Source organism: Microbacterium sp. MYb54 (genome assembly GCF_002979515.1).
Classification (GTDB): Bacteria; Actinomycetota; Actinomycetes; order Actinomycetales; family Microbacteriaceae; genus Microbacterium.
The window spans coordinates 284,140-341,046 of the sequence record NZ_PCPA01000001.1 but is presented as its reverse complement, the minus strand read 5'-3'; the positions used below and the strand labels follow the sequence as shown (position 1 = coordinate 341,046).

Annotated in this window: 56 protein-coding genes and 2 tRNA genes (2 of these 58 cut by a window edge); 20 read left to right on the top strand and 38 right to left on the bottom strand. The window is 66.2% G+C overall.

Annotation, left to right across the window (positions count from 1 at the left end; genetic code table 11):
- The 5 genes in view from CQ040_RS01625 to CQ040_RS01605 are tightly spaced (at most 39 nt apart) and all read right to left on the bottom strand, a layout consistent with a single transcriptional unit that may run on beyond the window.
- Positions 1-251: the beginning of an amidohydrolase gene (locus tag CQ040_RS01625; protein ID WP_105525410.1), read on the bottom strand. Its footprint begins 1,246 nt before the window's first position; the window shows 251 of its 1,497 coding nt (coding positions 1-251); the start codon lies at positions 249-251; its stop codon lies beyond the left edge, outside the window.
- A complete protein-coding gene (locus tag CQ040_RS01620) occupies positions 248-892 on the bottom strand; it encodes an FMN-binding negative transcriptional regulator (RefSeq protein ID WP_105525411.1) in 645 nt (214 codons plus the stop codon). The genes CQ040_RS01625 and CQ040_RS01620 overlap by 4 nt, the downstream gene beginning before the upstream one ends.
- A gap of 39 nt (positions 893-931) precedes the next feature.
- Positions 932-1,930, bottom strand: a complete 999-nt coding sequence (locus CQ040_RS01615) for an Fpg/Nei family DNA glycosylase (RefSeq protein ID WP_105525412.1) — start codon at positions 1,928-1,930, stop codon at positions 932-934.
- Position 1,931: 1 nt separating this feature from the next.
- Complete coding sequence (locus tag CQ040_RS01610) at positions 1,932-2,417, bottom strand: ribose-5-phosphate isomerase (RefSeq protein WP_021200523.1); 486 nt, start codon at positions 2,415-2,417, stop codon at positions 1,932-1,934.
- A 38-nt stretch (positions 2,418-2,455) separates the two neighbouring features.
- Complete coding sequence (locus CQ040_RS01605; RefSeq protein WP_105525413.1) at positions 2,456-3,640, bottom strand: ferrochelatase; 1,185 nt, start codon at positions 3,638-3,640, stop codon at positions 2,456-2,458.
- 178 nt (positions 3,641-3,818) lie between these two features.
- Here CQ040_RS01605 and pepN point away from each other — a divergent pair, with 178 nt between their 5' ends.
- The 5 genes from pepN (at position 3,819) to CQ040_RS01580 (ending at position 11,281) form a co-directional block, all read left to right on the top strand.
- Positions 3,819-6,371 (top strand): aminopeptidase N, encoded by a 2,553-nt coding sequence (gene pepN, locus CQ040_RS01600; protein WP_105525414.1) that lies wholly within the window; start codon positions 3,819-3,821, stop codon positions 6,369-6,371.
- A 152-nt stretch (positions 6,372-6,523) separates the two neighbouring features.
- Entirely contained in the window at positions 6,524-7,594 is a 1,071-nt protein-coding gene (locus tag CQ040_RS01595; RefSeq protein ID WP_258131219.1) for a mechanosensitive ion channel family protein, read from the top strand.
- Entirely contained in the window at positions 7,591-8,037 is a 447-nt protein-coding gene (locus CQ040_RS01590; protein ID WP_105525416.1) for a globin, read from the top strand. The genes CQ040_RS01595 and CQ040_RS01590 overlap by 4 nt, the downstream gene beginning before the upstream one ends.
- Positions 8,038-9,705 (top strand): FAD-binding dehydrogenase, encoded by a 1,668-nt coding sequence (locus tag CQ040_RS01585; RefSeq protein WP_105525417.1) that lies wholly within the window; start codon positions 8,038-8,040, stop codon positions 9,703-9,705.
- A 121-nt stretch (positions 9,706-9,826) separates the two neighbouring features.
- Positions 9,827-11,281, top strand: coding sequence for a serine hydrolase (locus tag CQ040_RS01580; protein ID WP_219844665.1), 1,455 nt, complete (start codon positions 9,827-9,829; stop codon positions 11,279-11,281).
- Here CQ040_RS01580 and CQ040_RS01575 read toward each other — a convergent pair.
- Complete coding sequence (locus CQ040_RS01575; protein WP_105525419.1) at positions 11,278-11,943, bottom strand: hypothetical protein; 666 nt, start codon at positions 11,941-11,943, stop codon at positions 11,278-11,280. The two genes, CQ040_RS01580 and CQ040_RS01575, sit on opposite strands and share 4 nt — an antisense overlap.
- Before the next feature lie 50 nt (positions 11,944-11,993).
- On the opposite strand from CQ040_RS01575, the gene CQ040_RS01570 reads away from it, so the two are divergent.
- The gene (locus CQ040_RS01570; protein ID WP_028501931.1) at positions 11,994-12,884 is read left to right on the top strand and encodes an acyl-CoA thioesterase II; all 891 of its coding nucleotides are present in this window, start codon (positions 11,994-11,996) and stop codon (positions 12,882-12,884) included.
- 57 nt (positions 12,885-12,941) lie between these two features.
- Here the strand turns inward: CQ040_RS01570 and CQ040_RS01565 are convergent, their stop codons facing one another.
- The 4 genes from CQ040_RS01565 to CQ040_RS01550 all read right to left on the bottom strand — a co-directional run bounded on the left by CQ040_RS01565 (position 12,942) and on the right by CQ040_RS01550 (position 16,275).
- Positions 12,942-13,427 (bottom strand): thioesterase family protein, encoded by a 486-nt coding sequence (locus CQ040_RS01565; RefSeq protein WP_105525420.1) that lies wholly within the window; start codon positions 13,425-13,427, stop codon positions 12,942-12,944.
- Between the two features lie 7 nt (positions 13,428-13,434).
- Entirely contained in the window at positions 13,435-15,114 is a 1,680-nt protein-coding gene (ettA, locus tag CQ040_RS01560) for an energy-dependent translational throttle protein EttA (RefSeq protein ID WP_028501933.1), read from the bottom strand.
- Positions 15,115-15,176: 62 nt separating this feature from the next.
- Complete coding sequence (locus tag CQ040_RS20610; protein WP_181156684.1) at positions 15,177-15,668, bottom strand: DUF6993 domain-containing protein; 492 nt, start codon at positions 15,666-15,668, stop codon at positions 15,177-15,179.
- Positions 15,669-15,762: 94 nt separating this feature from the next.
- Positions 15,763-16,275 (bottom strand): single-stranded DNA-binding protein, encoded by a 513-nt coding sequence (locus tag CQ040_RS01550; RefSeq protein WP_105525421.1) that lies wholly within the window; start codon positions 16,273-16,275, stop codon positions 15,763-15,765.
- A gap of 205 nt (positions 16,276-16,480) precedes the next feature.
- Here CQ040_RS01550 and CQ040_RS01545 point away from each other — a divergent pair, with 205 nt between their 5' ends.
- The gene (locus tag CQ040_RS01545; RefSeq protein ID WP_028501936.1) at positions 16,481-16,750 is read left to right on the top strand and encodes a hypothetical protein; all 270 of its coding nucleotides are present in this window, start codon (positions 16,481-16,483) and stop codon (positions 16,748-16,750) included.
- Between the two features lie 76 nt (positions 16,751-16,826).
- On the opposite strand, the gene CQ040_RS01540 is transcribed toward CQ040_RS01545, so the two are convergent.
- Positions 16,827-16,899, bottom strand: a tRNA-Arg gene (locus CQ040_RS01540).
- An 87-nt stretch (positions 16,900-16,986) separates the two neighbouring features.
- Between CQ040_RS01540 and orn the strand changes: the two genes are divergently transcribed.
- The 6 genes from orn to CQ040_RS01510 all read left to right on the top strand — a co-directional run bounded on the left by orn (position 16,987) and on the right by CQ040_RS01510 (position 19,602).
- The gene (gene orn, locus CQ040_RS01535) at positions 16,987-17,613 is read left to right on the top strand and encodes an oligoribonuclease (RefSeq protein WP_105525422.1); all 627 of its coding nucleotides are present in this window, start codon (positions 16,987-16,989) and stop codon (positions 17,611-17,613) included.
- Between the two features lie 36 nt (positions 17,614-17,649).
- A tRNA-His gene (locus CQ040_RS01530) sits at positions 17,650-17,722 on the top strand.
- Positions 17,723-17,813: 91 nt separating this feature from the next.
- Positions 17,814-18,443, top strand: a complete 630-nt coding sequence (locus CQ040_RS01525; protein WP_105525423.1) for a LysE family transporter — start codon at positions 17,814-17,816, stop codon at positions 18,441-18,443.
- A gap of 27 nt (positions 18,444-18,470) precedes the next feature.
- Positions 18,471-18,818, top strand: coding sequence for a metallopeptidase family protein (locus CQ040_RS01520; RefSeq protein ID WP_028501939.1), 348 nt, complete (start codon positions 18,471-18,473; stop codon positions 18,816-18,818).
- Positions 18,815-19,111, top strand: a complete 297-nt coding sequence (gene clpS / locus CQ040_RS01515; RefSeq protein ID WP_028501940.1) for an ATP-dependent Clp protease adapter ClpS — start codon at positions 18,815-18,817, stop codon at positions 19,109-19,111. The genes CQ040_RS01520 and clpS overlap by 4 nt, the downstream gene beginning before the upstream one ends.
- A complete protein-coding gene (locus tag CQ040_RS01510; protein ID WP_105525424.1) occupies positions 19,108-19,602 on the top strand; it encodes a DUF2017 family protein in 495 nt (164 codons plus the stop codon). The genes clpS and CQ040_RS01510 overlap by 4 nt, the downstream gene beginning before the upstream one ends.
- Positions 19,603-19,606: 4 nt before the next feature.
- On the opposite strand, the gene CQ040_RS01505 is transcribed toward CQ040_RS01510, so the two are convergent.
- The 6 genes from CQ040_RS01505 to gatC all read right to left on the bottom strand — a co-directional run bounded on the left by CQ040_RS01505 (position 19,607) and on the right by gatC (position 25,158).
- Positions 19,607-20,110, bottom strand: coding sequence for a hypothetical protein (locus tag CQ040_RS01505; RefSeq protein WP_258131193.1), 504 nt, complete (start codon positions 20,108-20,110; stop codon positions 19,607-19,609).
- Between the two features lie 61 nt (positions 20,111-20,171).
- Entirely contained in the window at positions 20,172-20,489 is a 318-nt protein-coding gene (locus CQ040_RS01500) for a hypothetical protein (RefSeq protein WP_028501943.1), read from the bottom strand.
- A gap of 37 nt (positions 20,490-20,526) precedes the next feature.
- Positions 20,527-21,783, bottom strand: a complete 1,257-nt coding sequence (dinB, locus tag CQ040_RS01495; protein WP_105525426.1) for a DNA polymerase IV — start codon at positions 21,781-21,783, stop codon at positions 20,527-20,529.
- Positions 21,784-21,830: 47 nt separating this feature from the next.
- Positions 21,831-23,345, bottom strand: coding sequence for an Asp-tRNA(Asn)/Glu-tRNA(Gln) amidotransferase subunit GatB (gene gatB, locus CQ040_RS01490; RefSeq protein WP_105525427.1), 1,515 nt, complete (start codon positions 23,343-23,345; stop codon positions 21,831-21,833).
- The gene (gene gatA, locus CQ040_RS01485; protein WP_105525428.1) at positions 23,345-24,862 is read right to left on the bottom strand and encodes an Asp-tRNA(Asn)/Glu-tRNA(Gln) amidotransferase subunit GatA; all 1,518 of its coding nucleotides are present in this window, start codon (positions 24,860-24,862) and stop codon (positions 23,345-23,347) included. Before gatA ends, gatB begins: the two co-directional genes overlap by 1 nt.
- A complete protein-coding gene (gene gatC / locus CQ040_RS01480) occupies positions 24,859-25,158 on the bottom strand; it encodes an Asp-tRNA(Asn)/Glu-tRNA(Gln) amidotransferase subunit GatC (protein WP_028501947.1) in 300 nt (99 codons plus the stop codon). Before gatC ends, gatA begins: the two co-directional genes overlap by 4 nt.
- A gap of 67 nt (positions 25,159-25,225) precedes the next feature.
- Here gatC and CQ040_RS01475 point away from each other — a divergent pair, with 67 nt between their 5' ends.
- Both CQ040_RS01475 and CQ040_RS01470 read left to right on the top strand, forming a co-directional pair.
- On the top strand, positions 25,226-26,926 hold the full coding sequence (locus CQ040_RS01475; protein WP_105525429.1) for a long-chain-fatty-acid--CoA ligase: 1,701 nt from the start codon (positions 25,226-25,228) through the stop codon (positions 26,924-26,926).
- Positions 26,927-26,972: 46 nt separating this feature from the next.
- The gene (locus CQ040_RS01470) at positions 26,973-28,799 is read left to right on the top strand and encodes a DEAD/DEAH box helicase (RefSeq protein ID WP_374954112.1); all 1,827 of its coding nucleotides are present in this window, start codon (positions 26,973-26,975) and stop codon (positions 28,797-28,799) included.
- Between the two features lie 23 nt (positions 28,800-28,822).
- On the opposite strand, the gene CQ040_RS01465 is transcribed toward CQ040_RS01470, so the two are convergent.
- The 4 genes from CQ040_RS01465 to CQ040_RS01450 are packed head-to-tail and all read right to left on the bottom strand — an operon-like array spanning position 28,823 to position 33,941.
- Complete coding sequence (locus CQ040_RS01465) at positions 28,823-29,290, bottom strand: hypothetical protein (RefSeq protein WP_105525431.1); 468 nt, start codon at positions 29,288-29,290, stop codon at positions 28,823-28,825.
- Complete coding sequence (gene ligA / locus CQ040_RS01460; protein WP_105525432.1) at positions 29,287-31,620, bottom strand: NAD-dependent DNA ligase LigA; 2,334 nt, start codon at positions 31,618-31,620, stop codon at positions 29,287-29,289. The genes CQ040_RS01465 and ligA overlap by 4 nt, the downstream gene beginning before the upstream one ends.
- Positions 31,621-31,658: 38 nt before the next feature.
- Positions 31,659-32,756, bottom strand: a complete 1,098-nt coding sequence (mnmA, locus tag CQ040_RS01455; protein WP_105525433.1) for a tRNA 2-thiouridine(34) synthase MnmA — start codon at positions 32,754-32,756, stop codon at positions 31,659-31,661.
- Between the two features lie 9 nt (positions 32,757-32,765).
- The gene (locus CQ040_RS01450; RefSeq protein ID WP_105525434.1) at positions 32,766-33,941 is read right to left on the bottom strand and encodes a cysteine desulfurase family protein; all 1,176 of its coding nucleotides are present in this window, start codon (positions 33,939-33,941) and stop codon (positions 32,766-32,768) included.
- A 100-nt stretch (positions 33,942-34,041) separates the two neighbouring features.
- Here CQ040_RS01450 and glgX point away from each other — a divergent pair, with 100 nt between their 5' ends.
- The 3 genes from glgX to glgB all read left to right on the top strand — a co-directional run bounded on the left by glgX (position 34,042) and on the right by glgB (position 40,453).
- Entirely contained in the window at positions 34,042-36,114 is a 2,073-nt protein-coding gene (gene glgX, locus CQ040_RS01445; RefSeq protein ID WP_105525435.1) for a glycogen debranching protein GlgX, read from the top strand.
- Between the two features lie 65 nt (positions 36,115-36,179).
- Complete coding sequence (locus CQ040_RS01440) at positions 36,180-38,252, top strand: alpha-1,4-glucan--maltose-1-phosphate maltosyltransferase (protein ID WP_258131194.1); 2,073 nt, start codon at positions 36,180-36,182, stop codon at positions 38,250-38,252.
- Positions 38,249-40,453: a 1,4-alpha-glucan branching protein GlgB gene (gene glgB / locus CQ040_RS01435; protein ID WP_105525436.1), complete on the top strand. Its 2,205-nt coding sequence runs from the start codon at positions 38,249-38,251 to the stop codon at positions 40,451-40,453. Before CQ040_RS01440 ends, glgB begins: the two co-directional genes overlap by 4 nt.
- A gap of 79 nt (positions 40,454-40,532) precedes the next feature.
- Here the strand turns inward: glgB and CQ040_RS01430 are convergent, their stop codons facing one another.
- Both CQ040_RS01430 and CQ040_RS01425 read right to left on the bottom strand, forming a co-directional pair.
- Positions 40,533-41,456 (bottom strand): tetratricopeptide repeat protein, encoded by a 924-nt coding sequence (locus tag CQ040_RS01430; protein WP_105525437.1) that lies wholly within the window; start codon positions 41,454-41,456, stop codon positions 40,533-40,535.
- Positions 41,453-43,399 carry a glycosyl transferase gene (locus CQ040_RS01425; protein WP_105525438.1) on the bottom strand — a complete coding sequence of 649 codons (1,947 nt, stop codon included), beginning with the start codon at positions 43,397-43,399 and terminating at the stop codon, positions 41,453-41,455. Before CQ040_RS01425 ends, CQ040_RS01430 begins: the two co-directional genes overlap by 4 nt.
- 180 nt (positions 43,400-43,579) lie before the next feature.
- On the opposite strand from CQ040_RS01425, the gene CQ040_RS01420 reads away from it, so the two are divergent.
- Positions 43,580-44,641, top strand: a complete 1,062-nt coding sequence (locus tag CQ040_RS01420; protein ID WP_105525439.1) for an AI-2E family transporter — start codon at positions 43,580-43,582, stop codon at positions 44,639-44,641.
- A gap of 18 nt (positions 44,642-44,659) precedes the next feature.
- On the opposite strand, the gene CQ040_RS01415 is transcribed toward CQ040_RS01420, so the two are convergent.
- The 9 genes from CQ040_RS01415 to rpsB form a co-directional block, all read right to left on the bottom strand.
- The gene (locus CQ040_RS01415) at positions 44,660-45,382 is read right to left on the bottom strand and encodes an alpha/beta hydrolase (RefSeq protein ID WP_181156685.1); all 723 of its coding nucleotides are present in this window, start codon (positions 45,380-45,382) and stop codon (positions 44,660-44,662) included.
- Complete coding sequence (locus CQ040_RS20955) at positions 45,379-45,666, bottom strand: hypothetical protein (RefSeq protein WP_105525440.1); 288 nt, start codon at positions 45,664-45,666, stop codon at positions 45,379-45,381. The genes CQ040_RS01415 and CQ040_RS20955 overlap by 4 nt, the downstream gene beginning before the upstream one ends.
- Positions 45,667-45,675: 9 nt before the next feature.
- Positions 45,676-46,314 carry a lytic transglycosylase domain-containing protein gene (locus CQ040_RS01405; RefSeq protein ID WP_258131195.1) on the bottom strand — a complete coding sequence of 213 codons (639 nt, stop codon included), beginning with the start codon at positions 46,312-46,314 and terminating at the stop codon, positions 45,676-45,678.
- A gap of 96 nt (positions 46,315-46,410) precedes the next feature.
- The gene (locus CQ040_RS01400) at positions 46,411-46,989 is read right to left on the bottom strand and encodes a DivIVA domain-containing protein (protein ID WP_105525442.1); all 579 of its coding nucleotides are present in this window, start codon (positions 46,987-46,989) and stop codon (positions 46,411-46,413) included.
- Complete coding sequence (locus CQ040_RS01395; RefSeq protein ID WP_105525443.1) at positions 46,989-48,134, bottom strand: phosphatidate cytidylyltransferase; 1,146 nt, start codon at positions 48,132-48,134, stop codon at positions 46,989-46,991. Before CQ040_RS01395 ends, CQ040_RS01400 begins: the two co-directional genes overlap by 1 nt.
- A gap of 5 nt (positions 48,135-48,139) precedes the next feature.
- A complete protein-coding gene (gene frr, locus CQ040_RS01390; protein WP_105525444.1) occupies positions 48,140-48,694 on the bottom strand; it encodes a ribosome recycling factor in 555 nt (184 codons plus the stop codon).
- A gap of 68 nt (positions 48,695-48,762) precedes the next feature.
- Entirely contained in the window at positions 48,763-49,479 is a 717-nt protein-coding gene (pyrH, locus tag CQ040_RS01385; protein ID WP_017830711.1) for a UMP kinase, read from the bottom strand.
- A 91-nt stretch (positions 49,480-49,570) separates the two neighbouring features.
- Positions 49,571-50,398, bottom strand: coding sequence for a translation elongation factor Ts (gene tsf, locus CQ040_RS01380; RefSeq protein WP_028501965.1), 828 nt, complete (start codon positions 50,396-50,398; stop codon positions 49,571-49,573).
- Between the two features lie 44 nt (positions 50,399-50,442).
- A complete protein-coding gene (gene rpsB, locus CQ040_RS01375; RefSeq protein ID WP_028501966.1) occupies positions 50,443-51,393 on the bottom strand; it encodes a 30S ribosomal protein S2 in 951 nt (316 codons plus the stop codon).
- Between the two features lie 306 nt (positions 51,394-51,699).
- Between rpsB and CQ040_RS01370 the strand changes: the two genes are divergently transcribed.
- Positions 51,700-52,221, top strand: coding sequence for a murein hydrolase activator EnvC (locus CQ040_RS01370; protein WP_105525445.1), 522 nt, complete (start codon positions 51,700-51,702; stop codon positions 52,219-52,221).
- 30 nt (positions 52,222-52,251) lie between these two features.
- Here CQ040_RS01370 and CQ040_RS01365 read toward each other — a convergent pair whose 3' ends face one another.
- From CQ040_RS01365 to CQ040_RS01340, 6 genes are all read right to left on the bottom strand, one after another.
- Positions 52,252-53,154, bottom strand: a complete 903-nt coding sequence (locus CQ040_RS01365; RefSeq protein ID WP_105525446.1) for a tyrosine recombinase XerC — start codon at positions 53,152-53,154, stop codon at positions 52,252-52,254.
- Positions 53,155-53,218: 64 nt separating this feature from the next.
- On the bottom strand, positions 53,219-54,412 hold the full coding sequence (gene dprA, locus CQ040_RS01360) for a DNA-processing protein DprA (RefSeq protein ID WP_105525447.1): 1,194 nt from the start codon (positions 54,410-54,412) through the stop codon (positions 53,219-53,221).
- Positions 54,409-55,938, bottom strand: coding sequence for a YifB family Mg chelatase-like AAA ATPase (locus CQ040_RS01355; protein ID WP_105525448.1), 1,530 nt, complete (start codon positions 55,936-55,938; stop codon positions 54,409-54,411). The genes dprA and CQ040_RS01355 overlap by 4 nt, the downstream gene beginning before the upstream one ends.
- A complete protein-coding gene (locus CQ040_RS01350) occupies positions 55,935-56,297 on the bottom strand; it encodes a YraN family protein (protein WP_105525449.1) in 363 nt (120 codons plus the stop codon). Before CQ040_RS01350 ends, CQ040_RS01355 begins: the two co-directional genes overlap by 4 nt.
- Before the next feature lie 130 nt (positions 56,298-56,427).
- Positions 56,428-56,754 (bottom strand): DUF2469 family protein, encoded by a 327-nt coding sequence (locus CQ040_RS01345; RefSeq protein WP_017204525.1) that lies wholly within the window; start codon positions 56,752-56,754, stop codon positions 56,428-56,430.
- Between the two features lie 71 nt (positions 56,755-56,825).
- On the bottom strand, positions 56,826-56,907 hold the end of the coding sequence (locus CQ040_RS01340) for a ribonuclease HII (protein WP_105525450.1). Its footprint extends 578 nt past the window's final position; only the last 82 of its 660 coding nucleotides appear in the window; the start codon falls outside the window, past its right edge; it ends in the stop codon at positions 56,826-56,828.

Below are 56,907 nucleotides of genomic sequence, written 5' to 3'. Positions count from 1 at the left end.
GGAGCGCGCTCCGATGTCAGGGCCCATTGAACCGTGTGGACGTGGTTGTCCCAGAGCCCGGGCACGGCCCACGCTCCATCGGCTTCGATGACTTCGCCCCGAACCGGCAGCGAGCCGGTCGGCGCTATGTCGGCGATGCGTCCATCGGCGATGAAGACATCCACCGGTTCGTCATCGATCAGGAACTCTCGTCCCGGCCCGGCGATCCGTACGGCTCTGATGGTGTCGATCACCGTTCCGCGGTCTGTCACTGCTGCTGTCCTCCCCGGCGCGCATCCTGTGCACGCCGCATCTCCGCGGCGAGAGCCGGGTTCGAGTACGGTCCGTCGGTCGCAAGGGCGGCGATCACCGTCTCGATCGTCTCCGGCGACTTGTTCTGGCTGAGCTTCCGTTTGGCGACGACGCGGGTCGGCGTCATACGGAACCCGACTGTTCCGGACGCGAGCCGCTGCACGTAGGCGGGCTCGTTCGGACGCTCCCACATCAGACGCGGCTCAGGCATCCGTGACTCGAAGCGCTCCACAAGCTGGTCGAGCACGGTCAGATTCTCTTCATCGCTCAGGATCTCGGGTACGCCGGCAAGATGCACGGCGGTGTAGTTCCACGTGGGCACTGCCGCGACGTCTCCGTACCACTCCGGTGAGACGTAGCCGTGTGGCCCCTGGAACACCACGAGCAGCTCCCGCTCCCCCATCCCATGGATGAGGTCGTCCGGACGGCCGACGTGCCCGACGATGGTCAGGTCTTCGCGAGCCTCGTCGAGCACCACGGCGTAGTGGGAGGCGACAAGCCCGTCGTCACCGGCGCTCATGATCGTCGCCCACGGATTGGCCTCGATCACACGTCGGATCTCTGTCACGTCGGCCAACGTGAAACTGGGATTCTGTCGCATGCGATCAGCCTAGGACTGATGCGGCGACGTGGCGCGTGGTCATGCCTGACAACGAGGGCACCAATAGAGCTTGCGTGCGCCGATCTCCTCGAGTGCTATCTCCGTGCCGCAGATCCGGCACGGCAGACCAGCCCGGTGATACACCCAGTGCCGGTCGTCCCGGTTGGCCATCGCCGCCCGGTAGTCCTGGCCGGTGAGCCCGTCCATGGTCATCATCTGACCGGTCTCGACACCGACCGCGAGCAGTCGTACCCAGTCGTGCCAGAGCGCGCGCACGACGTCCTCGGGCACGTCCCGACCGGGCGTGTGCGGGTTCAGCCGCTGCCGGAAGAGCATCTCGGCGCGATAGACGTTTCCGATGCCGCTCACGACCGACTGGTCCATCAGCAGCAGTGCGATGACCGTCGATTTCTTCCCGACTGCTCGAACGAATCGCTCCTCGTTCTCGACCGGATCTCCGACCAGCGGATCCGGCCCCAGCTTCGCCACAGTCGCGAGCATCTCCTCGGGCGTCTGCAGCACGCAGGCCGTCGGACCACGGAGGTCCGCAGCGGTGATGTCGGTCATCAGGCGCAGACGCACCTGTCCGACGACGGGCGGCGGCCACTCCATACCCTCGTCGGCCAGACCCTTCGTCTGCTCCGACATGCGGACATGCACCCGCGTGCGACGCGGCGCACCGATCGATGACAGCGAGTTCTCGCCCGCGTCATCGAGGATCGGCTCATCGAGGACGGTACCGCGCTGATTCGTCTGCCCCATCCGCCCGTTGGCCGAGGCGATGGTCGGGTCGATGATGATCTCGCCCGCGAAGTCCCAGGCGCCATAGAGACCGAGGTGCACGCGGAGCCAGAGATCGCCTTCCGTCTCCAAGAACATCTGCTTGCCGACGGCCTGCACGCTCACCGCCGCGCGTCCGTCGAGAACGGAGGCCCCCTCGGCGAACCGGCCCTGTGGGCTGGAGGCGCTCAATGCTTTGCCGACGAAGTTGCGATCGAACTGCCGAGCGATGCGGTGGACGGAATGACCCTCGGGCATCTCAGGCCCGCGGGTCCGGGAGAAGCGAGCCGTCGCGCTCGAAGTCCGCGATCTGGCCGATGCGACGCACATGGCGCTCATCGCCTGAGAACGGAGTCTCGATGAAGCGGTCGATGAACGACGTCACCTCATCGTAGGTATGCTGCCGAGCGCCGATGGAGATCACGTTGGCATCGTTGTGCTCTCGAGCGAGTTCCGCCGTCGAGAGGTTCCAGACGAGCGCCGCACGCACGCCTTCGACCTTGTTCGCGGCGATCTGCTCACCATTGCCGGAACCTCCGAAGACGACGCCGAGCGCTTCGACACCCGCCCGCTGATCGGCGATGACGGCCTGGGCCGCGCGGATGCAGAACGCGGGATAGTCATCGACCGCGTCGTACTCGATCGGACCATGATCGACGACCTCGTGGCCGGCGGCGCGCAGGTGTCCCTGCAGCTGCGTGGAGAAGTCGAGTCCCGCGTGGTCGGTGGCGATGTGGATGCGCATGGCTCCCATCCTAGAAGTGCCCGCCCGTCACCGAGTGGTCACGGAGCGACACCGGCGGCAGCCGGCTTGAAGCCCGCGCGGATGTTCTCGCAGCACCCGGGACGGCACACGTCGAAACCACCCGGAAGGGAGGTGACGTGAGCGCGCTCCTCGTTGGGGCGCCCCTGGAGGCGCTCCTCGATCAGGTCCACGATGCCGGCTACGAACGCGGGCGACACGCCCGGCGTCGGAGTGCGCGTGAAAGCGAGACCGGCCTCCTCCGCGGCCTCGGCCGCTTCGGTGTCGAGATCCCACAGCACTTCCATGTGATCGCTCATGAACCCCACAGGCACGACTGCGACCGCCTTGCGGCCCCGGCCGGGGAGTTCGCCGATGACATCGCACACATCGGGATCGAGCCACGGCTGCGAGGCAGGACCGGAACGAGACTGGTAGACGAGTTCCCACGACACGTCTGCAGCTGCAGGAACGGTCTGACGTACGCGATCCATGACCCAAGCCGCCACGGCCAGGTGCTGAGCCGCATAGGCACCGCCTTCACCCCAGTCGATGTCCCGTGCACCCGAGCGCTCGGCATCCGCGGTGGGGATGCTGTGGGTGGAGAAGAGGATCTGGATGTCGGCTGCCTCGATGCCATCGGCGAGGAATCCCTCGACCGCCTCGCGCACACCGGTCTCGAACGCCTCCACGAACCCGGGGTGGTCGTAGAACGGACGGATCTTGTCGATCGTCACGGTCTCTCCGAGGCCCGTCTCCTCCAGGATGCGAGCGAAGTCCTCGCGGTACTGGCGGCAGCTGGAGAAGGAGCTGTAAGCGCTCGTCGCGAATGCCAGGAGGGTGGTGTGCCCGTTGGACGAAGCGTCCGTCACCACCTCTTCGAGGTACGGCGCCCAGTTGCGGTTGCCCCAATACACCGGGAGGGTGATCCCGCGCTCGGCGAGGGCGCCTTCGAGAGCCTCTTTGAGCACGCGGTTCTGTCCGTTGATCGGGCTCACCCCGCCGAAGTGGCGATAGTGATGAGCCACCTCTTCGAGCCGCTCGTCGGGAATTCCTCTCCCGCGCGTCACGTTCCGAAGGAACGGGATCACATCGTCCTGCCCCTCGGGTCCACCGAATCCGGCGAGAAGAATCGCGTCGTAGGCGACCGGGGTGGTCACGAAGGGTGCACCACCGGCGGCAGCAGGAGAGGCAAAGGGAACGGCATTCGGCTCGATCGCAGTCACCCCTCCATCCTTCCACTCCCACACACCCACGGCGTCCGCGCACCGCCGTTTCTATCGATCGTCTCTCCCGCTCCGATGCGAATGGGCATCTACCGCACTGGCGTAGGCTGTCATGGTTGCCGTCGGCGCCAACTGCGCCCAGCCCCGGTGACATCCCCTCACCCCTGGGAGTACAGCTGTGCCTGGAGAGAACCTCACTCGTATCGAAGCGCAAGAGCGCCGCGACGTCATCGACACTCAGTCCTATGAGATCGCCCTCGATCTGACCAAGGGCGCAGAGGTCTTCGGCTCCCGCAGCGTCGTGCGCTTCACCGCGACTCCGGAGAGCTTCACGTTCATCGATCTGATCGCCCGCGACGTACGCGAGATCTCGCTCAACGGAGAACAGCTCGACCCGAACGAGGTCTTCGCCGACTCGCGCATCGCGCTCAGCGGACTGCAGGCCGAGAACGTGCTGGTCGTCGATGCGGATTGCCTCTACACGAACACGGGCGAAGGACTGCACCGTTTCGTCGACCCGGCCGACGGCGAGGTCTACCTCTACTCGCAGTTCGAGGTGCCCGACTCGCGTCGCGTGTTCGCGGTGTTCGAGCAGCCCGACCTCAAAGCGACGTTCCAGTTCACGGTGACGGCACCGGCAGCCTGGAAGGTCATCTCCAACTCCCCCACGCCCGAGCCCATCGTGCATGATGACGACGTCACCGCGACCTGGGGCTTCGAGCCGACCCCGCGCATCTCCTCGTACATCACCGCGCTCGTCGCCGGACCGTACGAGTCGACGTTCTCGGAGCTGACGAGCGCCTCTGGCCGCGTCGTCCCGCTGGGCGTCTACGGCCGCAAGAGCCTATGGCAGCACCTGGATGCCGACTACATCTTCGACAAGACCCGCGAGGGCTTCGCCTACTTCGAGTCGAAGTTCGGCGTTCCCTACCCGTTCGCCAAGTACGACCAGCTCTTCGTCCCCGAGTTCAACGCGGGTGCGATGGAGAACGCTGGTGCGGTCACGTTCACCGAGACCTACGTCTTCCGCAGCAAGGTGACCGACGCCGTCAAGGAACGTCGCGTCGTCACGATCCTGCACGAGCTCGCCCACATGTGGTTCGGCGACCTCGTCACGATGAAGTGGTGGAACGACCTCTGGCTCAACGAGTCGTTCGCCGAGTGGGCGTCGACGATCGCCACCGCCGAGGCCACCGAGTGGACTGAGGCGTGGACCACCTTCAACGCGATGGAGAAGACCTGGGCCTATCGCCAGGACCAGCTCCCCTCGACGCACCCGATCGTCGCCGAGATCAACGACCTGGAAGACGTGCAGGTCAACTTCGACGGCATCACCTACGCCAAGGGCGGCTCCGTCCTCAAGCAGCTGGCCGCATGGGTCGGGATCGAGGCGTTCTTCGCCGGAGTCTCCCAGTACTTCCAGAAGCACTCCTGGGGCAACACCGAGCTGAGTGACCTGCTCTCGGAGCTCGAGGCCACCAGTGGCCGCGACCTCAGCACGTGGTCCAAGAAGTGGCTCGAGACCGCCGGCGTCAACACCCTGGAACCCGTGATCGCCGAGAGCCATGACAACGTGATCTCGCGCTTCGCGATCACGCAGACCGCGCCGGCGGACTACCCGACGATCCGCCCGCACCGTCTCGGCATCGGCTTCTACACCCTGACCGACGGCTCGCTCACCCGCACGCACTACCTCGAAGTCGACGTCGACGGAGACCGCACCGAGGTGCCGGAGCTCCAGGGGCTCGTCCGCCCCGACCTGGTGCTGCTCAACGACAACGACCTCGCCTACGCGAAGATCCGCCTCGACGAGAGGTCCCTCGCCACCGCGATCGCCCACCTTGCCGACATCCACGACCCGCTCGCCCGCTCCTTGGTGTGGGGCGCCGCGTGGGACCAGACCCGCGATGCCGAGACCGGCGCCTCGGAGTACCTCGACCTCGTGCTGGGCAACATCGGCCGCGAGAGCGAGTCGACGACCGTGCGCACCACGCTCAGCCAGCTGCGGACCGCTGCGACTCTCTACGTCGCACCTGCTGACCGCGAGGCTGCGCGACTCAAGATCGCCGACGGACTGTGGAGCCTTGCGGAGGCGGCGGAGCCGGGAAGCGACAGCCAGCTGCAGTTCGTCACCGCTTTCGCGAACGCTCTCGTCACCCCGGAGCACGCAGGCATCGTTGGGCGCCTGCGCTCCGGAGAAGACACCCTGCCCGGGCTGGAGATCGACGCCGACCTGAACTGGCAGCTCCTCGTCGGCTTGGCCTCGATCGGTGCTACGGATGCCGCCACGATCGATGCCGCTCTCGCTGCCGACAACACCGCCAAGGGCGGAGAGTTCGCCGCGCAGGCACGCGCTTCCCTTCCCGACGCAGCCTCCAAGAAGGCCGCGTGGGCGTCGCTCATCGAGCGCGACGACGCTCCCAACACGATCGTCCGCTCTGCGGCGCTCGGATTCACACATCCGGCAGGGGCCGCGGTGCTCGGAGAGTTCGTCCCCGCGTACTTCGACATGCTCCTGCCCATCTGGGAGTCGCGCAGCTACCAGATCGCGCAGTACCTGATCGTCGGACTGTTCCCGACGGCGCTGGCCGACGTCGCACTGCGCGATGCGACCCGTGCGTGGCTCTCCGCCAACCAGGAGGCTGCACCAGCGCTGCGACGGCTCGTCCTCGAGAACCTCGCAGACGTGGAGCGGGCTCTGGCCGCGCAGTCGCGCGACGCCGAGGACTGATCCGTAGACTCATATCCGAAACGGAGACCATCTCCCCCGCCGCAGGCGTGTCTCACCACGACATGCCGTGACGGGAGCGGATGGTCTCCGTTTTCGCATGGCTCTACCACCCAGCCGGCACAGAGGCCCGATCGCTAGGATCGTGGGTGATGATGATCCCCTCTACGACCTCCACTCCCCCCGAGCCGACACCGCTTCCAGACTGGGTTGTGGCCCTGTTCGCCTGGTTCGGCCAGGCAGGCATGAAGGTGCTCACCGTCGCGATCATCATCGCGTCGTGTGTGGTCATCGGCCTGGTGCTTCGTATCGTCATCCGCCGCGTGGTGCATCGCATCGTGGACAGCGCGAAGAGCAAGGCCTCCGTCGACGACACACAGGCACTCGAACGCTCGCCTCTCGCCGACATGCGACTGGTGCAGCGCACTCGCACGCTCGGAACGATCCTGCAGAACATCGTCAACGTGATGCTCGTCGTGATCGCGATCGTCCTGATCGTCAACGCGATCGACAACAGCCTCCTCGGCTCGCTGACGCTCCTGACCGCGGCAGTGGGTGCCGGCCTCGGTTTCGGCGCCCAGAACATCGTCAAGGATGTGCTCAACGGCATCTTCATCGTCGCCGAGGACCAGATCGGGATCGGCGACGTGGTCGATCTCGGGCTCGCGAGCGGCGTCGTCGAGTACGTCAGCGTGCGCATCACCCAGGTACGTGACGTCAACGGCACGCTCTGGTACGTGCGCAACGGCGAGGTCACCCGCATCGGCAACATGTCGCAGGGGTGGGCGCGCTCGATCATCGACATCGGGGTTCCGGGCGACTCCGACCTCGAACAGGTCGAGCACATCATGCTGGAGACAGCTCAAGGCCTTGCGAAAGACCCGAAGTGGCGCACCCGCATCATCGAGAAGCCGGAGCTGTGGGGCCTCGAATCGATCGATGGAGACGCTCTCGTCGTCCGCATCGTAATCAAGGCGCGCGCCAACGCGAAAGACGACGTCGCCCAAGAACTGCGTCGTCGCCTCCGCGCCGCCCTCCTCGAGAAGGAGATCGGCGTGCCCCGCATGGTCGACGTCGTACCCACCGGGCTCGACGGAGCTCGGCGGGTCCGCGGCGCGAACCCGCCGAGGACCAGGCCGAACGCGGTGACCGGCGTGCCGGTGATCCCCGACCGCGGAATCTGGCGCCGCAAGAAGCCGAACGACGACGGGAGCCCCCAGAAGTGACCTTCTACGACGAGATCGGCGGACATGAGACGTTCGCGAAGATCGTCTCGGTGTTCTATCGCGAAGTCGCCCTCGACCCGGTGATGAAGCCGATGTATCCGGAAGAAGACCTCGGCCCCGCCGAGGACCGGCTCCGGATGTTCCTGGAGCAGTACTGGGGCGGACCGACGACCTACGGCGAGACTCGAGGGCATCCTCGGCTCCGTATGCGGCACATGCCGTTCCACATCGATGCGGACGCCCGCGATCGTTGGCTTCGTCACATGCGGACCGCCGTCGACGAGGCGCAGTTGTCTCCCCTGCACGAAACGACGCTCTGGGACTACCTGGAGCGCGCCGCCTATGCCATGGTGAACACATTCGAGCCGTCGGGGATCGGTGCCAATCCCGGCGGTCGCCCCACGCTCGAGACACGATCGCGTCAGGAATCAACGGAGAGCTAAATGACGAACACGCCCCTGTCCACAGACGTCCTGGTGATCGGATGGGGGTTGGCAGGGCTCGTCGCCGCCTCCGAGGCCCTGGATGCCGGACGGCGCGTCATCCTCGTGGATCAGGAACCGCGAACCAATCTCGGCGGACAGGCATGGTGGTCGTTCGGTGGACTGTTCTTCATCGATTCCCCGGAACAGCGGCGACTCGGGATCAAAGACTCCCTCGAACTCGCCACGCAGGACTGGTTCGGCAACGCCGGCTTCGATCGTCCGGAAGACGAGTGGCCGCGCCGCTGGGCACAGGCGTACCTGCAGTTCGCGGCCGGCGAGAAGCGAGCCTGGCTGCGGGAGCACGGTGTCGGGTTCTTCCCGGTGGTGGGGTGGGCGGAACGTGGCGGGTACGGAGCGATCGGCCCCGGCAACTCCGTACCTCGCTTCCACATCACCTGGGGCACCGGTCCCGGCATCGTCGCACCGTTCGCGGCGGCTGTAGAGCAGGGCGAGCGCGAGGGACGGCTCACCATCCTTCCGCGCCACCGCGTCACTGACCTGGTCGTCACCGACGGCACGGTCGTCGGTGCACGTGGCAGCATTCTTGCGACCAGCGGATCGGGGCGCGGCGTCCCATCTTCCCGCGAAGCGATCGGCGACTTCGAGATCACGGCGAAAGCGACGGTCGTCTCCTCCGGCGGCATCGGCGGAAATCACGATCTCGTGCGAGCGGCGTGGCCCGAGCGTCTCGGCACCCCGCCCGAGCACATGCTCACTGGGGTACCCGCCTACGTCGATGGATCGATGCACGGTGTGAGTGAGGCTGCGGGCGCCCGTCTGATCAACGGCGATCGGATGTGGCACTACGTCGAGGGCATCACCAATTGGGATCCAGTATGGCCGTCGCACGGCATCCGCATTCTGCCCGGGCCTTCCTCCCTGTGGCTCGATGCCACCGGAAAGCGACTCCCCGTCCCGCTGTTCCCGGGGTTCGACACCCTCGGAACGCTCGAACACCTGCGCACCACCGGCCACGACCACTCCTGGTTCGTCACGTCACGGCAGATCGTGGAGAAGGAGTTCGCCCTCTCCGGCAGCGAGCAGAATCCCGATCTCACCGGCAAGGACGTCGGCCTCCTGCTGAAGTCTCGGCTTGCGAAGGGGCCGACCGGGCCCGTGCAGTCGTTCCTCGACGAGGGCCAGGACTTCATCGTCGAGAACGACCTCGAGTCCCTCCTCGAGCAGATGCGACGGCATCCTGGCGGCGAGCACCTCGATATCGAGAACGTCCGACGCGAGGTCGTCGCCCGCGATCGCGAGATGGACAACGACTTCACGAAGGACGCGCAGATCGGGATGCTGCGCTCGATGCGCAGCTACCGAGGCGACAAGCTGATCCGCACTGCCGTCCCGCACCGCCTGCAGGATCCGGCCGCTGGGCCGCTCGTCGCTGTGAAGCTTCACGTTCTGACCCGGAAGTCGCTCGGAGGAATCAACACCGACCTCGAAGGTCGCGCTCTGAACGCACACGGCGTGGCGATCCCCGGACTCTATGCGGCGGGCGAGGCGAGTGGGTTCGGTGGAGGGGGCGTGCACGGCTATCGCGCACTCGAGGGCACCTTCCTCGGCGGGTGCCTCTTCTCCGGCCGCGTAGCGGGTCGAGCGGCAGCGGCGACAGCGGGCTGACGCGCGGGTTTCCAGCTTTCCGGACAGGGCGGTTCCGGTCTTCCCTCCGCCCTGTTCTGGGTACCCCGAACAGAGGCATCACGCCGTCGAGATGAGCCGCCTTCGTCCCTACTGTGGGCTCGTGCGCATCATAAAGGTTCTCGGACTCCTGTCTGCATTCATCCTTGCCGTTGCCGTACCGGCCACCGCAGGGGCCGCGTCGACGACCGCGCAAGCCAGGGTGCAGACATACGTCGATACGTTCGCGACGCCGGGAGTCGCGGCTGCAGTGCTCGCTGATGGCGACCTCGAAACGGTCGTCAGCGGCCATGACGGGACAGGTGACCCGATCACGCCTGAGACTCGGTTCCGGATCGCATCGATGAGCAAGTCGATGACGGCTACGGCCATCATGCTGCTGGTGAAGGATGGCGCAGTGGACCTCGACGACCAGGTGGTCGATGTCCTGCCCGAGTTCACGATGGCGGACCCCCGCCACGAGGACATCACGATCCGACAGCTCCTGTCCCACACATCCGGATTGTCGCTGCAGACCAATGACGAGTTCGCACTTCCTGCACCGCGAACGACGAAGGCCGTGGTCGCAGAGCTGACGGACCGGCGCATCATGGCCGAGCCGGGCAGCCGCTTCGAATACCACAACACGAACTTCTCGCTCGCTGCACGCATCATCGAGGTCGTATCTGGTCAACCCCTCGATGACTTTCTGCGGCTTCGGCTCTTCATACCTCTCGGAATGCACGATTCTTTGAGCCTGGATGCCTGCGATCAGAAGGTCGATGACCTCGCGCCGGGGTACTCCGTCGTCCTGGGCTTCTCCTACGTCATGCCGGAGATGCCGGGGCGTTGCGGCGGCAACGGCGGCGTGGTCTCGACTCTGGCCGACATGGTGCAATGGCTCCGCTTCAACCAGGGCGAGATCGGCGCGGAGGTGCTGGACGGCGCTCTCCTCGACGAGCTCCATGCTGCCCAACCGTCCACACCGTCGTATGCGCTCGGCTGGGAACGACGAGCGCCGGGTGACGGCGAGACACAAGGGTTCGTCTCCCATGGGGGCACACTCGCGACGTTCACGGCGTCGATGGCGTTCGTGCCCAGCACAGGAACTGCTGCAGTGGTGCTCACGAACGGGGTCGGCTCCCCCGGCGAGCTGGTGCAGAACCTCATCGCGGATGTCGATGGGCACAAGGCGATCCCGCACGAGAATCCGCTGAACCTCGTCAACGCCGTCCTACTCGGGGTCTCCGCGCTCGCGGTGGTCTTGCTCACCGTGACTGCGCTTCGAGCACCGCGCTGGGCGGCACGGCGGCGCGCTGCGAGGCGACCGCGAGTCTGGCCCCGTCTGCTCCCCCTCGCGGTCGTGGTCGTCGTGGGACTGTTCGTGCCGATCACCCCCGCGCTGCTCGGAGGGACGATCAACTGGCAGTACTGGGTGATCGACCTCTGGCTGTTCCCGCTGCTCGACGTACTCGCAGCGGTGATGGTGCTCGGAGGGATCAGCGCTCTGGTGAGCCGAGTCGTGGCGTTGCGAGTGGTGCCCGCGTCGCTGCGGAGGAGCCTCCGCTCCGCGGCCTAGTCGGAAGAGCCGGTGTCGCGGACACTCGTGAGACCGGACGCCACCGGACCTCTGGAGAGCACGTGCCCTCGCCGGAAGGCCAGTCGCGTCCATCTGCCGGATCGCGACACCGGAACCTGCTCCTCTCCGGAGATGAAGCCCATCGCATCGGCGGCGAAGGCGATGCCCCGCGGCAGCCCGTCGAGGTCTTCGTCGGGCTCACCCCAGATCGCGGCCCGCAACGCGCGAACGGCTTCTTCACCGGAGCCGGGAGCAGCACCACGGGCGACAGCCGAGATACCCCATTGCGCTCGCCGGGCGATCACCGATGCGGACAGGGTCGACACCGGTGCCCACGCAGCCCGAGGCGGCGCGACACCTGCCCACGCCGGCGAGAGGCCTGTGTCCGGGAGAGTGAGTCGCTGGGGCTCATCCGTCGCGGTCAACTGATCGACGACGATGTCGCACTCGAGTTCGGGGTCGGCATGCACGATCCGCATCGCGAGGACGGTCGGAGTCTGATCGAACAGACCGTGCGGGGCGAGAGCCGCGGTCGTCAGCGCGAGCACTCCGTTCGCCGCTTGCAGCCGCACGCCGTCATCGGTGATCCTGGTGGCTCGACCGACGAACGTGAGAACGTCCTTCGCGGTATCCGGGTCGGCGAGAAGGAGGTGATGGGGCACGCGTTCTAAACTACCAACGGAGCGGCGCCCTGGGTCGCGGAAAGGAACCCATGAGCGCGCAAGCCCACGCAATCCAGACGGTCGAACGACTTCTCGAGGTTCTCGATCTCGACTCGACGCAGGCACGAACCACCGAAGACATCTTCACCGGCTCTTCACACCCGATGCCGACGGGGCGCATCTACGGAGGCCAGGTTCTCGCCCAGGCTCTTCTCGCGTCCGAACGAACGCTTCCAGAGGACCGTGCGGTGCATTCGATGCACGGCTACTTCCTGCGGCCAGGTGACGCGAGCCAGGGAATCACGATCGCCGTCGACCGCATCCATGATGGGCGATCCTTCTCCACGCGCCGAGCGCAGGCATATCAGAACGGTGTGCCGATCTTCTCGATGATCGCGTCCTTCCAGGACGAGGACCCCGGCGTCGAGCATGCGGAGCCGATGCCCGAGGGCATCCCCGCTCCGGAGGATCTCGCCCCGGACGAGCAGCGAGTGCACGGGCTTCCTGCCGGCACAGCAAGGATGCTGAGCGACCGCGCTGCAGACATCCGTCACGTCGACTCGCCGCTGTACCTGCCCGAGGACGAAGCCCGTACGCCGCGCCAAGCCGTGTGGATGCGCCTACGCGCGCCTCTCCCCGATGATCAGCGGCTGCACCGGGCAGCTCTCGCCTACCTCAGCGACATGACCATCCAGGAATCGATCCTTCGCGCGCACGGGGTGTACTGGGCGCTTCCCGGCCTGAAGGTGGCAAGCCTCGACCATGCGATGTGGTGGCATCGTCCGGCACGCGTGGATGAGTGGCTCCTCTACGTGCAGGAGTCCCCGAGCGCCCGCGGCGGTCGAGGGCTCGCGACGGGGCGGATCTACACGCGCGAGGGCGCACTCGTCGCGAGCGTCGCCCAGGAGATCATGATCCGCGTTCCTGAAGACCAGTCCTGAGGCAGCTGCTCGCGACAGCCCCTTACCCGAGCGCGGCTCTCTGACGACGCCCGAGCCTCAGCGGTGGCTGTACTCGATCGACGGGCCGATGTACGGTTCCCAGGCGTCACGCATCTCCTGCGTGAGACGAGTGGGCCTGCCCGTCTTCGCATCGACGAGCACGATGACCGCCGTCGATCGCGCATAGATCTGTCGAGGTTCGGCTGCGGGGTCGTTGTGCACCTCGTAGCAGACCTCGACACTGGAGCCGCCGAGCTTGCCGAACCACATCTGCACCTCGAGCGGTCGGCGCTGATACGGCACCGGCGCCAGGTACTCGATCTCCTGACGAGCGATCAGAGTGAGGATCCCCTCGTCGATCCCGGAGTCGAGGACCGCGGTGGACGGTGCCTCTTCGCCGGGACCCGCGCGCCAGAACGCACGTACACGGGCCTCCTCGAGCAGCTTGAGCATCGAGGTGTTGTTGACGTGGTTGAACGCATCCAGATCGCCCCAGCGGAGGTGGATCGGGATGTGCAGGCGCGGCCCCGGCGTCGCGGACATCGTGGCCTCAGTCGCGCGTCAGCTTGCGGTGCGTCGACCGGTGCGGCTTCGCGGCGTCCGGTCCGAGGCGCTCGATCTTGTTCTCCTCGTAGGCCTCGAAGTTGCCCTCGAACCAGTACCACTGGCCGGGCTTCTCGTCGGTGCCCTCATAGGCGAGGATGTGCGTCGCGATGCGGTCGAGGAACCACCGGTCGTGAGTGATGACCACAGCACAGCCGGGGAACTCGAGCAGGGCGTTCTCGAGCGAGCTCAAGGTCTCGACGTCGAGGTCGTTTGTGGGCTCATCGAGGAGGAGCAGGTTGCCACCTTCTTTGAGCGTCAGCGCGAGGTTGAGACGGTTGCGCTCACCACCGGAGAGCACGCCGGCCTTCTTCTGCTGGTCCGGACCCTTGAAGCCGAACTTCGAGACGTAGGCGCGAGAAGGGATCTCTGTCTTGCCGACCGTGATGTAGTCGAGACCGTCGGATACGACCTCCCACAGCGTCTTGTTCGGGTCGATGTTCGAGCGCGACTGGTCGACGTAGCTGATCTTGACCGTCTCACCGATTTTGAGATCTCCGCCGTCGAGCGGCTCGAGACCGACGATGGTCTTGAACAGCGTGGTCTTTCCCACACCGTTCGGTCCGATCACTCCGACGATGCCGTTCGGGGGCAGGTTGAAGCTGAGGCCGTCGATCAGCACGCGGCCGTCGAAGCCCTTCTGCAGCTTCTTGGCATCGATGACGATGCCACCGAGGCGCGGACCTGCAGGGATCTGGATCTCATCGAAGTCGAGCTTCCTGGTGCGCTCCGCCTCCGAAGCCATCTCCTCGTAGCGGGCGAGACGCGCCTTCGACTTGGTCTGACGGCCCTTGGCGCTCGAGCGCACCCACTCCAGCTCCTCCTTGAGGCGCTTGGCGAGCTTGGCGTCCTTCTTGCCCTGGACCTCGAGGCGTTCGCCCTTCTTCTCCAGGTACGTCGAGTAGTTGCCCTCATAGCCGATGAGACGACCGCGGTCGACCTCAGCGATCCATTCAGCGACGTGGTCGAGGAAGTACCGGTCGTGGGTGATCGCGATGACCGCGCCCTTGTACGCCTGCAGGTGCTGCTCGAGCCAGAGCACGCTCTCGGCGTCGAGGTGGTTGGTGGGCTCGTCGAGGAGCAGCAAGTCGGGCTTCTGGAGGAGAAGCTTCGCCAGCGCGACACGACGCTTCTCACCGCCGGAGAGCGGTGCGATCGCGGCTTCGCCCGGCGGGGTGCGGAGTGCGTCCATCGCCTGGTCGAGCTGCGAGTCGAGGTCCCAGCCGTCGGCTGCGTCGATCTCTTCCTGCAGCGTGCCCATCTCGGCGAGCAGCGCGTCGAAATCGGCATCGGGCTCTGCCATCAGCAGCGAGATCTCGTTGAAGCGATCGACCTTCGGCTTGATCGCGATGCCGTCCTGGATGTTCTCCAGAACGGTCTTCGACTCGTCGAGCTCGGGTTCCTGCATCAGGATGCCGACGGTGTAGCCCGGAGCAAGCTTCGCTTCGCCGTTCGATGGCGTGTCCAGCCCCGCCATGATCTTGAGGATCGTCGACTTACCGGCGCCGTTCGGACCGACCATGCCGATCTTCGCTCCGGGGAGGAACGCCATGGTGACGTCGTCCAGGATGAGCTTCTCGCCCACTGCCTTGCGCGCACGAACCATCGAGTAGATGTACTCAGCCACCGAAAAACGCTCCTTATGTTGTCGTCGAAGATCGACACCCCAGCCTACCGGCCCCTGGCGGGCTACCAGTCGATCGGACGTGTGGTGCCGATGAGGCAGCGCCCTTCGGCGAGCTGAGGCATCACCACGGTGACGACCTGCCCTGTGGACGGGCCGACCTGGCCGACGAGACAGTCCTTCTGACCCCAGCGCACCGAGAACTGCAGGCTCTCGGCAGCGTTGCCCACTGTCGACTGATCCTGCGTCACCTGCATGGACTCTCGATCGAATCCGGCGCCGACCAGCGCGTCGATGTACGCCCGGCCCGATCCGCGTTGGTCCGTAGCCCAGATGCTCTCGGCCACCGTTGTGAAAATCGGCAGGTTCTCATCGGCGGTGCCGTCCGGCACCAGTATGGGAGCCGCCGGAGTCGTCACCTCCGGATCCGGGGAGGCTGACGGGGAAGCCGACGGCGCGGCACCCGGCGTGCACCCGGAGAGCATGAGGAGAGCGGCAGCGGTGGCCGCGAGGACGCCGGCTGCACGCGCGGGTGAGAAGACCGATCGACGAAGCACGTGCCGAGTCTACGTCGCTCCGCCTTCCGCCCCGTGTGGGCCGCCGGCGCCCGGCCCCGCCAGTGGGCACCTGCCATGCGAGCGCGTGCGGTAGCTACGACCCTGTCGTCCCGATACCCGCCGGATCCCCCCATGACACATCGATAGGAAGCGACGAGGGATCATCTTGTTCTGATCCGGAGTAGTCGACACCTGATCCCGAGACCGACTCCTCCCTGGGCGTCGCTGTCGTGCCGGATTCTCCGGCGGGACGGGATTGTGGTCGGTAGGCCGTCGTTCCCCAACGCAGATCGTGCCCGATCGCATCGGCCTCGATGTCGACGCTCGTCCCGTGTTTGCCGTTGCTCTCCCAGTTGCGGATCTTCAGTCTTCCGGTCACGATCACCGTGTCACCCGTGCGCAGTGACGCCTTCGCGTTCTCCCCCAGCTGCCGGAACGCCGCTACCGAGAACCAGTTGGTCCCCGAATCCGTCCACGCCTGGGTCACTGCATCGAAACGTCGGTGCGTACTGGCGAGCCGGAAGTTCGTGACCGGCACTCCTCCCCCGGTCTGCGCCTGAGTCGGGTCTGTCGCGACTCTCCCCACGATGGTCAATGTGTCGATCATGTCATTGTCCTTTCGGCCGCCGGATCTCTTCCGGGTCGCACCAGCGTGAACCACGCGAGGACCACGCGACCGATGAGAACACGTAGTCCGTGGAAAGAGTCGGTGGGGCGAGAACAGTGCAGAGAAAGCGCTGATGACAGGGCGAGTATCCCCGAAACCGAATGTCGGGGGGTGGTCATATCTTCAGATCAGGAAAGGAGTTCCGATGCCCGACAACTTGATCACCTCTCTGCCCGAGGTCCCCTTCGCGACGCCCCGACTCTCGTCATCACGAGAACGCCTGGTCCGTGCAGCGGATCATCTCTGGCGAGTTCAGGATCAGCGCGACCATGTCCTCGGTCACCTGCGCATCGTCGCCGACCCGCTCGGGCTCCGCTATCGCGCCGAACGACTGCATCTCGCCACGGGTGTGTTCCGCATCGTCGGCGAATTCTGGCGTGCAGACGAAGCTGTCGCCGTGCTCCGCTACTCCTGAGCACCGGAACGATTGTCGGCTGGATTCGTGCCAGCCGGAGCTTTTACATCGATCGCCAGTCCGTGACTGCGTGAAGTGCCCCCGGCAGGATTCGAACCTGCGACCAAGAGATTAGAAGGCTCCTGCTCTATCCCCTGAGCTACGGGGGCGCACTCATCTACCGTACCGCTGTCCCGCAGTCGGTTGACGAGGCACACTCCGTCAGCCGATGTCGGGGCCGTAGATAGTATGGCGATATGGTATCTGCGTCCGAGAATGATCGTCTCGTATGGATCGACTGCGAGATGACGGGACTCGATCTGGCGGTCGATGAGCTCGTTGAAATCGCCGTGGTCATCACCGATTTCGAGCTCAACCCCATCGACCCGGGCTTCCAGGTGGTGATCCGGCCCAGCGACGCCGCCCTCGGGAACATGAACGACTTCGTCACCAAGATGCATGAGACGTCCGGTCTGATCGAAGAGATTCCCGGCGGCATAACGCTCGAAGACGCTGAAGCGCAGACTCTCGCCTACATCAAGCGCTTCGTACCGCTGGAGCGCAAGGCCCCGCTTGCCGGCAACACCATCGGGACCGACAGGATGTTCCTCGCGAAGTACATGTCGCAGGTCGACCAGTGGTTGCACTATCGAAACGTCGATGTCTCCAGCATCAAAGAGCTCTCGCGACGCTGGTACCCGCGGGTCTTCTTCCAGGCTCCCTCCAAAGATGGTGGCCACCGTGCACTCGCCGACATCCTGGAGTCGATCCGAGAACTCCGGTACTACCGGCAAGCGGTGTTCGTCGATGAGCCCGGCCCCTCCAGCGACGAGGCACGCGAGATCGCAACCCGGACGGTGTCCGAGTTCACTCCGAACATGTAATAGACTCGTATGGTTGCCCGCTCCGGTGGGCACATGGTGGGTATAGCTCAGCTGGTAGAGCGCTGGCTTGTGGTGCCGGATGTCGCGGGTTCGAGTCCCGTTACTCACCCTCTGGAAGAAGGCCTGAATCGTGAGATTCGGGCCTTCTTCGTCGTGCCGGCAAGGTCAGCGTCTCTCCCCCGAAGCTCTAGACTGACGGGGTGTCGCTCGCGGTCTGGTTCTCGTTGCTGACCGCGTCCGTCGTGATCAGCTTCACGCCCGGAGCCGGGGCGATCAACACGATGTCCAACGCCATGAATCAGGGTTGGCGGCGCTCGATCTGGGGCATCATCGGCCAGCAGATCGCGCTGATCGTCCATGTCGCGATAGTCGCCGCGGGGGTCGGCCTTCTGGTCTCGCGATCGGAGGTCCTGTTCAACGGCATCCGCTATGCCGGCGCTGCGTACCTCGTGTTCCTCGGGATCCGGCTCATCCTCACGAAGCCCGCTGTCGTCGATGATGATGTTCCCGTTCCTGTCGATTCCCGCGAGAGTCATTGGTCGATGATCCGTCGAGGCTTCTGGGTCAACCTCCTGAACCCCAAGGCGATCGTGTTCTTCCTGGCGTTCATTCCGCAGTTCATCCGGCTGGATGAGCCGCCAATCCCCCAGTACCTCACCCTCGTCGGCACCGTGATCGTCGTGGACGTGATCGTGATGTGGGGATTCTTCGCGGCTGCCGCGCGACCCTTCCGTCGCCTGACACGAACCGCACGCGGACAGCGCATTCTCAACACCGTCTTCGGGGCGTTGTTCATCGTCGTCGCCGGCATCCTCGTTCTCCTCCACTGACCCCGACTCGCCCCTAGGCTGGACGAGATGGACATGGATACCGCCACCTTCGAGAAGCTCGTGATCGACGAGCTCGACCAACTGCCCGACGACATGGTCGAGGGCTTGGAGAACGTGGTGTTCGTCGTGGAGGATCGCCCGGAGGACGGCAGTCTCGATCTACTCGGCCTGTACGACGGTCTGGCGCTCACAGAGCGGACGCAGTACGGGATGGGCGAACTCCCTGACCGGATCGTCGTCTATCGCGAGCCTCATCTGGCGCAGTGCGACTCCGAAGACGAGCTCCGCGACGAGATCCACACGACTCTGGTGCACGAGATCGCACACTTCTACGGTATCGACGATGAGCAGCTGCACGAGATGGGGTGGGCATGACGACCCCGACCGCCGTTCCGGACGTCGATGAGGTCACCGACCTCAGCGCAGCTCCGCTCGAGCCCTGGCAGGTCGTCGTGTGGAACGATCCCGTCAACCTCATGAGCTACGTGGTCCGCATCTTCCGTACCTACTTCGGTTACTCCGTCGATCACGCCACCGCGTTGATGCTCGCTGTGCATCATGACGGACACGCGATCGTGTCCACCGGTCCGCGCGAGACCATGGAAGTCCACGCACAGGCGATGCACGGCTTCGGCCTCTGGGCGACCGTCAGGAAGGCTCCGCTGTGACCTCGGAGCGGATCGTCATCCCGATCACGGTGATCGAAGGACTCCATCTCGCCCAGCTCGTGGACGACTTCATCGAGCTCATCGACACGTCGAGGGGCTCCGCAGACCCCGCCATCGATCGGTTGACGCCCACTCCGTACCCGGATGATCCCGATTCCGCGGCGGACTTCGCGGACAGCACACGGGAGGATCTTCTCGACAGGCGGCTCATCGAGGCTCGACGTGTGCGCGCGGCACTCGGTGAGGTCGGAGGCAGAGCCGACGCACTCGATGAAGCAGACCCCCTCGCCGCCAGAGAACTCGTCGTCCCCACGGATGAGATCGACTTCTGGCTGAGAACTCTCACCGCGATCCGCCTCGTGATCGCCACGCGACTCGGGATCACCTCAGACGAGCAGGCCGGGGAGGACGGTCGTCACGATGTGTACGACTGGCTCGGGTATCGCTTGGAGCTTCTCATCCAGGCGGCCGACGAGGCCGAAGCCGGATGAGCTCCTAGGGCACCTCGACGATGCGGGTTGCGAGCGTCCGAGGATCGTCGCGTTCGATGTGAAGACGCTCCTGCGCAGCCCACCTGTCCCAGTGCGGGCGATAGGTGTCACCATCACGCGCGAGAGCGCGCGCCTTGCGAGCAGGCTCCGCTGACTCCACCCAGATCCGGATGTCGGCGAGCCCGGCCGTCGACGCCCGGAGGATGCCGCTGCCCTCGACGATCACGCCCAGGGCAGGATCGACAGCGTGACTCTCAGCCTCGGTCTGGCGTTCCCAGTCCCAGCGGCGCCAGGTGCCGAGATAGCCGCGGCCATGTGGACGAAGGATCCACTCGAGAGCACGCTCCACGCCGTCGTCGAGTCCATCCCAGCCGGGGTAGAGCGAGTCGAGTGCGATGAGCTGTACGTGCCCGCTGACCGGCCAGCGACGGACGAGTCGGGCAGCGAGCGACGACTTGCCTGCACCGCTGCCGCCGTCGATGAGAACGACGGGGTTACCCGCGGACACGGCTCGAACATCTTGCTCGATCAGGGTCGCGGCGTGCTCCAGGGCCGTCGCGACAGGATCGTCACTTCTTGAGTGCACGGATGATGCGGGTGATCGCTCGTCCGGCCACCCAGACGAACGGTACAGCGACGACCAACAGCGTGACGATGTTCGGCTCGAAGCGTAGGCCCTCCTCACGACGCACGTAAACGCCGACGGGGACAGACACACCGCCACCGCCACCGCCCTCGGCACCGTCGCCGCTACCGCCGCCGAAGCCCGAGTAGGTGAAGGCGACCGGTGTGATGCTCACACCGTCGACGTCTTGCGGCTCTCCGTATGCGCTCTTCACGCCGAAGGACGCAGCTTGCTTTCCGAGTTCCAGTGCAATGTTCGGCATACCCCCACGGTAGTCGAGGAACACCGAGCGTGTGCGATCATTCCACGCCGTGGGCCTTGGGATGCTGCGCGGCGCCCCTGCCCTCTCCGCGGCCGATGTGCCGCGCGCGGGAGATCGTGGCGATGCCGAACCGTGCGACGGCGTCGTCGACCGCGCCCTCGACCTTGCGCCAACCCTCGTCGTCATCCCACAAGCCCAGTCCGCCGCCGCCGGCAGGTCGCAGATTCTCGGCCCGCACGCCGACCAACCGCACAGGATCGCGCCGGTCTATCTGCTCGAAAAGTGCCTGTGCCGCCTCGCCGATGCGCTGCCCGACGGCCGTGGGCTCGCCCAGCGTCTGGGACCTGTTCAGCGTGCGGAAATCATCGAAGCGAATTTTGATGGCTACCGTGGAGGTCTCCCAGTTCGCGCGCCGGAGTCTGGCAGCGACGCGGTCGGAGAGGCGCAGCAGCTCGGCTCGGAGAAACGGTCGGTCGAGGATGTCCTGGTCGAAGGTCTCCTCGTGACCGATGCTCTTCTCCACACGCTCGGTGTCGACGGCGCGGGCGTCTTCCCCGAGTGCGAGCTGCCTGATCCGCCCGGCGAGGGCGGGGCCGACGGCACGTTCGAGCATCTCGCGCGGAGCATCCCGCACGTCCTGGATCGTGCGTATGCCACGGGCCTCCAGAGCCTCAGCTGCCTTCGGTCCGACTCCCCACATCGCACGGACAGGTCGGGGTGCGAGGAAGCCGAGCGTATCGGCCCCTGCGACGACGAGCATCCCGTCCGGCTTCGCGATGGTGGAGGCCATCTTGGCGACGTGCTTCGTCGCGGCGACACCGACGCTGCACGTGATGCCGACCTCGTCGAGGACCCGTTCGCGGATCAGTTCTGCGATGCGAGCCGGACTCCCCCACAAACGCCGTACGCCCTGCACATCGAGGAACGCCTCATCGACCGAGAGCGGCTCCACCAGAGGCGTGAACGACTCGAAGATCGCCATCACCTGTCGCGAGACCTCCTGATAACGGTCGAAGCGCGGGAGCACGATGCGCGCTGAAGGGCACAGCCGCAACGCCTGCGACACCGGCATCGCCGCTCGCACACCGTACCGACGTGCCTCGTATGAGGCGCTGGAGACGACAGAACGACCGTCGGGGGCGCCGATGATGAGCGGGAGCCCGCGGAGTGACGGATCGTCGAGTACCGCGACGGCGGCGTAGAACGCATCCATATCGACGTGCAGGATGCGCGTTCCGGTGTCATCGGCATCTGCGGACGAGACGATTCGTCCTGTGCCGTCACCGTGTCCCATGACACCATTCTGCCCCGGGCCTCGGACACGAGACCCGGGGTGGCGCGCTACTGGGCAGCGCGCTCGAGAATGAGCTCACGGACACGAGCGGCGTCGGCCTGACCCTTCATCGCCTTCATGACCGCACCGATGACGGCCCCGGCCGCCTGCACCTTGCCGTCCTTGATCTTGGCCATCACGTCCGGCTGCGCGGCGAGAGCCTCATCGATCGCAGCGATCAGTGCGCCGTCGTCCGACACCACGGCGAGGCCGCGGGCGTCGACGACCTCTTCAGGCGTGCCCTCGCCTGCGATGACGCCTTCGAGTACCTGGCGAGCAAGCTTGTCGGTCAGAGTTCCGGCGTCGACGAGCCGCTGAAGAGCCGCGACGTTCTCCGGGCTGATGAGCTCGATGGGGTCCTTCTCCTGCACGTTCGCGGTGCGAGTGATCTCGCCTGTCCACCACTTTCGTGCGGTGGCCGGAGTTGCACCCGCGGCGATGGTCGCCTCGACGACCTCGAGCAGGCCGCCGTTGCGGACGTCCTGGAACTCCAGGTCGGTGAAGCCCCACTCCGTCATCAAGCGACGGCGACGCGCGACCGGCTGCTCAGGAAGAGCCGCGCGCAGTTCTTCGATCAGCTCGGCGGCGGGCTCCACGGGCAGCAGATCGGGCTCGGGGAAGTAGCGGTAGTCATCTGCGTCCGACTTCGGACGACCGGGCGACGTCGTGCCGGTGTCCTCGTGCCAGTGCCGCGTCTCCTGCGTGATCGTGCCCCCGTCGGCGAGAATCTGCGCCTGGCGCTGGATCTCGTACTTCACGGCTCGCTCGACGGAGCGCATGGAGTTCACATTCTTCGTCTCAGTACGGGTGCCGAGCTTCTCCGTGCCTCGCGGGCGCAGCGAGACGTTCGCGTCGCAGCGCAGGTTTCCACGCTCCAGACGGGCCTCGGAGATGCCGAGACCGCGGACGATGTCGCGGATCGCCTGCACATAGGCCTTGGCGACCTCCGGTGCGCGGTGCTCGGTGCCGTAGATGATGTTCGTCACGATCTCGACCAGCGGCACGCCCGCACGGTTGTAGTCCACGAGGGAGTATTCGGCACCCTGGATGCGTCCGGTCGCTCCGCCCATGTGGGTGAGCTTGCCGGCGTCTTCCTCCATATGGGCCCGCTCGATCGGGATCGTGATGATCGTGCCGTCTTCGAGTTCGACCTCGACCGATCCCTCGTACGCGATCGGCTCGTCGAACTGCGAGATCTGATAGTTCTTGCCGAGGTCCGGGTAGAAGTAGTTCTTGCGGGCGAACCTGCTCGACTCCGCGATCGAGCAGCCGAGGGCGAGACCCAGGCTGATCGACGAGCGGATCGCGGTCTCGTTCACGACCGGCAGCGACCCGGGAAGACCGAGGTCGACGGGTGCGATGAGCGTGTTCGGTTCGGCCGCGTGATACAGCTCGTTGGCCGGGTTCGGCGCATCGGAGAACATCTTCGTGTTCGTGTTGAGCTCGACGTGCACCTCGAATCCGAGGACCGGCTCGAACAGCTCGAGCGCCTTGTCGAAGTCCATGAGCTTGGCGGTGGCCATCAGCGCTTCCCTCCTGCGAGCTGCGGTGCGCGGGTGAGCAGCGGCGCACCCCACGAGTCGACGAGCAGCGTCTCGAGCGCGGCGCCGACCTTGTAGAGACGCGCATCCTCCCGCGCCGGGGCGATGAACTGGATGCCCACGGGAAGCCCATCGTCGTCCGCGAGACCGCTCGGGATCGAGATTCCCGGGACACCAGCGAGGTTGACCGGGATCGTGGTGATGTCGTTGAGATACATCTGCAGCGGGTCGTCGATCTTCTCGCCGAGCTTGAAGGCGGTGGTGGGCGCCGAGGGCGTCGCGATGACATCGACCTCGGCGAACGCGTTCGCGAAGTCCTGCTGGATGAGTGTGCGGACCTTCTGCGCGCTGCCGTAGTAAGCGTCGTAGTAGCCGGCGGACAGCGCGTACGTGCCGAGGATGATGCGGCGCTTGACCTCGTCACCGAAGCCGGCGTCACGGGTCGCGGACATGACGTCCTCGACCGTCGGGTTGCCGTCAGGCGTGACCCGCAGGCCGAAGCGCACGGAGTCGAACTTCGCGAGGTTGCTCGATGCCTCCGCCGGGAGGATCAGGTAATACGCGGCGACGCCGTATTCGAAGTGCGGAGCGCCGATCTCGACGATCTCGGCACCCTGCGCCTCCATGAGTGCGAGCGCACTGCGGAAGGATGCTGCGACGCCGGGCTGGAACCCGCTGTCGGGCAGTTCACGGATCACACCGACCCTGAGACCCTTGAGCACGTCTCCGCGCGCGCCTTCTCGAGCTGCTTCGGCGAACGAGGGCCACTCATCGCGCAGCGAGGTCGAGTCCTTCGGATCATGTCCGCCGATCGCGTCGTGCAGCAGCCCGGAGTCGAGAACCGTCCGCGAGACCGGACCGACCTGGTCGAGGCTGGAGGCGAGGGCGATCGCGCCGTAACGGCTCACGCCGCCGTACGTCGGCTTGACGCCGACCGTGCCGGTGACGTGGGCGGGCTGGCGGATCGAGCCGCCGGTGTCGGAGCCGAGCGCCAGCGGAGCCTCGAAAGCCGCGACGGCCGCAGCCGAGCCACCGCCGGAGCCGCCGGGGATGCGGTCGAGGTCCCAGGGGTTGTGCGTGGGACCGTACGCCGAGTGCTCGGTGGAGGACCCCATGGCGAATTCGTCCATGTTCGTCTTGCCGAGAGGGATCAGTCCGGCGGCGCGAGAGCGCGCGACGACAGTGGCGTCGTACGGCGAGCGGTATCCCTCGAGGATGCGCGAACCGCTGGTCGTCGGCTGGTCGGTCGTGACGAGCACGTCCTTGATCGCGAGCGGCACACCCGCGAGCGGGCCGAGGACCTCGCCCGCAGCGCGACGGGCGTCGATGGCCGCTGCGGCCTCGAGAGCGCCCTCGTTGACGTGGAGGAATGCGTGGACGTCGCCGTCCACGGCGGCGATGCGGTCGAGGTGCGCCTGCGTCGCCTCGACGCTCGACACCTCACGAGATGCGAGCTTCGCGGCGAGATCCACCGCGTCCAGCCGGATGATGTCGCTCACTGCTCTTCTCCCAGGATCGCGGTGACGCGGAAGCGGCCGTCGGCGGCATCCGGGGCGTTCTGAAGCACCTGCTCGTGCGTGAGCGTCTCGCCGACCACGTCGGGTCGGAAGACGTTGCTCAACGGAATCGGGTGACTCGTCGCTACGACGTCGTCGGTCGCGACCTCCGACACCTTCGCGATGTTGTCGACGATGGCGTCGAGCTGGCCCGTGAGCCTCGACACCTCGTCGTCGTTCAGCTGGATGCGTGCGAGCACACCGAGGTGGCGCACGAGTTCAGGGGTGATTTCAGACACTCCCCCAGTCTAGTTGGCGCGCTCCGAAGTCCCATGCCCCGAGAGCTGCTCCACCTATGCTGGGCGGGTGAGCACGTTCCAGCCCCCTCGCCCGTGGATCGCCAGCTATGCAGCCGGAGTCCCGGATGACCTCCCTCCCGTCGAGGGATCCCTGGTCGACATCGTGGCCGCTTCAGCACGCGACTATCCGGATGCCCCCGCCCTTCAGTTCTTCGGTCGCGAGACGACCTACTCCGAGCTGCAGGCAGCGATCGACCGTGCGGCTACGGGCCTGCGGGACCTCGGTGTCCGCGCCGGTGATCCGGTCGCGATCGTGCTGCCGAACTGCCCGCAGCACATCGTGGCCTTCTACGCGGTGCTGCGACTCGGCGCGGTCGTCGTCGAGCACAATCCGCTGTACACGCCGCGCGAGCTCCGCAAGCAGTTCGAAGACCACGGAGCGAAGCACGCGATCGTCTGGAACAAGGTCGTCTCCACAGTGCAGGAGTTCCCGGCGGATCTGGCCGTGAGGAACCTCATCTCCGTCGATGTGACGCGCGCGATGCCGTTCGTCACGCGCCTCGCCCTGCGACTCCCCGTCGCGAAGGCACGCGAATCCCGTGCTGCCCTCACCGAGAAGGTGCGCGGGACTGTTGCATGGGATTCCCTGCTCGGCTCCGCCCCCCTTCCGGCGTCGCACCCCCAGCCGGGGACCGACGATCTCGCGATCATCCAGTACACCTCCGGCACGACGGGAACCCCCAAGGGCGCGGCCCTCACGCACCGCAATCTGCTGGCCAACGCCGCGCAGTCCCAGGCGTGGGTTCCTTCGATCCAGCGGGGCAAGGGTTGTGTCGTGTATGCGGTGCTGCCGATGTTCCACGCCTATGGGCTCACCCTCTGTCTCACCTTCGCGATGTCGATGGGCGCGCGGCTCGTGCTGTTCCCCAAGTTCGATCCCGACCTCGTGCTCGATGTCGTGAAGAAGCACCCCGCCACCTTCCTCCCGCTCGTCCCGCCGATCGCCGATCGTCTGCTCGCCGCAGCGAAGGCGAAGGGCGTGTCGCTCGACGGCATCGAAGTCGCGATCTCCGGCGCCATGGCTCTCCCGCACGAACTCGTCGTGCCTTTCGAGAAGGCCACCAACGGGTACCTCGTCGAGGGCTACGGGCTGAGCGAGTGCTCACCCGTCCTGATGGCGAACCCCGTCGCTGACAACCGCGTGCCCGGCACCGTGGGTCTCCCCCTGCCGGGGACCGAGTGCCGCGTAGTCGATCCTGAGAACCCGAGCCAAGACGTGCCGGCAGGTTCCGCCGGCGAACTCGTGGTCCGCGGTCCGCAGGTCTTCGCGGGCTACTACGGCAAGCCCGAAGAGACCGAGGCCGTCTTCGTCGACGGCTGGTACCGCACCGGCGATATCGTCACGATCGACGACGCCGGTTTCGTGCGCATCGTGGATCGCATCAAGGAACTCATCATCACTGGCGGATTCAACGTCGCACCCACCGAGGTCGAGAACGCTCTGCGGCAGCATCCGCAGGTCGTCGATGCCGCCGTTGTGGGACTACCGAGTGAACACTCCGGCGAAGAGGTCGTCGCTGCGATCGTGGTCGATGCCGGAACCGATGTCGACGTCGAAGCCATCCGTGAGTTCGCCCGCAGCATCCTGACTCCCTACAAGGTTCCCCGTCGGGTTTTCGTGGTCGATGAACTCCCCACGTCGTTGATCGGCAAGGTGCTCCGACGCCAGGTGAAGGAGAAGCTGCTGGCTCTCAATACCGGGGCGTAGGCCGCCCTCACAGGCGCCGAGCGTCGCCGCGCGCTACCCTTGGGAAGTGACCCCTGAAGATGCAGTGCTGACCGACGCCCCCGAGGACTCTCCCGCGACCCCCGGATTCGAGGAGCTCGGCATCACCGGGGCCGTCCTCAAAGCCATCAAGGACCTCGGCTACGAGACCCCGTCGCCCATCCAGGCGGCCACCATCCCCACACTTCTGTCCGGCCGCGATGTGGTCGGGCAGGCGCAGACCGGTACCGGCAAGACCGCCGCATTCGCGCTCCCTGTGCTCGAGCGCCTCGACGTCTCGCAGAAGACCCCGCAGGCCCTCGTGCTCGCACCCACCCGGGAGCTCGCGCTCCAGGTGTGCGAGGCATTCGAGTCCTACGCCTCCAAGATGAAGGGCGTTCACGTCCTGCCCGTCTACGGCGGTCAGGGCTATGGCGTGCAGCTGTCCGCGCTGCGCCGCGGCGTGCACGTGATCGTCGGAACACCCGGTCGCATCATGGACCACCTCGCCAAGGGCACCCTCGACCTCTCGCAGCTGCAGTACCTCGTGCTGGATGAGGCAGACGAGATGCTGAAGATGGGCTTCGCGGAAGACGTGGAGCAGATCCTCGCGCAGACGCCGGAGGAGAAGCAGGTCGCCCTGTTCTCCGCGACGATGCCGCCGCAGATCCGCCGCCTCGCGCAGAAGTACCTGCGCGACCCGGAAGAGATCAGCATCAAGTCGAAGACGGCAACGGGGGCGAACATCACCCAGCGCTATCTCGTCGTCTCGTACGCGCAGAAGGTCGACGCGCTCACCCGCATCCTCGAGGTCGAGAACTTCGACGGGATGATCGTCTTCGTCCGCACCAAGAACGAGACCGAGACGCTCGCTGAGAAACTGCGTGCTCGTGGATACTCCGCATCCGCCATCAACGGCGACGTGCCGCAGGTTCAGCGTGAGCGCAGCGTCAACCAGCTCAAGGACGGCAAGCTCGACATCCTCGTCGCGACCGATGTAGCCGCCCGCGGTCTCGACGTCGAGCGCATCAGCCACGTCATCAACTTCGACATCCCGACCGACACCGAGTCCTATGTGCACCGCATCGGCCGCACCGGTCGTGCGGGGCGCACCGGCGACGCGATCAGCTTCATCACCCCGCGCGAGCGCTACCTGCTCAAGCACATCGAGAAGGCGACGCGACAGCAGCCTGCCCAGATGCAGCTACCCAGCACCGAAGACGTCAACACGACGCGTCTGAACCGATTCGACGACGCGATCACCACCGCCCTGTCGGAGACCGGCCGTATCGAGGCGTTCCGCGACATCGTCGCGCACTACGTCCGCCATCATGACGTGCCGGAGGGCGACGTGGCAGCCGCCCTCGCCGTCGTCGCACAGGGCGACAAGCCGCTGCTCCTCGACCCGGCCAACGATCCCCTGACCAAGGCCGTCGAGGCTGACAACCGTCCTCCTCGTGAGCGCAGCGCGGGGGGACGTGAGGCACGCGAGCCGCGTACCGAGCGCCGAGGGCGTGGTGACTACACCGCGTACCGTATCGAGGTCGGTCGGCGTCACAAGGTCGAGCCGCGTCAGATCGTCGGCGCTCTCGCGAACGAGGGCGGTCTGGGCCGTGACGACTTCGGAGCGATCAACATCCGCCCCGACTTCTCGACCGTCGAGCTGCCTTCCAACCTGAATCCCGCAGTGCTCGACAAGCTCCGCGACACCCGTATCTCGGGGCGCCTCATCGAGATCAAGCCCGATCGCGGCCCTGGTGCCCGACGCACCGCCCCGCGTGACGGCGAGCGATACGAGCGCAGGGACAGCGATGAGCGTCCCGCACGCGACAGCCGTGAAGAGAAGCCGTTCCGCAAGCCGCGCCACAAGAGCTGACGACGACTCGCGCGCGGATCGGGCTATCTCGTTCCGCGCGCGAGTTGCGCTGCCACGTCGATCAGAGGCTCCGGATGCGCGAGTAGTGCGCGCTGTTCGGGGTGGGCGATCAGATGGGCGATCAGGCGATGGGCGCCTACGAGCGTCGGCGCCCAGTACCCTCCGACATGGTGACGGCTAAGGGGCACTGTGCGGAGTTCCCCACCGATGGTGAGCGTCACCGAACCATCGTCGGGATCGACGCCGGGGTCACTCAGCATCGCGGCCGTCAGCGCACCGAGAAGGAGGGTGCTGACGAGACCGGGGAGACGGAACTTCGTCGTCGGCACATCGAGCGCAATCGCTTCCACGTCGGTCCAAGCGACGATGCCACGGTTCTCGATCCCTTCACGGATGATCACCGCTTCGCGCGTCAGACGCAGATGGTTCCGACCGGGATCTCCGACGGCCAATGCCTCCGCGACGACGATCAGCGGCCCGTAGCGCCTCACGAGCCTTCCGGCGTCGGCGGCAGTGCGCCCGGGCCCTCGGTCACGAGAATGTGGAACTGCGCGGCATCGAGCACGCGCACGCCGAGTTCTTCGGCCTTGGCGAGTTTGGAGCCTGCTCCGGGGCCGGCGGCGACGAAATCGGTCTTCTTCGAGACGCTCGACGCCGCCTTGCCGCCCGCGTTGATGATGGCCTCCTGCGCGCCATCTCGGGTGTACCCGTCGAGGGAACCTGTCGCGACGACCGTGAGTCCTTCGAGCACGCCGCCTGCAGCCACCGCTGCTCCGGGCCCCGGGTGACCGGGAGTCGACCACTGCACCCCCGCATCCGCCCACTGGCGCACGATCTCCTGATGCCAGTCCACCTCGAACCAGGCGAGCAGCGAATCGGCGATGATGCCGCCGACGCCTTCGACAGCGGCGAGTTCGTCGCGGGACGCCGTTCGGATCGCTTCGAGGGAGCCGAACCACTGCGCCAGTGCCCGTGCGGCGACGGGTCCGACATGCCGGATGTTCAGCGATACGAGCAGGCGCCAGAGGTCTTTCGTCTTCGCCTTCTCGAGTTCGGCCAGCAGGGTGAGCGCCTGCGACGACGGCTGAGGACCGTCGAGCCCGGACTTCTTCTCGGTAGCGGTGGCATTGCGCCGGAAAGGAGCGCGCGTCTTGACGATCCCGTCCTCATCCTCCTTGGGAAGCCCCGTCTCGGCGTCACGGACGAACAGCTCGATGGGCACGAGCTGCTCGAGTGTGAGAGCGAACAGACCGGCTTCGGTCTCCAAAGGGGGTACAGCCGGCGAAGTCGGCTGTGTCAGGGCCGCCGCCGTGACCTCACCCAGCGCCTCGACGTCGAGCGCGCCCCTGGAACCGATGTGCTCGACGCGTCCGCGGACCTGTGCCGGGCAAGATCGGGCGTTCGGGCACCGCAGGTCGATGTCGCCCTCTTTCATCGCACGCAGCGGTGTGCCGCATTCCGGGCACCCGACCGGCATCACGAACTCTCGCTCGCTGCCGTCACGCTTCTCGACGACCGGACCGAGGACCTCGGGGATCACATCGCCGGCCTTGCGCAGCACGACGGTGTCTCCGATCAGCACGCCCTTGGCCTTCACCACGTCCTTGTTGTGCAGGGTCGCCTGGCGGACGACGGAACCTGCGACGTGTGCGGGTGCCATGACCGCGAACGGTGTCGCGCGACCGGTGCGGCCGACCGACACGACGATGTCGAGAAGCTTGGTCTGAACCTCTTCCGGCGGGTACTTGTAGGCGATCGCCCAGCGCGGAGCACGGCTCGTCGCACCGAGCTCGTCGTGGAGCTCGAGCTCGTCGACCTTGACGACGATGCCGTCGAGCTCGTGCTCGATGTCGTGGCGGTGCTCGCCGAAGTACTCCACGAACTCCACGACTTCGTCGACCGTGCTGCACACCTTCGTGTGTGGACTCGTGGGCAGGCCCCACTCCGAGAGCAGGTCGTACACCTCGCTCTGCGCCGCGACGGGAGGGTTGGTCCACGCTCCGATGCCGTGCACGTAGAGGGCGAGCGACTCGATCCGCAGAAGTCCGGCTTCGAGCTCGAGCCCGTTCTTCTTGTCGATCTGCTGACGGAGTCCCCCACTCGCCGCGTTGCGAGGGTTCGCGAACGACGGGAAACGTCGGGCAGCTGCGGTCTGCGCCTTCTCCTCGTCGAAGGGCTTCTTCGCCCCTCCACGCGACTCCCAGCGAGAGAGGGCATCGGCGTAGGCACGGTCGCGGAACGCCGCCTGGGCTGCGTTGAGCCGCTCGAACGCTGCCACCGGAATGAAGACCTCACCGCGCACCTCGACGATCTCGGGGTGCCCCTCACCGCTCAGCCGATACGGGATCTCGGGGAGGCGCAGCGCGTTCTCGGTGACGATCTCGCCCACACGGCCATCGCCCCTGGTCGCTGCTGACGTCAGGATGCCGTTCTCGTAGCGGAGGTTGATCGCGAGTCCGTCGATCTTCAACTCGGTGAGCCAGGCGACGTCGCGTCCGGCTGCCGCTTTCGTCTTCGCGGCCCACTCGCGCAGCTCGTCGAGCGAGAAGACGTTGTCGAGGCTGAGCATGCGCTCTGCGTGCTCGATGGTCGCGAGCCCGGTCACCTCGGCGGCTCCGACCATCTGCGTCGGCGAGTCCTGCCCCTGCAGCTCGGGGTGCAGCCGCTCGATTTCTTCGAGCCGGTGCATCCAGCCGTCATAGGTGAAATCGTCGACGACTGAGGAGTCGCGACCGTAGTAGGCCTCTTTCGCCTCGAGAATGCGAGTGGTCAGCTCGTCGGCTTCGGTTCGGGCGTCTTCCAGCGAGATGTTCTCCGGCACCCCGCCAGTCTACGAGCGGGCACCGACACCGGAAGTGCCTACGCGCCGACGGGAACCGCAGACACCGTGGTGTCGATCGTGAGCTGGCCGAGGACTCGCGTTCCGAGGTAGAGCACGGCGGTCTGTCCTGGTGCGACCCCGTCGAGCGGAACCTCTGGTGTGACGCGGATTCCGTCGTCCGAGACGACGGCGTGCGCGGCGACCGGTTCGGAGTGCGCACGGATCTGCACGTGACACTCGAACGACGAGTCCCTCGGTGCAGCCCCCGCCCAGCTGAACCGCGCACCCGCGATCTCGGCGATCGCGAGCGCCTCCTTCGGCCCGACGACCACGGTGTTCGTTACCGGGCGCACCTCGAGCACGAATCGGGGCTTGCCGTCCGACGCGGGCACCCCGAGCTTGAGGCCACGCCGCTGCCCGACCGTGAAAGCGTGGGCTCCCTCGTGCGAGCCGACGACGTCACCGCTGCGGTCGACGATCTCTCCCGTGGCCGTGCCGACCTTCTCTGCGAGCCACCCTCGCGTGTCACCGTCCGGGATGAAGCAGATGTCGTGGCTGTCCGGCTTCTGTGCGACGCTCAGGCCGCGTGCTTCAGCCTCAGCGCGGACGATGGCTTTCGACGGCGTCGTGCCGAGCGGGAAGTACGTGTGTGCGAGCTGCTCGGCGGTGAGCACGCCCAGGACGTACGACTGATCTTTGGCGTTGTCGGACGCGCGATGCAGTTCGAGGCCGTCGGCACCTTCGACGAGAGTGGCGTAGTGCCCCGTGCACACGGCGTCGAATCCGAGCTCGATCGCCCTCTCCAGCAGAGCCGCGAACTTGATCTTCTCGTTGCAGCGCATACAGGGGTTCGGGGTGCGCCCCGCCTGGTACTCGGAGATGAAGTCTTCGATGACATCGTCGCGGAAGCGCTCCGAGAAGTCCCAGACATAGAACGGGATGCCCAGCATGTCAGACGCACGGCGGGCATCGAGTGCGTCTTCGATCGTGCAGCAGCCGCGACTGCCGGTACGCAGGGTTCCCCCGGCTCGGGAGAGCGCCAGATGCACTCCGACCACGTCGTGTCCCGCCTCCACGGCCCTGGCAGCCGCGACGGCGGAATCGACACCACCGCTCATCGCCGCAAGGATCCGCATGAGACCAGTCTACGAGCGCGCGCCTGTGCCGGCGCCGGACGCTCGCGCGTAGGCATCCGCGATCGCAGCGAGCACCGCGTCGACGTCGGCATCCGTCGACGTCCTGCCGAGCGAGAAGCGGAGTACGCTGCGTGCGTCGCGCTCGCTCCGCCCCATCGCGATCACGACGTGCGAGGGCTCGGCGACGCCCGCCTGACATGCTGATCCGGTAGATGCGGCGACCCCGGCCATGTCGAGAAGGAACAGCAGGCTCTCCCCCACTGCTCCAGGGAACAGCAGATGAGCATTCCCCGGAAGCCGGTTGGTCGGATCGCCCAAGAGCACGGCTGACGGCACTGCGGAACGGACACCGGTGACGAGGCGATCGCGCAACGCACGCAAACGTGTCGCCTCCTGTTCGCGCTCCACCTCGGCGAGCTCGACCGCGGTCGCGAACGCCGCCGCACCCGCGATGTCCTGAGTGCCGGCGCGGAGGCCGCGTTGCTGCGCGCCGCCGCGCAGTAACGCGGTGAGACGTGCCGTGCGTGCTGTGACGAGAACGCCGACGCCGACCGGTGCGCCGATCTTGTGTCCGGCCAGACTCATCGCCACGAGACCGACACCGCTCTCGGCGTCACCACGCAACGAACGGAATGACAACGGCACGTGTCCGAGCGCAGCGACGGCGTCGAGATGAAAGGCGACACCGGCAGAAGCGGCGGCAGCGGCCAACGCCCGCGCGTCGTTGATGGTCCCCGCCTCATTGTTCGCGACGAGGGCCGTCGCCAGCGCAGCGCCGGGGAGCTGCGCTGTGAACAGCTCAGGCGAGATCCGGGCCTGAGAACTCACCGGCACTCGCCGCTGCTCCGCCCCCTCGTTCACGAGCGCAGCCACGGTGTCCAGGGTGGCGTGGTGCTCGGCATCCGGCATCACGATCGCCGACGTCGCATCGGGGCGAGCGTGCCACAGACCCTGCAGCGCGAGGTTGATGGACTCTGTCCCGCCCGAGGTGAAGACGATCTCGATCGGGTCGGCCCCGAGCACCGCGGCGACACGCTCACGAGACTCCTCGAGAAGCTTGCGTGCGTCCTGTCCGGCGCCATGGGTCGATGACGCGTTGCCGACCGTCTCCGACGCCTCCAACCAGGCCACTCGCGCCTCCGGGCGCAGGGGCGTGGTCGCCGCGTGATCGAGATAGTGCCGCATGCTTCGATTCTCTCGCGAATCGGCGGCAGCGGGTTCTTCCGGCATGGAACCGGGTACGCGTTGACATGAGACTGCAACACAACGCGCCTAGGGTGTACTCATGCCCGCGTCCCGTGACCTCGCCGTGCCCGGCGGCTCCGCCCTCGACAACCTCGGCGTCCGTCTGCACGACGGCGTCGGAACGCTGCGCGTCTGGTCGCAGAACGCGTCATCTGTCGAGCTGGTGGTCTTCGATGCCACAGACCTCGACTGGGCCACCGACGAGATGCCCCTGGAGCGTCTCCCCGGCGGCATCTGGGAGATCACCACAGAACTGCTGCAGCCCGGCATCCGCTACGCCGTCCGCGTCGGTGGCCCGCACGGCCCTGGAAACACCTTCAACCCGGAATCCATGCTGTTGGACCCCTATGCCCGCGGTCTCGCGCAGGGCGACGGCTACGAGGAATGGCGTTCAGTGGTCATCGTCGACGGCTTCGACTGGGGCGACTCCCAGAAGCCCAGGGTGCCACTCGATCGCACCGTCATCTACGAAGGCCACCTCAAAGGCCTCACCAAGCGCCACCCCGACGTCCCTCCCGCCCTGCACGGTACCTACGCCGGGCTCGCCCACCCCGCGATGATCGAGTACTTCCACTCGCTCGGGATCACGTCGATCGAGCTCCTCCCCGTGCACGCATTCGTGCCCGAGCCTCGTCTGCTCGAGCGAGGTCTCACCAACTACTGGGGCTACAACACGCTGAACTTCTTCACCCCGCACACCGCCTACGCGACCGAGGAAGCACGCAAGGAAGGACCGGAAGCGGTCCTCGCAGAGTTCAAAGGGATGGTTCGCCTCCTGCACGAGGCCGGGCTTGAGGTCATCCTCGACGTCGTCTACAACCACACGTCGGAGGAAGGGATCGGCGGTCCGCGTTCGAGCCTGCGGGGCATCGACAATGCGAGCTACTACCGGCAGGACGAATCCGGTGTCTACGTCGACACCACCGGATGCGGCAACACTCTGAACACCGCCACGGATGCCGGGGCGCGACTCGTCCTCGACTCGCTGCGCTACTGGGCACAGGAGATGCAGATCGACGGCTTCCGTTTCGATCTCGCCACCGCGATCGCCCGTGACAGCACACACACCTACACGCCGGAGCATCCGCTCCTGGCCGCCATCGCGAACGACCCGATCCTCGCCGACACCAAACTCATCGCCGAGCCGTGGGACGTCGGACTCGGCGGCTGGCAGACGGGGAACTTCCCTGCCGGCTGGCACGAGTGGAACGACCGCTACCGCGACCGCGTGCGCAACTTCTGGTTGAGCGACATCGACTACGCACGCCGGGCGTCCGCACCGGTCGGCATCGGCGGGTTCGCCACACGTCTCGCCGGCTCCTCGAACACGTTCAGCGAAGACCGAGGCCCGCTCGCCAGCGTGAACTTCGTCACCGCGCACGACGGCTTCACCCTGCACGACCTGGTCTCCTACGACGTCAAGCACAACGAGGCGAACGGCGAGCAGAACCGCGACGGCGCGGACATGAACCGTGCGTTCAACCACGGGATCGAGGGGCCGACCGACGACCCCACCATTCTCGCCGCGCGCCGAAAGGCCATGCGTAATCTGCTCGGGACGCTGCTGCTCTCCGCAGGGATCCCGATGCTCACAGCCGGCGACGAGGTCGGTCGCACCCAGCGCGGCAACAACAACGCATACGCGCAGGACTCCGCGCTGACCTGGCTCGGGTGGGAGTTCGAGCCCTGGCAGGAAGACCTGCGTGCGCACGTCTCCCGTCTGATCCGCCTGCGCCAGGAGAATCCGGCGCTCCGCCCCAGCCGCTACGCACGACTCGGCGAGCACATCCCCAACGCCTCCGTCATGGACTGGTACGACCAGAACGGCGAGACCATGGAGCCGTCGCAGTGGACGGACCCTGGCAAGCGCACTCTGCAGTATGTGGCGGCATCCACGCCCGACATCGAGGCTTACAACCGCATCCTGCTGATCGTGCATGGCACCGAGTCGCCGATCGATGTTCGTCTTCCCGACGAGATCGAGGACGCTACCCGTTTCGTGTCCCTGTGGTCGAGCGCCCAGGAGCGTCCCTCCGACGAACACGAGGTCTTCGCTCCCGGTGACGTGCTACCGGTCTCCGGGACCTCGATGAGGTTGTTCCGCATCGAATGAGGGCTGCCTCCGACGCACCCCGCGGCGCGCTACCCGCTACCTCGTCAGCGCGGTACATTCGGGGTGTGGCTGCACGTGCTGGTACTCGGTCCTCGGCTCTTCGGAGCCCCGCTCAGATCCCGGCGCGCGCGCTCGGCGACGCAGATGCGCCCGGTTCGCTGCTGACGACCCGCATCCCTCTGCTCCACCCCTTACCCACTGTTCCCGGCGGGTTCCCGCCGAAGGCATTCGTAGGCGAGGTCGTTCCGTTCAGCGTGGTCGCGTTCCGCGAGGGGCATGACGCCATCGGGGTACACGCGCGACTCACGTCGCCGTCGGGAGACGAGAGTCTGCATCGACTGTCTCCTCGCAATGACGGCACCGACACCTGGTCGACCGATGTCGCGCTCGACGAGCAGGGCGCGTGGCTCTTCCGTTTCGAGGCGTTCTCCGACGACTTCGCGACCTGGGCACACGCCGCAGAACTCAAGGTGGCCGCCGGCGTCGATGTGCCGGTCATGGCGGCGCTCGGTGCCGATCTGCTCACACGAGCCGCCGCGGAGAAGGATCGTCCTGCGGCGCAACGGAAACGGCTGCTCGCCGATGCCGCCTCGCTGCGCCACGGCGATGCGGCGACGACCATCGCAGTGTCGACGGATCCCGCACTGGCGCAGATCTTCCGGGAGCGCCCTGTGAGCACCATCCGCTCCGTCGCTCCGGCACAGACGTTGAACGTCGACCGCGTCGCAGCAGGTGTCGGCGCTTGGTACGAGTTCTTTCCCCGCTCCGAAGGTGCCAGACGCCTGAAAGACGGCACGGTGAAGAGCGGCACTTTCCGCACGGCGACGAAGCGCCTGCCCGAGGTCGCCGCCATGGGATTCGATGTGGTGTACCTGGTGCCGATCCATCCGATCGGCGCCACGAACCGCAAAGGGCGCAACAACACCCTGACCACCGAGGTCGGCGACCCGGGATCTCCTTACGCGATCGGCGCGGCAGAGGGCGGACACGACTCGATCCACCCCGAGCTGGGCACTGCGCAGGACTTCCGTGCCTTCGTGCGCGCCGCACGGAAGGAGGGGCTCGAGATCGCGCTCGATCTCGCTCTCCAGGCCTCCCCCGACCACCCCTGGGTGAGTGCGCATCCGGAATGGTTCACGACTCTCCCTGACGGCACGATCGCCTACGCCGAGAACCCGCCGAAGAAGTACCAGGACATCTATCCCCTGAACTTCGACAACGATCCCGCCGGCATCTACGCCGAGATGCTGCGGGTCGTGCTGCACTGGGTGGCGCAGGGGGTGAAGATCTTCCGCGTCGACAACCCGCACACCAAACCGCTGCAGTTCTGGGAGTGGCTCATCGCCGAGGTGAACGCGGTCGACCCCGATGTGATCTTCCTCGCCGAGGCGTTCACCCGACCGGCAGTCATGCGCGCGCTCGCCGCCGTGGGCTTCCAACAGAGCTACAGCTACTTCACGTGGCGAAACACCAAGGCCGAGCTCGAGGAGTTCCTCACCTCGGTGTCTCACGAGACCTCCGACTACATGCGGCCCAACCTCTTCGTGAACACACACGACATCCTCACCGAGTATCTGCAGTTCGGGGGTAGAGCCGCTTATCGCATCCGCGCGTGCATCGCGGCGACGGCCGGTCCCGTCTACGGCGTGTACGCCGGATACGAGCTGTTCGAGAACGTCGCTCGTCCCGGCTCCGAGGAGAACATCGACAACGAGAAGTACGAGTACAAGTTCCGGGACTGGGCGGGTGCAGAGGCCCGTGGAGAGTCCCTTGCTCCCCTGCTGCGGCGGCTCAACGAGATCCGCGCCGCACACCCCGCACTGCAGCAGCTCCGTAACTTCCGGGCGCACTGGAGCGACGACGACGCGGTACTCGTCTACAGCAAACATCTGGCCTCGCCCTTCACAGCCACGGGACAGGCGGACACGATCATCGTGGTGGCCAACGTCGACCCGCACTCGGTTCGCGAGACGACGGTGCACCTCGACACCACCGTGTGGGGCGTGCCTCTCGGGGAGCCGTTCGAAGTCGAAGATCTCCTCACCGGTGAGGTATGGACTTGGAGCGACCACAACTACGTGCGGCTCGACGCCTTCGCCGAGCCGGTACACATCCTGAAGGTGAGGGAGCGATCATGAGCTACACAGAAGACGTCGCCGCATCCACCGAGTGGGAGGCGATCTCCTCAGCCACGCATCACGATCCGCACTCCGTGCTCGGAGCGCACGCACGCAAAGACGCCGCAGATCGCACCGTCACCGTGATCAGAGTCCGACGTCCGCTGGCCGCGGCCGTCGCGGCTGTCTTCGGCGACGGGACCAGGCTGGAGCTCACCCATGTGGCGCACGGCATCTGGGAAGGTCAGCACAGCGGTCCCCCAGTCCCCTACCGCATCGCGACGCGATACGCGGACGACGACGAGACGGTGTCCGGCGATCCCTACCGCCACCCGCCGACCCTCGGCGATCTCGATCTGCATCTGATCGCGGAGGGACGTCACGAACGCCTCTGGGACGCGTTGGGGGCGCATCTGCGCACGTTCGATGGGGAGATCGGCGTCTCGTTCGCCGTGTGGGCGCCGAACGCCACAGCCGTCCGTGTGGTCGGTGACCACAACGACTGGAGCGGCGAGGCCCACGCCATGCGCTCGATGGGCGTCAGCGGCGTCTGGGAGCTCTTCATCCCCGGCCTCCCGATCGGAACCCGCTACAAGTATCAGATCCGCACACGAGACGGCGCATGGATCCTCAAGGCCGACCCGATGGCCCTCGCCGCAGAAGTACCACCCGACACGGCGTCGATCGTGGCAACCTCCGCGCACTCCTGGTCGGACGGCGCGTGGATGACCAGACGGGCTGCCACGCATGCGGTCGCCCAGCCGCTGTCGATCTACGAGATCCACGTCGGCTCCTGGCGCGAGGGGCTCGGCTATCGCGAGATCGCGGATCCGCTGATCCAGCACGTGACCGACGCGGGGTTCACCCACGTCGAGTTCATGCCTTTGGCCGAGCATCCGTTCGGCGGATCGTGGGGCTACCAGGTCAGCGGCTACTACGCACCCACGAGTCGATTCGGCAGCCCCGACGACCTGCGGTACCTGATCGACCGACTGCATCAGGCCGGTATCGGGGTGATCATGGACTGGGTCCCCGGCCACTTCCCCAAGGATGCCTTCGCGCTCGCGCGCTTCGACGGCCAGCCTCTCTACGAGCACCCGGATCCTCGCCGCGGGGAGCACCAGGATTGGGGAACGCTCATCTTCGACTACGGGCGTCCCGAGGTTCGCGGGTTCCTGGTCGCCAACGCCCTGTACTGGCTCAAGGAGTTCCATGTCGACGGGCTCCGCGTCGACGCCGTCGCCTCGATGCTCTATCTCGACTACTCGCGCGAACCCGGCGAATGGGAGCCGAACATCCATGGTGGTCGCGAGAACCTCGAAGCGATCCGCTTCCTGCAAGAGGTCAACGCCACCGCTTACCGACTCCACCCGGGAATCATGATGATCGCCGAGGAGTCGACGAGTTTCCCCGGAGTCACCGCACCGACCGATCACGCCGGTCTCGGCTTCGGCTTCAAGTGGAACATGGGCTGGATGAACGACTCGCTCCAGTACATCTCGCGCGACCCGATGTACCGAGGTCACCACGAGGGCGAGATGACCTTCTCCTTCGTCTATGCCTTCGGTGAGAACTACCTGCTGCCGATCAGCCACGACGAAGTCGTGCACGGCAAAGGCAGTCTGCTCACGAAGATGCCCGGTGATCACTGGCACAAGCTCGCCAATGTGCGCGCGTACCTCGCCTACATGTGGGGCCACCCCGGCAAGAAGCTCCTGTTCATGGGCCAGGAATTCGGTCAGCTCGCCGAATGGTCAGAAGGCCGCGAGCTGGACTGGTGGCTCCTCGATCAGCCATCGCACGCGCAGCTGCAGGATTTCGTAGGGGTGATGAACCGCACCTACCGCGCCCAAGCACCACTCTGGGAGCGCGACAACGATGGCTCATCGTTCAGTCGGCTCGGTGCGCCGAGCTGGGATCCGACGGTGATCGCATTCGAGCGACGCGACGCGCACGGTGGACGGCTGGTCGTCATCAGCAACTTCGCCGGCGTGGAGCGCACCGGGCACCAGCTCGCGCTGCCACGGGAAGGTGTCTGGGAAGAGGTGCTCAACACCGATGCCTCAGACTATGGCGGACGAGGGTCCGGAAACCTCGGCATGGTGTTCGCGCGTCCTGCGGAGAGTGGGTCCGCGATCGCGACCGTGACTCTGCCTGCGCTCTCGACGCTCTGGCTGCGCCATCAGCCCGACCCACACGTGCCCACCGTCAACCACGGGTGATCCGACGATTCGTCAGGTCGCTCCAGAAGCGCTTGCGCGCGCCAGAACAGCTTGCGAGGTCTAGAACGGCTTGTAAGGTCTAGAACAGCAGAGACGACAGACGGTTCCGCGCTGAGACTACCCGCGGGTCGTCCGCACCGATGAGACCGAACAGCTCGACCAGACGCTCTCTGACGGGCGTGCGCTGGTCGGAGGGCAGCTGTCCGAACAGGTCGAGCAGTCGCCCGAACGCGTCGTCGACGTGTCCGCCGGCAAGGTCGAGATCTGCCACGTCGAACTGCGCCTGGACGTCGAGGGGATCTGCTGCGGCAGCCGCTCTGGCTGTCTGCAGATCAAGTCCCTGAACACGGTCGAGGAGACGCACCTGGCCCAAGCCCGCACGAGCTTCCTCATCGCGCGGGTTCTCTGCCAGGGCTTTCTCGTAGGCCGAGATGGCGGCGACATAATCGCCGACCTCGATGGCTGCGAATGCTTCGGCATGCAGAGGGGGGAGTTCGGGCTCGGCGGGCGGCTCGGGCGCTTCCCCCTCCTGCGCGACCGAGAGCGATCCGGTGACGCCGTTCTGCGAGGCCACCTGGAGAAGCTGAGCGAAGACATCGCGCACCTGCTGCTCCGGGACGACACCGGTGAACATCGGAACGGGCTGCCCAGCGATAAGCGCCACGACCATCGGGATGGACTGCGCGCGGAAGCTCTGGGCCAGTTGCGGATTGGCGTCGACGTCGACCTTCGCGAGCAGCACACGTCCGCCGAGCTCGCGGGTCACCTTCTCGATGATCGGGCTCAGCTGTTTGCACGGCCCGCACCACTCCGCCCACAGGTCGATGACGACCGGGACGGTGCGCGAGAGCTCGAGGATCTGCCCGAACGTCTCATCGGTCGCGTCGACCACGACATCGACGACGCTCGGAGCCGGCGCGCCCTCGTCCGGTGTCGCCGGGCGGTTGCGGAGGCTCGACAGGTCTACCGCGCCGCGCAATGCGGCCGGAGAGATCTCACTCATTTGATCACCTTCACGGACAAGAGATCCTGGGCAGCTGCCAGGAGTCTGATCTGCTCCGTCGATCCCTTGGCTGGGACCGAGAAGAACAGTTGGAACTCGTAGGTCGTCTCGACGCCCTTCGCGGACTCAGTCGCATCGGTGAGTGCCTTGGCCTGGGCGTTGTCACCGAACCGGATGGACACATCTTCTCCGGTCGGCGTCACGGTCTCGGTGTCGGTGAGCGTGACCGCCACGATCGCACCACTGTCGAGAGTCGTCATCGAGATGGGGGCATCAGTCGTCGGCGCCATATCGAACGCAGCCTTCGAGGTGTCGGCGGCGCCCTTGTCCGCGAGCCCCTGGACCACGAGCTGACGGCTGTCGGTGATCGTCTTCGCGTACTTCAGAGCCAGATCATCGAACATCGCGTAAGACGCGCTCTGCTCCCCTTGGTCAACGACATCGGCGAACGTCGCAGCGAGGTCGGCCGGCGGAATCGTGAGGAACGCGGAGTCGGATGGAACGAGAGACGTCCCGAGCCAGGAGGCCGCGACCTCGGGGAAGACGGCATCAGCGGACATCTCGGCGATGTTGGAGACCTTGTAGTTCGACCACGGGTCGGCCTGAGTCATCGTGAGGACGACCGGCGGCACGGTGTCGTCGCCGGTCTTCGACAGCATGAGCACGGTTCGAGGCCACTGGTCGGTCGCCTCGGGGAGCACGACCTCGACCTCATCGGTCGGGATCGCTTTGGGAGGCACCGTATCCGGGAGCTTCGTACGAAGGGCGTATTCCGTGGTCCTGGCAGCAAGCGCCGGGCCTTCGAAGCGAGTCGACAGAAGGTCGAGATCGAGTGCCGCGTCAGCCTCGCTAACGGTTCCGGCGAGCGTCTTGAGAATGCGCTTGGCCTGAGCCTCGGTCACAGCCGGCGGCTTCTGATTCTCGGGCGCGATCACCGTCGGGCTCGGAGACGGCGTGGGCGAGGCAGAACCCAGCTGCGGCCAGGAGTCAGACGAGCACCCGGCGGCGAGAATCGCGGTGAGTCCGAGAACCGGAAGCACCAGCATGCGCCGACGGCGTCGCGACGGAACAGCACGCATGGAGCGCTTCGAGTCGGGGTCTTTGCTCTCGTCCACGATCTCTGCCTCCTCGACGTCTCCTTCTGACGGAGCGGCAGAATCGTTGGGAGGCTCTGTGGCAGCAGCCCCGGACTCTTCGATGGCGGCGCGCTCCCCCGGAGGAAGCGCGGCGACATCGATCGGCTCCGTAGCCGGAAGCGGGCCCGGCCCCTTGCGACGGGGGCCGCGTCCACGGCGCTGGTGACGGATCGCGAGCACGTACAGGATGAGCCCGAACAGCAGCACGATGCCGCCTGCGACCATCAGAGGTCCGGCCCACGGCGTCGAGTTGTCCAAGGGCCAGGAGACCACGATGTCGTCCGGCGCATCGGCGGTGCCGTCGTAGGCGATCAGCAGGCTGGTGCCCTCGGGGAGCTGCATGTTCTCGGCGGTGAGCCGATTCTCTTCGGCGAACGAATCGAGCCAGAGGTCTGAGCCGCGCGGGTCGCGCCCTGCGGACTCCGAATCGGATGCGTCCCCCTCACCACCGTCGCTCGGAGCTTCGGTGGCATCAGCGTCGGCGGACGCCGTGACGTGCTCGACGTCCAGATCGCCGTTCTTGCCCATCGTGACGTGGTTGTAATCGGAGTCGGCGAGCCAGGCCTCCGTGTCAGCGGTGCGACCGTAGCTGCCGAAGATCTCGCCCTCGCCCCGAACGATCAGGGTCTGCGCACCAGGGTTCGCCCGAAGGACGTCGCCGTCCATGAGCACGAACGGCGCAGGTTCGTCGATCTCGACCTGGGTCTGCTGGGACGCGGGCCCCATGAAAATGGTGCGCTGGGCGATCCCCGCCCCGATCAGCACCGCAGCAAGCACGAAGGCCACCACGGCCCATACGAAACGCACGAATAGTCTCCTCACGCATCACCGGCATCTGCCTGCGACACAACACTCGACATTTCAGACTAGCGAAATCAGCTGTGTGTTGCCCACGAGCAGATGCAGTGCGCTCGGGCTCGGCACGTCGCCGGTGCCATTTCGGGCCGTCTCGATAGCCTTGCTGCATCCGTCTCGAGGAGTCGATTCATGAAGATCCACAATCCCTTCCGCACCGCCCTGGTGGCGACGCTCGGCGTGGGGTTGGGAATCCTGCTGATCAACAGCGTGCAGAATCTCTCCACGGTGCTGCTGTATCTCGGCACGGCTCTGTTTCTGAGCCTCGGCCTAGACCCGCTCGTGTCTTTCCTAGAGCGGCGACGCCTCCCCCGCTGGGCGGCGGTCCTCGTGACGATCGTCGCAGTGCTCGGAATCTTCTCGGGCATCGTTCTCATCGTGCTCCCGGTGCTGGTCGACCAGATCTCCCAACTGATCGCCCAGATCACGGCGATCGTTCAGCGCGGCACCGCGATCGACGACCTCAAGCAGTGGATGACGGATGCGTTCCCCAACCTCAGAGTCGACGACGTCTTCAGCTACGTCGAGAACTGGCTCACCACCAATCTCACCGAGATCGGCGGCTCGATCGGTCAGGGCTTCCTCGTGGCGAGCGGTGCCGTGCTCAGCGGACTGTTCGGCGCATTCATCGTGCTCATCCTGACCATCTATCTCACGGCTTCCACTCCCTCGCTCAAGCGCGCGGTCTACCAGCTGGCCCCGGCGTCGAAGCGTGACCGCTTCATCGATCTGTCGGAGCAGATCACGGATTCGGTCGGCTACTACGTGATGGGACAGGTGACGCAGGGTGTGATCAACGGCGTGCTCAGCGCGATCTACCTGTCGATCATCCAGGCGCCGTTCCCCGCAGTCCTCGCGGTCGTCGCGTTCTTCTTCTCGCTGATCCCACTCGTCGGCACCTTGACCGGCTCCACGATCATCGTGCTGGCATGCCTGATCCCGGGTCTCGGCTCCCCCGCGACGGCGATCGCAGCAGCGATCTACTATCTGATCTACATGCAGATCGAGGCGTACATCATCTCGCCGCGCATCATGAGCCGGGCCGTGTCGGTACCGGGAGCCGTCGTCGTAGTGGCCGCACTTGCCGGCGGCAGCCTGCTCGGGCTACTGGGGGCACTCATTGCGATCCCGGTCGCCGCCAGCATCCTCATCATCTACCGACAGGTACTCATCCCCCGGATGAACGAGCTCTGAGCCCGTCTCGCAGGCCGCTCAGTCCGCAGCCGGCCAATGAGTGGCAAGCGGCAGCGCAGACGGGTTTACCGCGGCGACGATCTCCGTGAGCACACGACGGGTCTGCGTCTCGCCTACCCACAGGTGCTTCCCGCCCTCGACCGCGATCAACTGCGCATGTGGGATGGCGGCGAATCGTTCACGGGCTTCATCCGGACGCAGGTAGTCATCCAACTCCGGCACCAGGACGATCACGGGGACGTCGGTGGTCGCCCAGGCAGCGACCTCGTCGGGCGTCGCACGGTGCAGAGGCGGTGAGAGCAGGATGATGCCCTCGATATCGTGCTCTCGTCCATACTTCAGGGCAAGCTCGGTACCGAACGACCAGCCCAGGAGCCAGGGACGCGGGAGCGCGCGCTCACTGACGAACTCCATTGCGGCAGCGACATCGAACAGCTCTGCGCCCCCGCCGTCGAAGGACCCCTCGCTCGTCCCGCGAGGAGACGTGGTTCCTCGTGTGTTGAAGCGCAGGACCGCCAGGTCGGCGAGAGCCGGGAGCCGGGCGGCTGCCTTACGGATGATGTGCGAGTCCATGAATCCGCCGGCGGTGGGAAGCGGGTGCAGGGTCACCAGCGTCGCGACCGGCTGAACCGTCTCAGGCTCGGACAGTTCGCCGACGAGCGTCAGGCCATCGGCCGTCGTCAGCTCGATGTCCTCACGCCGGGCCGGAAGTTCCAGCGGTCCTCGAATCTCGATACTCATGCCAGTCTCCAACAGTGTGTGTGCCAATGCCGGCGGGCGGCGAGGTCGGCGGCATCGCCCAAGACGCCGTCTGCGCGCCAAGCGACGAGATGAGCTGTGCCGGCCTCGATCGCCCGGCTGCAACCGGGGCAGATGTACTCCTTCTGCGCCTGGGCCGCGGAGACCGGCTGGACCGTCCACTCACTGCCTCGGCGGGTCTCAAAACGCTTCCACCCGGCTATGAGCCGATCCAGCGAGTCTTCGTCGTCAGGGCGCGCCGGAGGGCGTCTGCGGGAGCGTGGCATCGTGCCTGCTCACCACCAGTGGTTGTTGACCCAGAAGTTGTACGCGCCCGCCCAGCTGCCGTAACGACCTGTGGCGTAGCCTGTCGCCCAGCGCAGATTGTCGACGGGGTTGTAGCCGTTGCCAGGCACCTTGCTGCACGGCAGAGCCTGCACGAGACCGCAGGCACCGGAAGACTTGTTGGTGGCGTTCGGGTTCCAACCGCTCTCACGCGTGACCACGTAGTCGACGTACTGCCAATCGCTCTGCGCGATACCAGCCGCTGCCATCCACTCTGCGGGAGCGCCTCCGCCCGTGTACGGGGGAAGGGATCCGCCAGAGGAGCCGCTGCGCGGCGCTGCCGCGGCCGTGGGAACCGGCTCGGGCGGGGGCTTCGGCTTCACATACACATCGAAGTTTCCGCGGACCAGCGGCGTGATGTCTGCACCCTCGACGGTGACCGTGAGGTTCTGAGTGTCGGCGAGAGCCAGCGAGTATGCAGAGTCCGGAGCATCAGCCTGCGCGGGCGTCGCCAGCGCTACACCGGTCGGCGCCACCAGCGCTCCCGCGAATCCGACCACCGCGATGGCGCTGAAAACACCGACGACCCCGCGCCGGCGTGACCAGCGGCGAGTGCCCGTTCGCGCCGAACCAGCATTCGCTGCGGGCACCAGCGAAAGTTCGTTTCGTTCGAGATTCATGTCGTTTCGGGAGTTCACGATGAAGGACAGTCTACGCAAAGGTGCCTGAATCGACCATCAGGAATCTCAGCGAACGGCGAGAATCACATCGATGGTGGCGTCGAGGAGGGCATCGACCTGCTCTTCACGGTATCCGCCGCGCTGCATCCGGAACGCCGCTGAGCGCAGCTGCTCGACGGTCAGCGCGTCGCCATCGCGGAGGTATCGGACGATTCGCGTCGACACGTGATCGACCTCATCGATGCGGTAACCGAAGGTGAGGACGCCGGTGCGGGCGAAGCGATGACGACGTGGTCGCGCCAGGTGATCCAGGATGGTCTGCGCGTCGGATCTCGCCTGCTCGACCCACACGCCGGCGCCCTGTGCACGGACGACACGCTCGCGCTCCCGCGCGGCGAAGGCATCTTCGACTCGACCGAGCGCGGCATCGACATCTGCGACGACGTAGCCGCCCTTCACGAGAGGAAACGAAGCGGTGCGCACATCGTCGGCGCTGAGTTCATCTCCGCCAGCCTCGAAGGCGCGACGCGCTGACGCGAGAAAGGTGTCGACAGCAGCGCGGTGATATCCGCGGACACGTCCAGAGGTCAGCGCGAACGCGGCCGGCGCCTGAGCCGTCTGTTCGTCGAGCTGGTTTTCGGTCATCACAGAACCACCCAAGGAGAGAGGAGGAAGTACAGACAGAGCGCAGGGATCGTCGATGGCAGGATGCTGTCGAGCCGGTCGAGCAGCCCACCATGACCCGGCAGCCAGGAACTCATGTCCTTGATGCCGAGATCGCGCTTGAGCATGGATTCGCCGAGGTCGCCGAGTGTCGCGGACAACAGGATCGACGCTCCGAAGATCAGGCCGGTCCACCACGGCAGTTCGAGGAGGAAGATCGCCAACAGAACACCGGCTGCGAGCGATGCGGCCACGGCACCGCCGAACCCTTCCCAGGTCTTCTTCGGGCTGATCTTCGGTGCCATCGGATGACGTCCGAACGCCAAGCCCGCGGCATAGGCGCCCGTATCAGCGGCGACGGCGATCGCGATGAAGCTGAGCACCCACCACTCTCCGCCTTCCTGCTTGAGCAGGATGAGCGCGATGCCCGCGAGGAAAGGCACATAGACCTGCACGAAACCGCTGATCACGGCATCCGCCAGCACGTCGCCGTAGGTTCGCCCGTCTTTCACGACCATCTGCGCGATGAGACGCCAGACAATGACGAAAGCGACAGCAACGAACAGCATGACCCAGCAGAGCCATGGTTCTGCGAAATACGCCGAGAGCACCAGGAATGCGGCTGCGATCAGCTGCGGAACGACATCGATCCGTCGTCCGGAGCTCCGCAGAGCCCTGGAGAGTTCGTACACACCCAGTAGCGCGGCGGCGAGGGCGAACGGAACGAACAACACCTTGAAGAACAACAGCGATCCGAGCAGCGCCGCACCGAAGGCGAGACCGATCAGGATCGCCAGGACGAGGTCGCGGCCCGTGCGCTGCTTGATGCGTTCGTTGGCCTGATCCAGCTGGTCGCGGGCATGCGAGACGTGACTGCCGAGTTCATCTCTCGCAGCCCGCCACTGTTCACGGATCGCATTGTGATCCGCCGTGTCGAGTGGACTCGCACCGATCGGCGCCACGCCATCCGCAGACACCGGAAGATCTGGTCGCGGCGGAACCGCGGCAGCGTCGAAAGCGGGGAACGCCGCATCCACGAGCGGGACGCCGTCGGAAGACGTATCGTCGCGTGCGTCAGCACGCGGGAACGGCTTGTCTCCCTCGGCGTCTCGCGTTTCGTCGGACATCCTGACTACACCTCGAGGAGTTCGGCCTCTTTGCGCTTCAGCGCGTCATCGATGAGCTCGACGTGCTGACGTGTCAGCGCGTCGAGCTCCTTCTCCGCGCGAGCGATGTCATCCTCGCCGAGCTCGCTCTTGAGCGCATCCAGCTCGTCCTTCGCCTTGCGACGGATACCACGCAGGTGCACCTTCGCGTCTTCCGCCTTGGTCTTGACGAGCTTGACGTACTCCTTGCGACGCTCAGCGGTCAGCTCGGGCATCGTCACGCGAACGAGGTTGCCATCGTTCGTGGGGTTGGCGCCGAGGTTGGGCATGTCACGAAGAGCCTGCTCGATCGCCTTCAGCGCAGACTTGTCGTACGGCGTGATGATGAGTGTACGAGCCTCCTGGTTCGCCAGCGATGCGAGCTGGGCGATCGGAGTCGGCGTGCCGTAGTAGTCGACAAGCACCTTCTGGAACATCTGCGGGTTCGCACGACCGGTGCGCACCGTGGAGAAATCCTCCTTGGCAGCTTCGACCGCCCGGTTCATACGAGTGGTGGTTTCAGCGAGGACGTCCGCGATCACGGTGACTCCTATCGTCGGGGTGTTCAGCAAATTCTACCGGGCGAAGTCGTCTCCGCCGTGTCACACGCTCAGGCGGTGACGAGGGTTCCGATGGGCTCACCGAGCAGCGCACGCGTCACGTTGCCGGCCGGTTCCATGCCGAACACGCGCATGTCCATGCTGTTGTCCATGCAGAGGCTGAAGGCGGTCGAGTCGACGACCTTCAGACCACGCTGCAGAGCGTCGCGATAGGTGACGCGCTCGATGCGCTCCGCATCGGCGTGCTTGTTGGGGTCTGCGGTGTAGATGGCGTCCACGCCGTTCTTGGCGACGAGAACCTCATCTGCACCGATCTCGAGGGCACGCTGCGCTGCCACGGTGTCGGTGGAGAAGTACGGCAGACCGGCGCCAGCTCCGAAGATCACGACGCGCCCCTTCTCGAGGTGGCGCTCCGCGCGGCGCGGGATATAGGGCTCGGCGACCTGGGTCATCGAGATCGCCGACTGCACACGGGTCGCGGCGCCGGCCTGCTCGAGGAAGTCCTGCAGGGCGAGGGCGTTCATGACCGTCCCCAGCATGCCCATGTAGTCGGCACGTCCGCGGTCCATGCCGCGCTGGCTCAGTTCGGCACCGCGGAAGAAGTTGCCGCCACCGACGACGATCGCAACCTCGACCCGATCGACTGCTGCGGCGATGTCACGTGCGATCTGCGAGACCACATCGGGGCTGACACCCAGCTGCCCTGCGCCGAATGCCTCGCCGGAGAGTTTGAGAAGGACGCGGCGGCGTCCAGTGCGTTCAGTCATGGTGGGTGTCCTCTCGTCCCGATTCAAGATAGTGCCTTCTGGGCATGAAGAAGGGGTTCGGATCTTGGCGATCCGAACCCCTTCGACCTTGCTACGCGCCGACCTTGAAGCGCGCGAAGTCCGTCACGGTGATACCGGCGTCCTTCGCCACCTGGGCGACAGAGAGCTTGTTGTCCTTTGCGTAGTCCTGCTCGAGCAGGGCGACCTGCTTGATGAACGCGGACACGCGACCCTCGACGATCTTCGGGAGAGCCGCTTCCGGCTTTCCTTCGTTGCGGGAGATCTCGGTGACGATCTCGCGCTCCTTCTCGACGGCGTCCGCAGGGACATCCGCGCGAGAAAGGTACGACGGGTTCGCGAACGAGATGTGCTGGGCGATGCTGCGCGCAGTCTCCGCGTCATCACCCGAGTAGGCGACGACGACGCCGATCTGCGGCGGCAGGTCCTTGCTCGTGCGGTGCAGGTAGACCTCTACCTTGTCGCCGGCGATCGTGCGCACGCGGCGCAGCTCGACCTTCTCGCCGATGATCGCGGCCTCTTCGGAGATGACCTGCTCGACGCTCTTGTCACCGGCAGATGCGGCGAGAGCAGCGTCGACCGAGTCGGCCTTGACTGCTGCTGCAGCGTCGGCGACCTTGTCGGCCAGCGCGATGAAGCGCTCGTTCTTCGCGACGAAGTCGGTCTCGCAGGCGAGCTCGATGAGCGTCACAGCGCCGTCCTGCTCGCGAGCGACGATCAGTCCCTCGCTCGTGGAACGGTCAGCGCGCTTCGCGTTGCCCTTCGCACCCTTGAGACGCAGGATCTCGGTGGCCTTCGCGACGTCTCCGTCAGCCTCCTCGAGCGCCTTCTTGGTGTCGACCATTCCGGTACCGAGCTGCTCACGCAGCGCCTTGAGGTCAGCGATGGTGAAGTTGGCCATGTGTGGTGGCTCCTTGCTTCGTTATGTATGTGTGAACGAGGGGATTACTTGGCGTCGGCAGCCTCGGCGGCGGCGACCTCAGCGGTCTCCTCACCGGAAGCGGCGGCGATCGCCTCGTCGTGTGCCTCAGCACCGGCCTCGTCGGCAGCGGTCTCGTCGGCAGCGGGCGTCTCGACGACAGCGGCCTCGTCTTCAGCCGTCACGATCTCAGCAGCGTCAGCGGACTCCTGGACCTCCTGGGCCGGAGTCTCGAGGAGCTCCTTCTCCCAGTCGGCGAGAGGCTCGGCGTCGCCCGTCTCCGGGTTGTGCTTCTGCTGCAGGCCCTCGGCCGCAGCGTCGGCGATGATGCGAGTCAGCAGCGAGACGGAGCGGATCGCGTCGTCGTTGCCGGGGATCGGGTACTGGAAGTCGTCCGGGTCGGCGTTCGTGTCGAGGATGCCGATCACGGGGATACCGAGCTTCTTGGCCTCATCGATCGCGAGGTGCTCGCGCTTGGCGTCGACGACCCAGATGGCCGAAGGCGTCTTGGTGAGGTTGCGGATACCACCGAGCGACTTGTGCAGCTTGTCGAGCTCGCGCTTCTTGAGAAGCAGCTCCTTCTTCGTGAAGCCGCTGTTCGCCGGGGTCTCGTAGTCGAGCTCCTCGAGCTCCTTCATGCGTGCGAGACGCTTGGAGATCGTCTGGAAGTTGGTGAGGAGTCCACCGAGCCAGCGCTGGTTGACGAAGGGCTGGCCCACGCGGGTCGCCTGCTCGGCGAGGATCTCCTGCGCCTGCTTCTTCGTGCCGACGAAGAGGATCGTGCCACCGTGGGCGACGGTCTCCTTGACGAAGTCGTAGGCCTTGTCGATGTAGCCGAGCGACTGCTGAAGGTCGATGATGTGGATGCCGCTGCGCTCGGTGAGGATGAAGCGCTTGACCTTCGGGTTCCACCGACGGGTCTGGTGTCCGAAGTGCACGCCGCTGTCGAGCAGCTGGCGGATGGTGACCACAGCCATGGTCGTCTCCTGGTTCTGGCGCATATCTGCGCCGTTGAGGTTGCAAGCCGATCGGATGATCGGACTTCCTGGTGCCCGGCTCACACCCGCCCGCTCAGAGAGAAGGACCTGTGGGAGTGGATGCCGCGAGATGAATCGCTTTGGGCACGCGTAGTCACCTCGATTTCGAGGTGCTCCCCCAGCATACAGGATCGTGCACCCGCACTCGCCCTGCACCTCGTGGCGTCATCCTGACTTTCTCCCGGCGGGCAGGCATCCTCACGCCCCCTGTGCTCACGACCGAAAGCAGATGGGCAGACTTCCGGCATGCGCGTCTTCTCGCTCCCCACGGTCCGCACCCTCGCGACGATCGTTGTCGCCCTCGCCACGATCCTTCTTCACGCGGTCGCGGCTCCACCTGAATCAGTCGACTGGCCCCGCTGGCGCTGGCCGCTGACAGGTCAGCACAGCGTTGTGGCCCCGTACCGGGCTCCTGCGCACGAGTACGGCCCTGGCCATCGCGGAGCTGACCTCGCGGCGTCGCCCGATGCGGTGGTGCTCGCCCCGGCCGACGGGGTCGTCGCCTTCAGCGGAACAGTCGTGGATCGCCCACTCCTGACCATCGAGCATGCGGACGGTCTCGTGACGACCTTCGAGCCTGTTCGATCTGCGCTCCGTCCTGGCGACTCCGTGTCGGCTGGTCAGGAGATCGGGCTCGTCTCTGTCGGCGGCCATACCTCGGCGGGTGCACTGCACATCGGTGTCCGACATGACGGCGACTACGTCAATCCGATGCTGTTCTTCGGCGAGGTGCCGCGAGCGATCCTTCTCCCCTGTTGCGCCGGGTAGTGATCGACCGGATGTCTGCTGGGCGTCGGATCAGGCCCTCGGATGGGCAAGCCGGTAAGTGGCGGTCAACCGCTCAGTCGAGACGTGTGTGTAGATCTGAGTCGTGCCGAGGCTCGCGTGGCCGAGAATCTCCTGCACGGCTCGCAGATCGGCGCCTCCGTCGAGAAGGTGTGTGGCCGCGGTATGGCGTAACGCATGTGGTCCGATCGTCTCGGCGCCCACGATCGGAGCGAGGACCCGGGCGACGAGTTCGTACACCGTGCGCGGTCCGATCCGAGCGCCGCGGCTTCCCAGGATGACGGCCGAGGTATAGCTGCGCGATCTCTCCACGAGAGTGGTTCTGCCACGACGAAGGTACGCGCTCAAGGCATCCCGCGCGGGCGCGCCGAACGGCACGACGCGCTCCTTCGCCCCCTTGCCGAGCACACGCGCGGTGGCACGGTCGAGGTCGAGATCGTCGATGTCCAGTCCGCAGAGCTCGGAGACGCGAATCCCTGAGCCGTAGAGCAGTTCGAGGATCGCGTGGTCCCGCAGTGCAATCGGGTCGCCCTCCTCCGCGGCGTCGCGGTGGGCGTCGAGCAGGCCGGACATCGCCTCTCTCGAGGCGACGGTGGGCAGAGTCCGTCCCTTCTTCGGCGCGACGAGTCGGAGGCTCGGATCATGTTCGACGAGCGCTTGCTCGTGCGCCCAGCTGAAGAACGCGCGGGCTGTGGCGGAGCGGCGGGCCAGCGTGGATCTCGCATCACCGCGCTGCGTCGCCCGCCACAGCCAATCCCGCAGTACTTCAAGGTCCACCGCCTCAAGTGGGATACCACCTGCTGATGCGTCGAGGTCGCGCAGGTCGGAGCGATACGCCTTCACGGTCGCAGGCGAGAGCCGACGCACCCGCTCCAGGTGGTCGGCGAACGCCTCTGTCGCGGCCGCGAGATCCATGGTCTCAGCTTGCCCTCGCCTGAGAGGTCTTCCCGGACGCCTCGCCGTCACGACTCCCGGAGCTTCATCGCGGCCGTGTCTGCGGAGCCCGACGCCACCCCCGATCATCGTGCGCGACATCTCCCTCCAGATGCAGAAGCCCGAGCAGGGCACGTACTCGGTTCGGCGACAGGCCAGACCTTCGCGCAACCTCTTCGACCGACAAGCCTGACCTCGTACTCATCGCATCGAGGAGTCGAACGCGATTCGGGTCATGTTCGACATGTTCCGCCGGTGGCTCGACGATCTGCCCCCACAGCTCCCGCACCTCGCGAGCGGAGGTGACGCACTGCGCGTCATACTCGCGCAGGAGACGATGACAGCCGGCCGACGTTGTGGAGGTCACGGCGCCCGGAACCGCGCCGAGAGGACGCCCGAGGGTAGCCGCGTGGGCTGCAGTGTTCAACGAACCGCTGCGCCAGCCGGCCTCTACGACGACGGTGGCCTGACCCAGCGCCGCGATCAGGCGGTTCCTCGCGAGGAATCGCCACTTCGTCGGTGCCGCACCGCAGGGCGGCTCGCTCACCAACGCCCCCTCGTCGGCGATCTGTCGCAGGAGCGTCTGGTGTCCGGCCGGGTAGGGGCGGTCGACTCCCCCGGCCAAGAACGCGACCGTCGCGCCTTGAACGCCGAGCGCGGCACGATGTGCGACGCCGTCGATCCCGTAGGCACCGCCCGACACGATCACCGCCCCGCTCGCTGCGAGATCACCGGCGAACTCCGACGCGACGTGCTCGCCGTAACCGCTCGACGCCCGCGCACCGACGATCGACACCCGGGGTACACGGCTCAGCAGCTCGGCGCGACCGCGCACCCAAAGCGCCGTCGGAGCGCTGGGACCGAGATCTCCGAGGGACTCGGGCCAGAACTCGTCTCCGGGGATGATGAGCTGCGCACCGACATCGGCCGCTCCCCGCAGAGCGTCGTCTACAGCCTTGATGTGCAGCCGGGGACGCCACCGAGTTCGGGCCTCGACGAGTGCGCGCGTCGCGGAAGCGCTCCCGACGCCCGGCGAGAGCAACGAGGCCGAGTCACCCATCGCCAGCGACAGCGCATCTTCTGCACCGAGCGACTCGATCAGCGCGCCGGCAACCGCGTCGCCAGGCTCTGCGATCACTGTCCACGCGGCACGCGCGACGCAGTCGCGGATGTCATCGCCTGGGTGGATGCGCCGGATGACGGCGACGACTTCGGCATCGGCGAGCAGGGTATCGATCATCGCGGCAGCCCCCTCCGCAGATGAAGTGCGCGTCCGATCTCGTCGATGCCGGGGCGGTCGAGCTCAGCCAGGTCAGCCATCGTCCACGCGACGCGGAGCACACGGTCATAGCCTCGCAGTGTGAGCGCGCCACGCTCGAGTGCGCGGTCCAGCGGCGAGCGGGTGGTCGGCGGGAGGCGCAGAGACCCCTGACGCAGCCGGGTCCCCGGCACATCGGCGTTGCGTCGCCACCGAGTGCTCCTCCATCGATGACTCGCCCGCTCCCGAGCGGCCGCGACGCGGATACGCGCATGGGCCGTCGTCGTGTCTGCTCTCGCTTCACCCATCGCACGTGACGCGGCGACGCGACTGACCTGCAGATCGATGTCGATGCGGTCACGGAGCGGTCCCGACAGCCGCGAGGAGTAGCGCCTGATCGACATGGGCGGACAGATGCACTCCGCGCCACGGACCCCATGGTTTCCACAGGGGCAGGGATTCATCGCGAGCAACAGCTGGAACCGCGCGGGAAACGTGGCAGTGAACCCCGCGCGGTTCACCTCGATCACACCGGACTCGAGTGGTTGCCGAAGCGCATCGAGGGCGACCCGGGAGAACTCCGCTGCTTCGTCGAGGAACAGCACACCTCGATGGGCCCTGGCGATCGCTCCCGGCCTTGCGACGCGTGATCCTCCGCCCACGAGCGCTGCGACAGACGCACTGTGATGCGGCGCCTCGAGCGGTGGCAGCGTGTCCAGCACAGCGACAGACTCACCGCTGAGGGAACGCACGGACGCGACCTCGAGTGCCTCCTGCTCACTGAGCGGCGGCATGACGCCGGGCAGCCTGCGGGCGAGCATCGTCTTGCCTGCGCCCGGAGGCCCGCTCAGAAGCATGTGGTGCCCGCCCGCCGCAGCCACGATGAGCGCTTCCACCGCCTCTTCCTGCCCGACGACGTCGGCGAGATCGAGCAGTTCCCGATCGCGGTTCGTCGCTGCCTGCCCCTCGACGGCTTCGACGTCTGGTGCTTCGACATCGGCGCCGTGCCAGACGGCGACTTCCGCCAGCGACGATGCCGCTCGCACCTCGACACCCGGCACCAGCTTCGCTTCTGCTTCATTCCCCCGCGGTACGATCACCCGTTCGAATCCGGCGCTTACGGCCGCGAACACCGCGGGGAGGACTCCGGGAACAGGCCGGATTCGACCGTCGAGCCCGAGCTCGCCGACATGGACGGTAGCTGCGATCGAGCGCGGATCGATCAATCCGGCGGCGGCGAGGGAGGCGACTGCGACCCCGAGATCGAACCCGGCCCCGTGTTTGGGAAGACTCGCCGGAGACAGGTTGACGGTGAGCCGCCGCCGAGGCAGGTCAAGTCCGGCGTTCTTGCAGGCGTTGTGCACACGCTGCACTGCCTCCCCCAGCGACTTGTCCGGCAGCCCGATGATCCGGAACTCGGGAGTCTGATTCGACATGTCCGCCTCGACCTCGACGAGATGCCCGTCGACCCCGGTGAGTGCGACCGCCCAGGTGCGCGCGGTGCTCATGCGATGTCCACCAGATGCTCGAGCGCACCGACGAACGGGTCAGGTCCGACGATCCCGATCGCCTCCAGCCGAAGGACGCGACCACGAGCGGCATCCGGGTGCTCGGCGATCCAGGCCTGTGCGAGTTGCCACAGTCGACGGAGCTTGCGCCGGTCGATCGCCTCGAACGGGTGCCCATAGGCGGCCGTTCGTCGTGTCTTCACTTCGACCACCGCGAGATGACCGCCGCACGAGGCGACGATGTCGATCTCACCTTGCGCACAACGCCAGTTCCTGGTGAGCACTGTGTAGCCATTGCCCGTCAGGTGCTGCGCTGCGCGCTCTTCCCCTGCTCTGCCGAGTTCATCCTTCGCTGCCATCTGCCCAGCATCACGCGGGTTCCGAGCTGGCGGATCCGTTATCGCGGCCGTCGTGCGGGCGTTGGGGAGAAGTCAGCTCTTCGCCTTCATGTGGAGAGCCGTCACCGCGATCGCCTGGAGGGCGAGGCCATCACTCTCCGTCGAGCGAGAGCTCCTGCGGGAGCTCGAACTCCCGGCGCTGCAGCTCCTCGACGTTGACGTCTTTGAACGTCAGCACGCGCACAGCCTTCACGAAACGGTCGGCACGGTAGATGTCCCACACCCAGACATCGCTCATCGAGATCTCGAAGTAGAAGTCGTGCTCGGTGTCACGGCGGACGACATTGACCTCGTTCGCCAGGTAGAACCGGCGCTCGGTCTCCACGACGTACTGGAACTGCGACACCACATCCCGGTACTCCCGGAACAGTGCCAGCTCGAGCTCGCGGTCGTAGTCGTCGAAGGCTTCCTCATCCATGATCTCTCCATCCTAGAGTCGTGGGCGCTGCGGCGCGGCATCGCGCTCTTCCGACAGACCGACCGGTTCGTTCAGAAGAGCGTGGGAACGTCAGCGATCGCCCAGGACGCCCTATGGAACGGGGATAGTCCGATACTTCGGATGGCATCTCGG

Coding starts and splice junctions, on each gene's coding strand:
- CQ040_RS01365 (WP_105525446.1), bottom strand. CDS start 53,154: ATGGATCTCGCGGCCGCGACAGAGGCGTTCGCCGACCACCTGGAGCGG.
- CQ040_RS01570 (WP_028501931.1), top strand. CDS start 11,994: ATGAGCGCGCAAGCCCACGCAATCCAGACGGTCGAACGACTTCTCGAG.
- CQ040_RS01620 (WP_105525411.1), bottom strand. CDS start 892: ATGCGACAGAATCCCAGTTTCACGTTGGCCGACGTGACAGAGATCCGA.
- clpS (WP_028501940.1), top strand. CDS start 18,815: ATGACGACCCCGACCGCCGTTCCGGACGTCGATGAGGTCACCGACCTC.
- CQ040_RS01500 (WP_028501943.1), bottom strand. CDS start 20,489: ATGCCGAACATTGCACTGGAACTCGGAAAGCAAGCTGCGTCCTTCGGC.
- glgB (WP_105525436.1), top strand. CDS start 38,249: ATGAGCTACACAGAAGACGTCGCCGCATCCACCGAGTGGGAGGCGATC.
- mnmA (WP_105525433.1), bottom strand. CDS start 32,756: ATGCGGATCCTTGCGGCGATGAGCGGTGGTGTCGATTCCGCCGTCGCG.
- dinB (WP_105525426.1), bottom strand. CDS start 21,783: ATGGGACACGGTGACGGCACAGGACGAATCGTCTCGTCCGCAGATGCC.
- rpsB (WP_028501966.1), bottom strand. CDS start 51,393: ATGGCTGTGGTCACCATCCGCCAGCTGCTCGACAGCGGCGTGCACTTC.
- CQ040_RS01370 (WP_105525445.1), top strand. CDS start 51,700: ATGCGCGTCTTCTCGCTCCCCACGGTCCGCACCCTCGCGACGATCGTT.
- CQ040_RS01565 (WP_105525420.1), bottom strand. CDS start 13,427: ATGTCCGCGACGCCGGGGCCGCGCCTGCACATCCCGATCCACCTCCGC.
- CQ040_RS01595 (WP_258131219.1), top strand. CDS start 6,524: ATGATCCCCTCTACGACCTCCACTCCCCCCGAGCCGACACCGCTTCCA.
- CQ040_RS01430 (WP_105525437.1), bottom strand. CDS start 41,456: ATGAGTGAGATCTCTCCGGCCGCATTGCGCGGCGCGGTAGACCTGTCG.
- pyrH (WP_017830711.1), bottom strand. CDS start 49,479: ATGACTGAACGCACTGGACGCCGCCGCGTCCTTCTCAAACTCTCCGGC.
- CQ040_RS01545 (WP_028501936.1), top strand. CDS start 16,481: ATGCCCGACAACTTGATCACCTCTCTGCCCGAGGTCCCCTTCGCGACG.
- CQ040_RS01345 (WP_017204525.1), bottom strand. CDS start 56,754: ATGGATGAGGAAGCCTTCGACGACTACGACCGCGAGCTCGAGCTGGCA.
- CQ040_RS01615 (WP_105525412.1), bottom strand. CDS start 1,930: ATGCCCGAGGGTCATTCCGTCCACCGCATCGCTCGGCAGTTCGATCGC.
- CQ040_RS01400 (WP_105525442.1), bottom strand. CDS start 46,989: ATGACCGAAAACCAGCTCGACGAACAGACGGCTCAGGCGCCGGCCGCG.
- orn (WP_105525422.1), top strand. CDS start 16,987: ATGGTATCTGCGTCCGAGAATGATCGTCTCGTATGGATCGACTGCGAG.
- CQ040_RS01585 (WP_105525417.1), top strand. CDS start 8,038: ATGACGAACACGCCCCTGTCCACAGACGTCCTGGTGATCGGATGGGGG.
- CQ040_RS01355 (WP_105525448.1), bottom strand. CDS start 55,938: ATGAGCACCGCGCGCACCTGGGCGGTCGCACTCACCGGGGTCGACGGG.
- tsf (WP_028501965.1), bottom strand. CDS start 50,398: ATGGCCAACTTCACCATCGCTGACCTCAAGGCGCTGCGTGAGCAGCTC.
- CQ040_RS01550 (WP_105525421.1), bottom strand. CDS start 16,275: ATGATCGACACATTGACCATCGTGGGGAGAGTCGCGACAGACCCGACT.
- CQ040_RS01415 (WP_181156685.1), bottom strand. CDS start 45,382: ATGAGTATCGAGATTCGAGGACCGCTGGAACTTCCGGCCCGGCGTGAG.
- CQ040_RS01350 (WP_105525449.1), bottom strand. CDS start 56,297: ATGGCAGCGAAGGATGAACTCGGCAGAGCAGGGGAAGAGCGCGCAGCG.
- CQ040_RS01450 (WP_105525434.1), bottom strand. CDS start 33,941: ATGCGGCACTATCTCGATCACGCGGCGACCACGCCCCTGCGCCCGGAG.
- CQ040_RS01520 (WP_028501939.1), top strand. CDS start 18,471: ATGGACATGGATACCGCCACCTTCGAGAAGCTCGTGATCGACGAGCTC.
- glgX (WP_105525435.1), top strand. CDS start 34,042: ATGCCCGCGTCCCGTGACCTCGCCGTGCCCGGCGGCTCCGCCCTCGAC.
- CQ040_RS01420 (WP_105525439.1), top strand. CDS start 43,580: ATGAAGATCCACAATCCCTTCCGCACCGCCCTGGTGGCGACGCTCGGC.
- CQ040_RS20955 (WP_105525440.1), bottom strand. CDS start 45,666: ATGCCACGCTCCCGCAGACGCCCTCCGGCGCGCCCTGACGACGAAGAC.
- CQ040_RS01610 (WP_021200523.1), bottom strand. CDS start 2,417: ATGCGCATCCACATCGCCACCGACCACGCGGGACTCGACTTCTCCACG.
- dprA (WP_105525447.1), bottom strand. CDS start 54,412: ATGATCGATACCCTGCTCGCCGATGCCGAAGTCGTCGCCGTCATCCGG.
- CQ040_RS01395 (WP_105525443.1), bottom strand. CDS start 48,134: ATGTCCGACGAAACGCGAGACGCCGAGGGAGACAAGCCGTTCCCGCGT.
- gatB (WP_105525427.1), bottom strand. CDS start 23,345: ATGGCCACCGCCAAGCTCATGGACTTCGACAAGGCGCTCGAGCTGTTC.